Genomic DNA, 57,132 nt, shown 5'->3' with positions numbered 1-57,132 from the left:
CCGCTAGGGGCGCTCCACCTTGGCGCCGAGATCCGCCAGCTTGTGCATGAAGTTCTCGTAGCCGCGGTTGATCAGATCGATCCCGTGCACCCGGGAGGTCCCCTGCGCGGCCAGTGCCGCGATCAGATACGAGAAACCACCGCGCAGGTCCGGGATGATCAGATCGCTGCCCTGCAGCTTCGTCGGTCCGGACACCACGGCCGAGTGCAGGAAGTTGCGCTGCCCGAAGCGGCAGGGCATCCCGCCCAGGCACTCGCGGTAGAGCTGGATGTGCGCGCCCATCTGGTTGAGCGCCGAGGTGAAGCCGAGCCGCGACTCGTACACCGTCTCGTGCACGATCGACAGCCCCGACGCCTGCGTCAGCGCCACCACCAGCGGCTGCTGCCAGTCGGTCTGGAAACCGGGATGCACGTCCGTCTCCAGCGCGATGGCGTTCAGCGGGCCGCCCGGGTGCCAGAAGCGGATGCCCTCGTCACCGATCTCGAACGCGCCGCCCACCTTCCGGAACGTGTTCAGGAACGCGATCATCGACCGCTGCTCGGCGCCGCGTACGAACACGCTGCCCTCGGTCGCCAGCGCGGCGCTCGCCCAGGAGGCCGCCTCCAGGCGGTCCGGCAGCGCGCGGTGGGTGTAGCCGCCGAGCTTGTCGACACCCGTGATGCGGATGGTGCGGTCCGTGTCCATCGAGATGATCGCGCCCATCTTCTGCAGCACGCAGATCAGGTCCTCGATCTCCGGCTCCACGGCCGCGTTGGACAGCTCGGTGACGCCCTCCGCCAGCACCGCCGTCAGCAGCACCTGCTCCGTCGAGCCGACCGACGGGTACGGCAGCCGGATCTTGGTGCCACGCAGCCGCTGCGGGGCCTCCAGATACTGCCCGTCGGCCCGCTTCTCGATCGTCGCGCCGAACTGCCGCAGCACGTCGAAGTGGAAGTCCACCGGACGCCCGCCGATGTCGCAGCCGCCCAGCCCCGGGATGAAGGCGTGGCCGAGCCGGTGCAGCAGCGGACCGCAGAACAGGATCGGGATCCGCGACGAGCCCGCGTGCGCGTCGATGTCCGCGACGTTGGCGCTCTCCACGTGGGAGGGGTCGAGCACCAGCTCGCCGGACTCGTCCCCGGTGCGGACCGTGACGCCGTGCAACTGCAGCAGCCCGCGTACGACCCGGACATCCCGGATGTCCGGCACGTTGCGCAGTCGGCTCGGTTCACTGCCCAGCAGCGCGGCGACCATGGCCTTGGGGACGAGGTTCTTCGCACCCCGGACACGGATCTCGCCCTCGAGCGGGGCGCCACCGTGGACGAGGAGTACGTCGGCTGGGCTGTCGGTCATGGATCTCCGCGATTCCGCGAGACGGGATGGGACAACAGGCAAGCGTAATGGCCCTGTCCGGTGCCGACCCAAGCCCGAGGGGGGTCCGCGACTGTCACAGGTACGCAATAACACGGAGGGTCGTCCAGCTGTCACCTCGGGTGCCGTATATGCGAGCTGCGGCGGATGCGTACTGCGGCGGATGCGGCCCGAGGTGCCCCGGGTGCCGAGCCGCTTTCGGGGCCTGAGGGCATGCGCTCCGCGGTGCGGGCGCTCCGCGGTGCTCCGCGGTACGGGTGCTCCGGGGTGCGCATTGCGGCTTGCGCAAGGTCGCCGAGGGGTCGCGGTGGGTCACCCGCGGGCGGCCCGTCGAGTGCGGGCGCCCCGCCGGTACCCACCCGGCCCGGCCCGTGAGCCGCCGCGCGCCGCGCTCCGCCCCGGCCTCGGGGCCCCGATCCGGCCATTGGGTCCCGCAAACGGCCCACGTGCGGGATCATTGGCGTATGACCGAGGTGTCCTCGCTCACCGGACGACTGCTCGTCGCCACACCGGTGCTGGCCGATCCGAACTTCGACCGCGCGGTGGTGCTCCTCCTCGACCACGACGAGGAGGGCTCACTGGGCGTGGTCCTCAACCGACCCACCCCGGTGGACGTCAGCGACATCCTGGAGCCGTGGGCCGCGCTCGCCGGCGAGCCCGGCGTCGTCTTCCAGGGCGGCCCCGTCTCGCTGGACGCGGCGCTGGGTGTCGCGGTGGTCCCCTCCGGTAGGGGCGACCGCTCCGACGGGGATCCGTCCGCCGGCGCCGACGGTGCCCAGGGCGGCACGCCCGGGCCCGGCGGCCCGCGGGCCGGGCGTGCGCGAGATGACGGGCCGGCGACGGAACCGCAGGACCGGCCCGGCGGACGCCCCCGCGAGGCGGACGCACCCGGCACCGCGGAGAGCACGGATGCCGAGGCCGCGCCCGCCGACGGGCGCGGAGCGACGGCGGACACCGGTACCGCCGGGCGGCAGCCGACGGGAGAGCCCGGACCCGCCGAGCCCGGACCCGCCGAGCGCGGGGCCACCGACGGAAGCGGTACCGGAGGCCGCGGGGCGACCGGCGACCGCGCTGCCGGTGACCGCGGGCCGACCGGCGACTCCGGTGCGGATGACCGCGGGCGCAGGCAGCCGCACGAGCGGGGCCCCGCGGGCGGAACCGAGCCGGTGGGCGAGGGCGGCACGGATGCGGAGGCCGACGCCGAGCACGGCGACGCGGGGTCCGAGACGGACACCGTCCTCGACACGGACGGGCCGCTCGGATGGCGCCGCGTGCACGGTGCCATCGGCCTCGTCGACCTGGAGGCCCCGCCCGAGCTGCTCGCCGCCGAACTGGGCTCCCTGCGGATCTTCGCCGGATACGCGGGATGGGGCCCGGGGCAGCTGGAGAAGGAGCTGTCCGAGGGTGCCTGGTACGTCGTCGAGTCCGAACCCGGCGACGTCTCGTCGCCTGCCCCCGAGCGGCTGTGGCGGTCCGTCCTGCGCAGGCAGCGCAGCGAGTTGGCGCTGGTCGCCACGTATCCGGACGACCCGTCCCTGAACTGAGCCCGCGGCCGGCCGGGGGTGCGGCGGGCGGTGCCCGGTCCGAGCCCGGGGCCACTCGGCAGCGGGTCCGAACTGGGGTCCGCGCGGGACTCCCGACGGGTGACCCGTGTCCCGGCCCATGCCTGACGTGTTCCGGTCGCATGAGTACCCTTGGACTGCATGAGCACTCTTGAGCCCGAGCGCGGGGCGGGCACCGGCACACTCGTCGAACCGACCCCGCAGACGTCGCACGGTGACGGCGATCACGAGCGATTCGCCCACTATGTCCAGAAGGACAAGATCATGGCGAGCGCGATGGAGGGGACACCCGTCGTCGCGCTCTGCGGGAAGGTCTGGGTCCCGGGTCGCGACCCGAAGAAGTACCCGGTCTGCCCGATGTGCAAGGAGATCTACGAGACGATGGGTGCCGGAGGGGACAAGAACGGCAAGGACGGCAAGGGCGGCGACAAGAAGTAGCCCGCCCCCGCGTCTGAGCTCAGCGCCCCCGCGCCCCCGCGCACCGCGGCTCCGTGCCGCGCGCGTCTCACGCTGCCGCCCAGCCCGTACCCGGTACGGGCTGGGCGGCAGTGCTGTTTGCCACAGCCTTCTCCCCCTGATTCGGGACCGTTGTGCTCCGCTTCCCGCTGGTGAAGTCGGTGGGTGGGGTGCGGGGTGCGCTGCTACCGTCAGGTGCACGACAGTTACCTGATGCTACCGGGAGTTTGTTGTGCGTCCGACCCGTTCTGCTGTTCCGCTGGCCGCTGTCGCGGTGGCCGTTGCGCTGCTCGTCTCCGGGTGCGGTGGGGGTGACGACGGTGACGGGAAGAGCGGCACGATCGACGGCGCCGAGGACGCGGGGAAGAAGTCGCCGAGCGCCGAGTCGACTTCGCCGGGCAATGGGGATGCGCCGGGTGATTTCCGCACGTCCGACATCGAGTTGCCGGATGACCTTGAGTTGGTGTTCGACTGGGACCAGCCCTCGGATCCGGACAAGGCCGCCGCGCTGGACGGGGCAGCGGACTATATGCGGGCTCAGATGCACGCTGTGGCGGAGCAGGATCCAAAGGATCCGGTACTGGCGAAGCATGTGGTGCCCTTGCAGACCGCGCAAGAATACGCAGCCCTACTGGTCAAGGCGCACGTCAAGGACGGTGTCACGGTTACCGGCCAGGACCGTTATTACCGGGAAGAAGTCGGCGATGTAACCGATGAGAATCTGGCCGAAGTCTCCTTTTGCGTGGACCAGTCAGACTTCTTCGCCAAGAAGATCAAGAATGGGAAGGTCTTGCGCACGGAGGAAAATGCGTCAAGCTACATGCGCTTCACTATGGTGATGGAGAAGGAGAAGGAGTCGGCACTCTGGAAGGCGCGTACTTTCCAGTACAAGCCAAAGGCGGTGAAGCAGTGCAAAGGCTGATGATCGTCTCTGGGGTTTGTGTTCTGGTGCTCGTCGGCGCTGCCCCGGCAGCGCTCGCCAACAACGATAGACGAGACGTCGGAGGAGCCTTCCAGGAAGGAGGTAGTTTTGAGAACGGCAATGCGCAGGCCAGCGCTGCGGGATCGCGAACCGTGAACTACTCCGGTGACGGTGCGGGTGGCAGTAGTGAGGGTGGGGGTGGGAGGCTTTCGGTTCCGGGTGGGGATTGGTCTCCGCCGCCGTGTTGGTATGCGCCGAAGTATTCTCCTCGGGAGTTGAAGGAGAAGATTGATGATTCGCCGTTTTCGGTGACGGGGCGGGATCCGGACAACGGTGGGCAGAAGCAGGATACGGATCTGGCGATCCGGGAGAAATATGAGTCGGGGGATTACGACAACTATAATCTGGAGAAGGAGGGGGAGGGGCGGTTCTGGGCGGCGGTGCCGAATCCGGATGAGAAGGATGCGGCGAGGGCCCAGTCGTGTACGGAGTTGCCGTTCTGGGTGGAGAACGGTGAGGTGCCGGATGTGGAGCATGCGATCAGTCCGCAGATCCTCTCGAAGCTGGCGTATGCGCGGATCAGGGTGCCGGATACGCGGGTGGAGATGAATCCTGCGGGTCGGCAGACGGTGAATCTGCCGACGTGGGTGTGGCTGGATGAGGGCCGGTACAGGAAGTTGTCGGTGCGGGCGTCGGTGGATCTGGGTGGGGGCCGGGAGATCTGGGCGCGGACCACGGCGGAGCCGGAGGCGCTGAAACTGGATCCGGGCACGGACAGTGCGAGGCTGCATCCGGGTTCGGGCGAGTGCGGTGTCGAGGATGACGGCAGCATCGGCACGGAGTATGTGAAGGGCAGTGGGAAGAAGGCGCCGCCGTGCGGGGTGACGTATCTGAAGGCCACCCGGGGCGGGGGGAGTTATACGTTGCGTTCGACGTTGACGTGGTCGGCGTCGTGGGAGGGCAGCGGTGGTGCGGGTGCCGAGGACTTGCCGAACGGCGAGTTCGGCGGCCGGCAGGACGTCACCGTCCAGGAAATCCAAGCCATCAACTAGGCCGTTTCGTTCAGATCATCTGATCGTCGGTCCTGGTGTGTCGTTGTCGGCGACGGCCGTTGCCGCCCGCTGGCCTCCACTCACCGCCGGGCAGGCCGGCGACGCGCCCGCCTTCGAAGCCGTGATGCCCGCCGTACGCGTGCCTGGGCCGCCACTTCAAAACGGTGACCAGCACCATCCCACTCCCCTGGCTGCACACCCAGCACATCCGGCACGCCCCAGGTGCTGGAGACCGCTGGTGATCCCGTCGCTGCCATCACCACGGCCACCAGCATGGACACAGCCCTGCGCCGACACTGCGCCCGCACGAGGGGCCTCCCACTGGACTCCTGTCGCTCCGCGCCCCGCCCCGGCAGTGTTCGGGCTCGTGGCCTGTAACCCGACTGCTGGCACTTGGATCACTACTCCAGTCGCCGGAGGGTGACAGGCATGGGCGGCGGTGAGGAGGGTGACGTGGTGGTGCCATCCGTGCCGAGTGCGGCCTTCGACGTGGTGCAGGCTGGCGCTTGGGACACACCAGACGCCTCATCCGGCACCACCACCCCCTCATGCCGGCCGGAACGTCGGCCACTGTCCGCCTGGGACAAGCAGTGCACCCGATCCGATGACACCCCGCACAGCGGACAGGCCACGGCGCGCTGGGCGTCCGTGCCCGCACCACGATCCGCTCATCCTCGCCGGGCACATCCCCTACGACCAGCGGCGACAGCCCCGAAATCACGGTACTCACAAACTCGTCGACATTCTTCACGAATGTCAACAAGCCTCAGGACTCTCTGTCACCACCGATAGCGAGCACACTCTGCTCCGGGAGGGTAGCGGTCGTCGTGCGTGCCCCAGTGTGCAGCAGCCGCCTGTAGGCCCAGGTCAGCAGAGCGATCACGGCTGCCATCAGGGTGGCGTTGACTGCGTACTTGGCAGTAAGGGAGGTGTGTCCGCCCAGCGGCTCGACCACGAACGAGAGCGCCGTGTTCACCACGAGGGCGGCGCCGCCGACCATGAGTGCGTGGCGTCGGTCCCAGTCCCGGCGGCGTGACCAGAACAGCAACAGGCAGCCGCCCAGTGAGAGCACTGTCACGTCAAGAACGCTGCCCGACCAGCCGGCGGGCGCGAGTTGGTGGGTGGTCATCACCCCCACAGCCCCGCCGCCGACCAGCCACGGCGGGGGCACCCGACCCGAGAAGGCCGCAGGGCGGCGTGGCAGGGCGAACGCAGCCGCAGCAAGGGCGGTAGCGACAGCCGCGGTGGCGCCCAGTTGTGTCGCGCTCGCCATGAAGTTCCTGGTGTGCTCGTGGAAGAACACCACAACCGCCAACGCGTACAGCACGAGCAGTACCGTTATGCCGACGCGCCCCAGCCATGGACGGTCGGCCAGTCGCGGAACACAGGATTCGATCACCACGATCGGTGCCGCGAAGCTCCAGATCACGTGGCCGACGACGAAGTTCATCAGATGGTGGACGCTGATGCCTGCGGCGGGGACGAGGGTGGGCAGACGCTCCTGGGACCAGGAAGGGTCGCTGATGAAGTGCGGGTTGAACAGGCTCTGGTCGATCAACCCCGCCTGGAACAGTCCGAAAGCTGCGCTCAGCAGAAGAATGCTCGGCCATCCCCGGCCGGTTCGGCGCGCGACCTCTCTGATGAGGACGGCCACCGTTCCATAGAGCGGGGCCAGGAACAACAACCCGGAAACCAGCTCCCACGGGCGCCCGATGATGCTGTCGTAGCCAATGAGGTATTCGGCACAGACAGGAGACAGAACGAGGAGTGCCAGCACCGCTGCCAGTCTGCGGAACAGCGGTGGCCGCCGGGGTGAGACGGAACTCTCGGATTTCATACGGATCCCTTGGGTGCGCAGTGCAGGAGGCGATGCAGGGCGCCGCTTCTCGCAGGCGCCGACGGAATTTCCCCGACTGTAGGCACGACGTACCGGCCGGTGGATCAGCCTTTGGTCTGTCAAGGCACAACGAAAGTTCCGCGCATCAATCTGCTCGCACTCCACTCCCGGGCCACTTCGTCCAGTCCGCCGGGCCGTTTCGTTTGGTTCAGCGGGCGGACCAGGTGAAGATGCCCGCGCGGGGGAGTCCGGCGAGGTTGAGGGTCGTGGTCTTGTCGTATCGAGTGGCCGGGCCGCGCCACTGCTTCAGGCGGTTGATGCACCGCCCGACGGTGGTGCGCTGCTTGTACGCTTCCCGGCCGCAGGCGGGTGGCCCGCCGCCTTGACTGCCGCGCCGCAGGCGGTGGGCTTGCTGGTCCGCAGGCACGGGGATGACAGCCCGGACGCCTCTGCGCCGCAGATGGGTCCGGATCGTCCGCGAGGAGTACGCCTGCTGTGTGCGCAGACTGACCGACCACGAGGGCAGAAGCTCGCAAGAAGAGCGCCGTGAACACCCTGGCTCGGTCGAGGCGAACTCCGGGCCACTGCGGCAGCGCACCGTCGCCAACTCCAATCATCGCCACCACATCCCCCAGACACGAGCCCTCCGCGCCTACCAGCGCAGGCCCAACACCAACGCCGGCCTCCCAGACGTCACCCGCAGCTCAACGCCGTGAACGCGCCCGTATCCGCGCTGAGAAGGGCATTCGCTGGGGCGGCAGCCACTTCCAAGTCGCGACTTGAGCCGGCCCGGCGAAACCCAGAGGGTCGCAGCATCAGCTTCGGCTGCGCAGCATCGACATCAGCAGTCCGTGGGTCTCCTCGTCGGCGGCGACCACATGCCCACGGCCTGCCTCACCTGTCGGGGCACCGTCGATGCCGGTGACAACGCAGCCGGCAGCCCGGCGCACAGCGATGCCGGCCGCGAAATGGACGCTCCTGGAGAGGTCGCCGCCATCGGTGATATACGCGGCGCGCTTGCCGGCAGCCACCCAGGCCAGCGCCGGCGTCGTGAACGCGACCCGGGGCCGGAAGCGTTCGATGAACTCAGGGTGGGCCGGCAGATTCACGGCCCGGAACCGAGGCGCACTCGGGAACGGCGGATCCAGGTTGACGTCCACCAACCGGGTGGCGGGGGTGGGCGTCAGCAGTGCGTCGTCGGTCCCGTCATGCCGCACCCGGGCGGTCTCCCCGTGGGTGAAGAACACCTCGCCGCTGAACGGGTCGGTCACGGCCGCCGCCCCCTCGCGCAGCGAGACGTTGACGGCCACCAGCATGTTGCCGACGGCGTAGTTCAGTGTGCCGCACAGAGGATCCACCAACCACTGGCGCACAGCGTCAGCGTGGCCGTGTTGCCCGCTTTCCTCGCCGAGCACCGCGTCGTCGGGCCGTGCGGCGCGGATGACGCCGAGGATCGTCTTCTCGGCCTCCACATCCGCGTCGGTGGTGAAGTCCCCGGCACCCTTGTCGATGCGGTTCAGCCGCTGGCCGTAGATGCGCGCGGACCACGTCCGCGCCGGCCTGCGCCGCGGCTGTCGCGACTGCCGCATCGTCGGAACTCGCATACGACTCGATCATGTCGTGCAGACTGTCGAGGCGAAGCTGCCGCCCGGCGAAACTTTCCAGTCAGCGCACTGGCCGACCGTGTCACACGTCAGCCGTGTCACCGCGTCCGTCGCCCGGCGGTCGGATGACGGCGCACGCGGCCGTGCCGCCCGGGAGACGGTGCCGGTTGGCGGCGATGAGGCGGTAGCCCAGGTGGGCGACCCAGCGGACGGGCGGCAGGGTCAGTAGGGCGCCGGCGACGGTCCAGGCGCCGTCCGCGCTGAGCAGAGCTTTCGCCACTGCCTGCGCGCCGCCGTACACGGTACCGAGCGGGGTCACCCACAGCACCTCGTGTTCCGCACGCTCGCGGGTGACTCCGAGGGCGGCCAGGTCGGCGGACTGCCACGGTTCGCTCTCACAGCGGGGACGCACATGGCGTTCGCCGAAGCGGAGCGCGGCGGTGCAGAAGGCGCAGTCCCCGTCGTAGACGAGAACCGGGTGTACCGGTCGTGCCGGGTGGCCGGACGGGACCCGAGGCCCGCTCGGCAGGGATCGGGTTCGCATGCGGTCATCGTCCCGCACCGGCTGGGGCGCGCGCAGCTCCGGCGTGCGCCGGTTCGTGCTCGGCCTACGGTCTTTCCATCGCGAGCCTGCCGGCGAACGCGATCATGGCAACCCCGCCGCCGGCCTTCAGCGCCCGGATACGGCGTCTCCTCCCCAGGAACCAGCTCCGCAGGGAGCCGGCCGCACAGACCCAGGTGGTCTCGATGAGCGCCTGGGTGACGCCTCCCGCGAGGCCGATGATCAGCAGCTGGGCGACAGGATGTCCGAGCGAGTGGTCGACGAACTGGGGCAGGACGGCCATCAGCGACACGACACTCTTCGGGTTGGCGACACCCACCAGGAAGCCCTGGCGCACTGCTCGCGTCCTCGATGTCCCGCCCGGGACATCGCCTGTGGCCGAGGGCTCGTCCTCGGAGCCGGACCGGGCGGCGCGCAGCGCACCGACGCCCAGCCAGAGGAGGTAGCAGGCGCCCGCGACCTTGACCGCCATGAAGAGCTTGGCCGAGGTCGCGACGATCGCTCCGAGGCCGGCGACTACGAGCGCCAGCAGCACAAGTCCGCCCAGGGCATTTCCCAGCACGATCCACATGGCGGATCGACGCCCCAGCGTGACGGCACGGCTGGTCGCGAGCAGGACGGAGGGCCCCGGGATCGCCGACAGCACCGCTGACAGAGTCAGGAATCCGACGACCAGGCTCAGATTCACGGGCACAGGCCGGACGATAGCCGACGGGGGATTCCCCCGGGACCCTTGCCGTTCGGGCCGGTACGACATGCCTCCGGCGAGCCGGGCGGACCGCACCGACCCTGGCGACGATTCCGTGCCCCGATCCAGCGGACTTCCCCGCTCACCGCACTAGTTGCCGTCGCCCGCGCGGAACGGGAGGGTCAGCCAGGGGCTTTCGGGGTCGGTGGTCAGGACGCGGTGGGCGGTCAGCATGTCCTCGTACCACGACCCGAACTCCTCCTCGTCGAAGTGCAGGCAGCGGCCCAGGATGTACCCGGCGGAGAAGTCCTCCCAGGAGCGGTAGCCGACCGCACTGACCCGGCCGGCGCGCAGGACGGCGTCCTCGGCCTCCGGCAGTGTGCAGAAGCGGGACGCCAGACCGAAGCGGGCCATGTTGGCGGCGCGGCCGTAGTCCCAGGCCGCCGCGGAGCGCACGAACCGCCCCTCGGGCAGCAGCCCGTCGGCGCGGAACCGTGACTCGTACCGGGTGATGCGGCCGATCAGCCGCTTCACCCCGTCGATCTGCCACTCCACCTCCTCCTCGCTGGGGCCCTCGGTCCGGGTCACCCCGTCCGGGGTCAGCTCGATGGTGGCTGTGGCGATCCGCTTGCGCAGCACCCGTTCCGCCGCCTGCCGCCAGTGCGCGGGCTCCACCTGCCCGCCGAAGTCCTGGGCCAGACTGTGCCGCAGACCAAGAGTGAACTCCCACACCGGGCTGCTCATCTCGTTGGTCAGCAGCTCCTCCTGGTACTGCTGCCACTTCTGCCGTGTGGTGACGCCCCACCAGCGGTCGAGCGCCCGCCGCTCGTCGGTGTAGCCGTTCCCGTGGCCGAGGGAGTTCCAGTAGACGCCGTTGTTCACCGACAGCAGGGCGCCGCAGGCGAGTCCGCGTGCGACGGGTCCGGAGCGCGGGCCGCCCAGCCACAGCGTGCGGAGGGTTCCGTGCGCGCAGACGTGGTCGACCCGGTCGGCGTGCTGCTTCCACAGTGCGCACAGCGACCGGCTGGCCGGGAAGTACGCCTCGCAGGGCGAGCCGGGATTGACGGCCAGCCACTGCGGGTCCTGAGCGGACCAGTCCCGGGCGTAGTCGCCGAGGCTCTCGGAGATGAAGACCGGGTCCTCGACCGGCGCCGGGAGCATGGCCTCCGTGTACACGGCCGCACACCAGCTCTGCACCTCCGCGCGCCAGACCGGTTGCATCCGGGCCGGGAGGTGCCCGGGGTTGGCGTCCAGCCACGGCCGGGAAGCGAGCCGGTACAGGTACTGGCCCGCCAGCACATCCAGATAGCCCGCCCAGTCGTGCCGGCACTTGGCCTCGTACAACCGCTGCTCCACCACACTGGGAGCCTCCGCCCACGCGGGCGCCGCCGTGTCGGCCCCCGCTGCCCCCGCGGCCTCTTCGGCCGCCCCCCGCTTCCACATCTGTCGCCCTCGCACTCAGTTGTCGCCGTCGGCCGCGTTCTGTTCGCCGTCCCACCCTGCCCGACGGCTCAGCGGGGCGGTCGAACGGCCGGGGCATCACCATGTTGGCGAACACCAGCAGGCTCCCGCGCAGATGGTCTCTCCCCTTCCACGCCTTCCAAGGTGGTGGCGCGCGCCTGGTTTCCGGATGCACACCATGCGGAGCGGGCGACGGCATGGGCACGCGCGGACCGCTGCGGGCATGGGTGGGTGACCTCCGGCGACTCGCTGAACGCGGAGCGGGGCGCTCACTTGCTCCGAGAACGACCGAAAGTGACCATCGGGTCAACGCGCGGTCAGATGATCAGGGTAGCGCCGCGCGGGCGGAAGTGCATGTGCCAAGGGCGTGGGGCGTGCATGCGACGGTGGCGTTCGCCGGTCCTAGATCGTTTCTTGTGGTGGACTGCGGTGAGGGAACGTGATCCACACGACGTACGCGGTTGCCCTCGTCAGCGGGGCATACGCCGTCCCAACTCCTGTGCCCTCGCGCGGAGGCCCGCTGACCAGGTTGTGCCTTCCGCAGGGGCGGACACGCCTGCCACGGTGGAGACCTGCACCTCGTCGAGCGGGGCTTCCGAGGCGGCTCCGTGTCGCGTCCAGTCCACCTTGATCCCGGCACGTTCCGCCAGAACGAGCACTGTGGCAGTGAAGCCTTCGCAGAGCGCGTGCCGGATCGTGTGGTGCGTCTTTCGATGCTGTGCCAGAAGGGCGCTGACGAAGATCTCGAAGGTGTCGGGGCTGATCTGGCACTCGTCGTTCACCATCGGCCCGATGCCCGACGGAAGGTCCAGTTCCGCTTCGAAGACGCCTACCTGGCGTTGGAACATGCGAGAGACTCCGTTGGACGGATTCCACAGTGTCTCGTCGCCGATGTCGAAGTACTGACTCATCTCGGTGCCTCCAAGCCGGTCAGGACACGGCCCTCTCGGCTCGACGGCTTCGTATTTCGTACCCGTCGATGCGCCGCGGGCGAACCCCCGGGGGGGTTCAGAACAGCAGGCGGACGGCCGGTATCACCACGTAGACGAAGACCAGCAGGCTTCCCACCGCTGCCGCGATGACCCGTCCCCGCGTGATCCTTCCCCTGCCCACGCCCGCCGAGCGGGGTGGTGCCCAACCGGCCCCGGGGTGCGCTCCGTACGGGTTGGGCGGTGCGGTGGGAAGGCGCGGGGGCCGCTGGGCCATCGGGCGGTGACCTCCGGGGCTGGTGGGTCGGGAGGGACGCTTGCTGCTGCGCTCATCCGACCGACGGTGTGCACCGGGTGTGCCCCCGGTCGCCGGATGCACCGGATCCGTCGGCTGGGTCTGATCACCAGGTCACCAGGCCGTCACGTGGTCGGATCTTCAGGATAGCGGTCTGCCCGGGGCCTTCGTGCTTCGGCCGCCGCATCACGAGGACGTTCCCGGATGCGTCGGCGACGACACTGCCGCGCCCGGCCGCCCGGCCGCCCGGCCGTCCGGGCTCCCGGTACGGTCAGTTCGCGGCGTTCCGGGAGCGGAGGCGGCGGAGCATCCGCGGGTCGGTGAAGCCGACCTCGTGCGCGGCGGTGTCGGTGGTGGCTCCGTGGGAGAGGAGGTGCTCGGCGCGTTCGAGGCGGAGGGTCTGCTGGTAGCGCAGCGGGGTCAGGCCGCCGGTGGCGCGGGTGAACAGGCGGGTCAGGGTGCGGGCGCTGACCCCGGCGTCGGCGGCCAGCCGGTCCAGGGTGAGGGGTTCGGCGAACCGGGTGTCGATGAGGTCCTGGACGCGGTGCACGGTGTCGTCGAGGTGCGAGCGGTACCGCAGGACGGCGCTGGCCTGCGGCTCGTCGCCGTTGCGGCGGGCGTAGACGACCATGCTCCGGGCCACCTGCGCGGCGAGCGCGGGTCCGTGCCGTACGGACAGCAGGTACAGGGACAGGTCGATGCCGCTGGCGATCCCGGCGGAGGTGACGACCCGGTCGTCCGTGGTGAACAGGACGTCGCGAACGACCTCGGCGTGCGGGAATCGGCGGGCGAGTTCGTCCTGGAGTTCGTGGTGCGTGGTGCAGCGCCGACCGTCCAGCAGCCCCGCCTCACCCAGCGCCTGCGCCCCCGAGCAGACGCTCGCCACCGTGCCGCCGCCTGCGTGGTGCGCGGCGATGCGGGCGAGCGTCCCGTCGCCGAAGGGGTGCGGGCCGCGGCGCGCGGAGTGCCAGCCCGGCACCACGAGCAGATCGTCCCGGTCCAGGTCCGGGGGCCATGCGGTCTCGGCGCCCAGCGGCAGGCCCTGGGCGCTGTGGATCAGCTCCCGCTCGCCGACGTAGTCGAGTCGGTAGGGCTTGCCGAGCCCGGCCGCGGTGCTGAAGACCTGGGCGGGGCCGGCGAGGTCGAGCAGATGGACGCCCGGGGCGAGGAGGAGGACGACGCGGGTCACGCGGAGGATGCTGCCAGGTGTGCGGGGTTCCCCTCCACGGGCCCGGCCGCCGCTCCGGTGTCCGGCCCGGCCGCGAGTTCGGCCTCCCGCTCGGCTTCCAGTTCGGCGACGGTGGTGATCCGTGCGAAGCGGTCGCGCAGTACCGCGACCGTCCGATCGACGACGGCCTCGGCGCTCAGGCCGCCGACGGGGTTGGTGGTGGTGGCGTCCACGGGGAACGACACCCGGTAGCCGAGGTCGCTCGCGATCCGGGTGGTGGTCTCGACGCACTGTTCGGTGCGGATGCCGCAGACGACGAGCTCGGTGACGCCCGCGCCGGTCAGCAGCTGCTGCAGCGGTGTGGTGGTGAACGCGTTGTGCGAGGTCTTGCGCAGCACGGGTTCGTCGGCGGACGGCTGGTCGAGTTCGGACATCAGCCGCACCTGGCCCTGCTCGGGGTCGAAGACGTTGCCGCTGCCGGGTTCGGTGTGCAGTACCCAGATCACCTGGTCCCCGGTGGCGCGGGCGAGCCGGACGAGCCTGTTCACCGGCTCGGTGATGTCCGGGTCGGCGATGGTCGTCCAGAGGTCGGTGCGGGCCCGGAAGGATTCCTGGACGTCGATGACGATCAGCGCTCTGTTCATGCCGACAGTCTGGTCGGCGGCGGGGCGCCGGTGACAGGCACGATCGGGGCCGGTGGCGGAACGATCCGGTCACCCCCGTGCCAGGGGTGCCATCCCGTGTCCGGCTCCCCGCTTGCCGCTCCGCCTCCTCTCGGTATCCGCTCCGCCTCCACTCCCCCCTGGGATTCCCGCCTTTGCTGGTTCGGACCTATTGCCCCCGCGTATGCCCGCCCGTAGCCTCTCGCGCAGTTGTGCAGAGCGAAACGCACGTTGCACATGTTGCAACCGCATGCTTGGGGGTCGCGTCATGACGGTCGGCAAGGACAGACAGCACAGGAACGGGCGACGCCTTCTCGCCCCATTCATGGCACTCGGGCTGGCGGCAGCGGCGCTCGCCGGATGCGCACCCGGCACCTCCGGCGGCGAGGGCGGCGGCGACGAGAAGAGCGGCACGGTCCGCGTCTGGCTCTTCCGTGAAGTCGGCAACAAACCCAAGGAGAAGGTCGTCCGCAAGGTGGTCGACCGGTTCGAGAAGCAGCACGACGGCGTGCGGGTCGACGTGCAGTACATCCCCGTCGACAGCCGGGCCGAGAAGATCAAAGGAGCCTTCAACGACCCCGACTCGGCGCCGGACGTCATCGAGTACGGCAACACCGACACCGCCGGATACGTCGCCGACGGCGGACTGGCCGACATCAGCGCCGAGTTCGCGAAGTGGGACGCCGCGGACGACCTGGACCCGACCGCCGAGAAGTCCGTCACCGTGGAGGGCAAGCAGTACGGCGCGCCGCTCTTCGTCGGGGTCCGCGCCCTCTACTACCGCACCGACGTCTTCGAGGATCTGGGCCTGAAGCCGCCCCGCACACTGGACGAACTGACCCGCACGGCGGAGCAGATCCACGCCGAGCGCGAGGACATGTACGGCATCGCTGTCGGCGGCGCCTACACCTACGGCGCCATGCCCTTCATCTGGGCGCACGGCGGCGCGCTGGCGGAGAAGGACGGCGAGGGGACGTTCCAGGCGGCCGTCGACAGCCCCGAGGCCCGCAAGGGCATCGCCGCCTACGCCTCCCTCTTCGGCGACGGCAACTGCCCTGCGGCCAAGTGCGCGGCCATGGGCGGCAACGACACGGTGGAAGCGTTCGCGGGCGGCAAGGCCGCCATGGCCATCGGCGGCGACTTCAACCGGCAGGCCATGGAGGACGGCGCGGCCGCGGGGAAGTACGCCGTCGTCCCGCTGCCCGGCACCGAGAAGGGCAGCGTGGCGCCCGCCTTCGCCGGCGGCAACAATCTCGGCGTCCTCAAGAGCACCCGGCACCGCAGCCTCGCCGTCGACCTGGTGGAGCAACTGGCGGGCAAGCGCACCCAGGAGCGGCTGTTCGACGCCATGGGCTTCCTGCCCACCTTCGCCGGCACCCGCAAGAAGGTCGCCGCGCGGGAGCCGTTCGTCGAACCGTTCGTGGCGACCCTGGAGGCGGGTACCGAGTTCGTGCCCGTCAGCCCGGCGTGGGGCAGGATCGACGCCTCGCAGATCCTGCCCGGGATGTTCCAGCGGATCGTCAGCGGCAAGCAGGACGTGGCCGAAGCCGCCGCCGACGCGGCCGGGAAGATGGACGAGGCATTCCACCCGTGAGCGTCCGGGATCGCGCGTCCGCCCGTGCCCCCGCCCGCGATCGCGGGCCCGCCCGCGCCCGGCCGCTCCGGCACGCCGGCTGGACGCCCTGGCTCTACCTCGCTCCCGCGCTCGTGGTGCTGGCCGGGCTGCTCGTCTACCCCGTCTACCAACTCGGGCTGATCTCCGTACTGGAGTACACCCAGGCGCAGGTCAGCGGCGGCGAGCCGACCAGCTTCCAGGGGCTGGCGAACTACGCCGAACTGCTGGGCGACGCCCAGTTCTGGGACGTGCTGCTGGCGACGCTGGTGTTCGCGGGCTGCTGCGTGCTGGGCACCGTGGCGGTCGGCTGCGGGCTGGCGGTGCTGCTCACCCGGATCCGGGCGCTGCCCCGGCTGCTGCTGATGCTCGCGTCCCTCGGCGCCTGGGCCACCCCCGCGATCACCGGTTCCACCGTGTGGGTGTTCCTCTTCGACCCCGACTTCGGCCCGGTCAACCGGATGCTGGGGCTGGGCGACCACTCCTGGACGTACGGGCGGTACAGCGCGTTCACGCTCGTCCTCCTCGAGGTCGTGTGGTGCTCGTTCCCGCTGGTGATGGTGGTGACGTACGCGGGCATCCGGGCCGTGCCCACCGAGGTGCTGGAGGCCGCCGCACTGGACGGTGCCGGGGTGTGGCGGACCTGGCGCAGCGTGCTGGCGCCGATGCTGCGCCCGGTGCTGATTGTGGTGACCATCCAGTCGGTCATCTGGGACTTCAAGGTCTTCACCCAGATCTATGTGATGACCGACGGAGGGGGTATCGCCGGGCAGAACCTGGTGCTGAACGTCTATGCCTACCAAAAGGCGTTCGCCTCGGCCGAGTACAGCCTCGGCTCGGCAATCGGCGTCGTCATGCTGCTGATTCTGCTCGCGGTCACGCTGGTCTATCTGAAGCTGCTCCGCAGGAACGGGGAGGAGATATGAGCACGAGACCGGTAGCACGCGCCCGGGCGCGGCGGCCCTGGCGTTCCATGGCCGACGGCGCCGCCGTGCTCATCGCCGCGGCGGTCGCATTCCCGCTGTACTGGATGGTGCTCTCCGCGTTCAAACCGGCCGGGGAGATCCGCTCCGACCGGCCCGTTCCCTGGACGCTCTCGCCGTCCCTCGACGCGTTCCGCCGCGTCTTCGCACAGGAGGATTTCGGCCGCTATTTCCTCAACAGCCTGCTGGTGGCGGGCACGGTGGTGGTCGCCTCGGCCCTGCTCGCCTTCCTCGCCGCCACCGCCGTCGCCCGCTTCCGGTTCCGGCTGCGGACCACGCTGCTCATCCTCATCCTCACCGCGCAGATGGTGCCGGTCGAAGCGCTGACGATTCCGCTGTTCTTCCTCATGCGGGACATCGGGGCCCTCAACACCCTCCTCTCTCTCGTCCTTCCGCACCTGGCCTTCTCGCTGCCGTTCGCCATCTGGATGCTGCGCGGATTCGTGAAGGCCGTTCCCGAGGCCCTGGAGGAGCAGGCGTTCATCGACGGAGCCGGCCGGACGCGCTTTCTGTGGCAGATACTCTTCCCGCTCGTCCTGCCCGGACTGGTCGCCACGAGCGTCTTCTCCTTCATCTCCACCTGGAACGACTTCCTCTTCGCCAAGTCGTTCATCATCAGCGCCACGGAGAACTCGACCCTGCCGATGGCGCTGCTCGTCTTCTTCGACACCGAAACCCCCGACTGGGGCGGTGTGATGGCCGCCTCCACGGTGATGACCGTGCCCGTGCTCGTCTTTTTCGTCTGCGTGCACCGCCGCCTGGTCTCCGGGCTCGGCGGGGCCGTGAAATAAGGAGGACCGAACATGTCGGCCACTGGCTGGGCGGGGCTCGTCCCGCGTGCGCGCGAGGTGCGGCAGGACGACGGCCCGCCCTTCGTGTGGGGGAGCGGTACCGCGCTCGTCGCCGGCCCGGGGGCGCGCGGCGCCGCCCGCTGGCTGCGCGGCCTCGCGGCGCTCCCCTGGCGCGAGGGGCCCGGGACGCCGGAAGCCCCCGGGACGCAGGAGCACCCCGAGTATCCCGAGCACCCCGCGAACACTGTCGAGTTGCGCATCGACCCCGACCGCGCCCCCGAGTCCTACCTGCTGCACGTCACCGCCGACCGGGTGCTCGTGGCGGGCGGGGACGCCGCCGGGGTGTTCCGCGGGGTGCAGACACTGCGCCAGCTGCTGCCGCCCGCGGCGTTCCGCCGGGCCGCGACCGCCGGCTCCTGGGAGGTGCCGGCCGGCGCCGCCGAGGACGCCCCGCGGTTCGGCTGGCGCGGGCTGCTGCTCGACACGGCCCGGCACTTCGTGCCCAAGGACGGCGTACTGCGCACCCTCGATCTGCTCGCCCTGCACAAACTGAACGTCCTGCACCTCCATCTGACCGACGACCAGGGCTGGCGGATGGAGATCCGCCGCCACCCGCGGCTGACCGAGGTCGGCGGCTGGCGCTCCCGCACCCGCGTCGGCCACCGCGCCTCGCCGCTGTGGGACGAACGCCCGCACGGCGGCCACTACACCCAGGACGACCTGCGCGAGATCGTCGCGTACGCGGCGGAGCGGCACATCACCGTCGTGCCCGAGATCGAACTGCCCGGTCACTCGCAGGCCGCCATCGCGGCGTACCCGGAACTCGGCTCGGCGGACGGCGGCGCGCAGGTGTGGACCGACTGGGGCGTCAGTCCGCACCTGCTGGCTCCCACGGACGAGGTGCTGCGCTTCTACGAACAGGTGCTGGAGGAGGTGCTGGAGGTCTTCCCGTCCCCGTTCGTGCACATCGGCGGGGACGAGACGCCCAAGGACCAGTGGCGGGAGTCGGCCGTCGCCCAGGAGCGCATCGCCCGCGAGGGGCTGCGCGACGAGGACGCCCTCCAGGCGTGGATGGTGCGGCACTTCGACCGCTGGCTCGCCGAACGCGGACGCCGGATGACCGGCTGGGACGAGATCCTCCAGGGCGGCACGCTGCGGGACGGGCTCACTCCGGGAGCGGTCGTCTCCTCCTGGCGGGGGTACGAAGGGGGCGTCGCCGCGGCGCGCGCCGGCCACGATGTGGTGATGTGCCCCGAGCACGAGCTGTACCTCGACCGGAGGCAGGCGCCGGGGGAGGACGAGCCCGTGCCGCTGGGGTACGTCTCCACACTGCGCGACGTGTACGGGATGCAGCCGGTACCCGCCGAGCTGGAGCGGGAGGGGCACGCGGAGCGGGTGCTGGGGGTGCAGGCCAACATGTGGACCGAGTGCGCCGAGAACGTCCAGCGGCTGGACTACCAGATGTTCCCGCGGCTCGCCGCCGTCGCCGAGCTGGCCTGGTCCGGACCGGGCCACGCCTACGACGATTTCGCGGCGCGCCTGGCGGAGGCGCACCTCGCCCGCCTCGACGCCTGCGGGGTCGGCTACCGTCCTGCCGCCGGGCCCCGGCCCTGGCAGCGGCGGCCCGGGATTCCGGGGCGCCCCCTGGAGTGAACAGGCCGCCCGGCGCTCCCCTTTCCGTCATCCCCTCGCTTTCCCCGATTTCACCACCATTCCACGGCGGACACGGGTCAAACGGTGCGAAAGTGCCCATCCCCCGCCCTCGTGCCAGGCGCGGGCCGAGATGTGCCAGAGTTGCCTCGTCCGGGCTGTGAGCACGTACCGTACGGCAGTGCAGCCGGGAGCCCGGTATGTCGGGGAAGGGGCAGCAAGGTGAGCACGCACGTACGGCATGCACCAGACGGCGGACGAGCCGCGCAGGCCGTGCCCCCTGCCGTCATGCTGCCCGCCACCCTGGAGGAGGCCGTCTCGGCGCTCTCCGCCGTACCCGCCGCCGTACCGGTCGCCGGGGGCACCGACCTGATGGCCGACGTCAACTCCGGCCACCTCCGCCCCGCCGCACTGGTCGGACTCGGCCGGATCAGCGAGATCCGCGGCTGGTCCTACCAGGACGGGCACGCCGTGCTCGGCGCCGGACTCACCCACGCACGCATGGGCCGCCCCGACTTCGCGGCGCTCATCCCCGCGCTCGCCGCCGCGGCCCGGGCCGCCGGGCCCCCGCAGATCCGGAACGCGGGGACGCTCGGCGGCAACATCGTCAGCGCTTCGCCCACCGGGGACGCGCTGCCCGTGCTGGCCGCGCTGGAGGCCACCCTCTCCATCGCGGGCCCGGAGGGGGCACACCGCGAACTCCCGGTCAGCCACCTGCTCGCCGGAATGGACATCCTCCGGCCCAGCGAGGTCGTCGGCTATGTGAAGGTTCCGCTGCTGCACGCCCCGCAGACCTTCCTCAAGGCCACCAGCCGTACCGGGCCCAGCCGCGCGCTGGCCTCCGTCGCCGTCGTCCTCGACCCGATGCGGCGCGGCGTGCGGTGCGCGGTGGGCGCCGTCGCACCGATGCCGCTGCGGCCGCTGGAGGCCGAGCAGTGGATCGCCACCCTCATCGACTGGGACGGCGACCGCTCGCTGGCCCCCGAGGCGCTGACCGCCTTCGGCGAGTACGTCGCGATGGCCTGCATCCCCGACCCGCTTCCGGCGGGCCCCGAGGACAACCCGGGGCCCGCCCCCCAGCTTCCGCCCGCGGCGCTGCACTTGCGGCGTACCGTGGCGACACTGGCCCGCCGGGGACTCGGGAGGGCTCTCGCATGAGCGGCACACCACAGGCACCACAGGGCAACGGGAACGGACACCGGAACGGGGGCGCGGGACCGCACGCGGATGCGGAGCCGCACGGACATGTGAACGCGCACACGGACACGGACGAGTACGGCAACGGCGCGGGCGGCGCCGCACAGTACGGCGGCGATCCCTGGGCCGCGCAGGGCGCCGCACCCGACCCGTACGGCCGGCAGCCGGAGCCCGACCCGTACGCCCGGCAGGCGGAGCACGGGCAGCACGTGCCCAGGAGTTGGGGCGGCGGCGAGTACGACGCGGACGCCACCGCCTTCGTGCAGCTGCCCAGCGGCGGCTTCGGCGAGCTCGCCGAAGCCGCGCCGCTGGCCGCGCCCGGCACCGGGCAGGGCGGCTACACCCCGCCGTCCATCGACCCCTCGCAGCACCCGGCGGACGGCACAGCCCCGGGCCCCGCCGCCGATCCGGCCGCCGGGCAGCACTGGGTGCTGCCGTTCGCACCCGGGAGCGAGCCGGGCGCCCCCGGCCCGGGACCGCAGGACCCCGGCGGCGACGCGCAGGCAGCGCAGTACGCCGCGGCACCCGAACCCGGCCACGGCACACTCGGCGGGCCCGGCCCCCACCCGCAGGACACGCCGCACCCGCCCGCGGCCGACGGCTCAGCCGGGCTCGGCCAGGGCGCGGCAGCGGCGCTCGCCGGCTCGCACGAGGCCCGTACCGGCCGCCGCCCCCTCGGCCCGGGCGTGGCACCCGCCTCGGCTCCGGACGGCAACCCCGCCTCGACCGCACCCGGAACCGCGCCCCCCGGTGCGCCCGCGCCGGGCCCGCACGCTCCCGCGGCCTCCGCGTCCGCGGCCCCGGAGGCGCCCGCGCCCGCCTGGACGCCCTCCTCGCCGACATCGGCCCCGCACTGGGACTCCGCGGCGCCCGCCCCGGGGCACGCGCCGCACCCGGACGTCCCCGGACCGCCGCCCGCACCCGAACCGGGCGGCGCCGACCGCCCCTTCCCGGGCGCGCCGGACGTGCCCGCGTACCGGTTCCCCAGCGCCCCCACCGCGCACGGCCCCGCCGGGACACTCGACGCCGAGCCGCGGCACCCCGGTGACCCGGACGCCGCGCCACCCGCCCCGCCGGAGCACCCGCGGCAGCCCGAGGCGCAGCACGGAACGGGCGGACAGCCCGCCGCCGATCCCGGGATCGTCGCCGCCGACCCCCCCGCACCGCCCGCCGTGCCGGAGCACCACGCGGACGCCGAGGTGACCTCGCTGGCCGAGGCCGCCCCGGCACCGGTGCCCGCGCAGCGGACCGCCCCCGAGCAACCGGCAGGCACCGGGCCGGTGGAGGCCGCGGACGCCGGGGCGGCAGCCCCCTCGGGGGAGCCCTCCGGCGGCTACCCGGAACCTCTGGGCGACCTGGCGGACGGCTCCGCCGCGGCCGCGCCCGACGGCGCCCCGGAACCGGTCCACCCGCCCGGGGACGGCGCCCCGGAGGCGCCCGGGGACGGCGTCCCGGAGGCATCCGGGGACGGCACCGCCCCTGTGGCCGGAGAGGAAGCAGCTCCGGTCCCCGAGACCGTCCGGACCGAGGACGAGCACCCGCACGTCTCGTACGAACTGCGGGTCAACGGGGTCGACCGCCCCGTCGCCAGCGCCTGGATCGGTGAGTCGCTGCTGTACGTGCTGCGCGAGCGGTTGGGCCTCGCCGGAGCCAAGGACGGCTGCTCGCAAGGCGAGTGCGGCGCCTGCTCGGTGCAGGTGGACGGGCGGCTCGTGGCCGCCTGCCTGGTGCCCGCCGCCACCGCCGCCGGCAGCGAGGTCCGCACCGTCGAGGGCCTGTCGGTCGACGGCGCCCCCTCGGACGTGCAGTGCGCGCTCGCCGAGAGCGGCTCCGTGCAGTGCGGGTTCTGCGTACCCGGACTCGCGATGACGGTGCACGACCTGCTGGAGGGCAACCACGCGCCCACCGACCTGGAGACCCGCAAGGCGATCAGCGGCAATCTGTGCCGCTGCTCGGGATACCGCGGGGTGGTGGACGCCGTCCGCACCGTGGTGGAGCAGCGCGCGGCCCGGGCCGAGCACGAGCACGAGGCGCCGGAGGCACACCCGGCCCCCGAAGCGCAGCCGGCCCCCGGCGGGCAGCTCCACGCCCCCGGGCCCGACCCGCAAGGCGGCTACGAAGCCGCCGGGTACGGACAGCAGCCCGGCTACGAGCCCGGCCCGTGGGTTCCCGGCGGCTACGAGCCGGCCGGCCATCAGCAGGGCGGTCACGGCCCCGGCGGGCACCCGGCGCCGCCCGGCACCGACGGCTATGGCACCGACGGTTACGGGGCTGACGGCTATGGCACCGACGGCCACGGCGGCGCGCCCGGCTACGGGCCCGACCCGGCAGCGCCCGGATACCCGGGCCCGCCCGAGGCACCCGGCAGCCACGACAGCGGAACGTGGGACGAGGGCGGCTACGGCGCCCACATCCCGCACCAGAGCCGGTACCCCGGGAACGGCGGCACGTCCTGATGCCCCCGGCCCCCGCGGCAGCGTCCCCCACACCCGGGTGCACCGCGCACGCACCCTGCACAGAAAGGCGGCGGCATGACGGAAACGGCTGACGGGCACCCCGGCGCCGGAGGCGCCGCCCCGCTGCCGGGCCCCCGCGGCGAGCCCGACCCGCACGGCCTGGGCGTCTCCGTCCTCCCCACCGACTCCTACGCCAAGGCGCAGGGCACCTTCCCCTACGCGGCGGACCTGTGGGCCGAAGGGCTGCTGTGGGCCGCGGTGCACCGCTCGCCGCACCCGCACGCGCGGATCGTCTCCATCGACACCGCGGAAGCCGCCAAGATGCCCGGCGTGCTGGCCGTCATCACCCACGAGGACATCCCCGGCGACTCCGCGCACGGACGCAGGATCGCCGACCAGCCCGCGTTCGCCCGCGACGTGGTGCGCTACTTCGGCGAGCCGATCGCCGCCGTCGCCGCCGACCACCCGGACACGGCGCGGCTGGCCGCCGCGGCCATCGCCGTCGAATACGAGGTGCAGGACGCCGTCACCGACCCGGAGAAGGCGTTCGAGGCCGAACCGCTGCACCCGGACGGCAACCTGCTGCGGCACATCCCGCTGCGTTACGGCGACCCCGAGGCCACCGGCGACGTGGTCGTCGAGGGCCTCTACCGGATCGGCCGCCAGGACCCGGCGCCGATCGGAGCCGAGGCCGCGCTCGCCGTACCGCGCCCGGACGGCGGCGTGGAGATCTACACCGCCTCCACCGACCCGCACACCGACCGCGACCTGGCGGCCGCCTGCTTCGGACTCCCGCCCGAACAAGTCAAGATCGTCGTCACCGGGGTGCCCGGCTCCATGGGCGACCGCGAGGACGCGGCGCTCCAGATCCCCCTGGGACTGCTGGCGATGCGCACCGGCTGCCCCGTCAAGATCGCGCTCACCCGCGAGGAATCCTTCCTCGGCCACGCACACCGCCACCCCACCCTGCTGCGCTACCGCCACCACGCGGACAACGCGGGCAACCTGGTCAAGGTCGAGGCGCAGATCCTGCTGGACGGCGGCGCCTACGCGGACACCTCGTCCGACGCGCTCGCCGCCGCCGTCTCCTTCGCCTGCGGGCCCTACGTCGTCCCGCACGCCGTGATCGACGGCTGGGTCGTCCGCACCAACAACCCGCCCTCCGGCCATGTGCGCGGCGAAGGCGCCCTCCAGGTGTGCGCCGCCTACGAGGGCCAGATGGACAAACTCGCCGAACGGCTCGGCCTCGACCCCGTCGAGGTGCGCAGGCGCAACGCCATGGCCACCGGCGACCTGCTGCCCACCGGCCAGACCGTCACCTGCCCGGCACCCGTCGCCGAACTCCTCACCGCCGTCCACGAGGCGCCGCTGCCGCCGCTGCCCAAGGACGCGCCCGAGGACGACTGGCTGCTGCCCGGCGGCCCCGAAGGTGCCGGCGACCCTTCGGCCGTGCGGCGCGGCGTGGGCTACGCGCTCGGCATGGTCCACATGCTCGGCGCCGAGGGCACCGACGAGGTCTCCACCGCCACCGTCAAGGTCAGCGGCCCCGTCGCCACCGTGATGTGCGCCGCCGTCGAGTCCGGCCAGGGCTTCGACACCCTCGCCCGGCAGATCGTCCAGGAAACCCTCGGTATCGAAGAGGTGCACGTCGCCTCCGTCGACACTGACCAGCCGCCCTCCGGCGCCAGCGGCCGCGGCCGCCACACCTGGGTGTCGGGCGGCGCGGTGGAACGGGCCGCGAAGATGGTCCGCACCCAGCTCCTGCAGCCCCTCGCCGCGAAGTTCGGCATGTCCACCGAACTGCTCACCATCTCCGAGGGAAAGATCACCTCCTACGACGGCGTGCTCTCCACGACAGTCGCCGAAGCCTTGGAGGGCAAGGAACTGTGGGCCACCGCGCAGTGCCGCCCGCATCCCACCGAACCGCTCGACGAATGGGGCCAGGGCGACGCCTTCGTCGGACTGGCCTTCGCCGCCGTGCGCGCCGTCGTCGACGTCGACATCGAACTCGGCGCCGTACGCGTCGTCGAGGTCGCCCTCGCCCAGGACGTCGGCGCCGTCCTCAACCCCCGCCAGCTGCGGGCCCGCCTCGAAGCCGGCATCACCCAGGGCATCGGCACCGCCCTCACCGAACATCTGCGGGTCGCCAAAGGCGTTGTGCGGCACGCCGACTTCACCGCCTACGCCCTGCCGACGGCGCTGGACGCGCCGGACATCCGCATCGTCAAGCTCGTCGAGGAACGGGATGTGGTGGCGCCGTTCGGGGCGAAGGCCGCGTCGTCCGCGCCGGTCGTCACCACGCCGTCCGCGGTCGCTGCGGCGGTGCGGGCTGCGACGGGGCGGCCCGTCAATCGGATGCCGATCCGCCCCCAGGCCGCGGTCAGCTCCTCCTGACCCGGGCGCCCCCCGGCGGGGGCGCCGTCTCCCTCTTTTGCGGGCCGCCTTGTGCGGGCGGGGTCGGCGCGTGGAGGCGCCAGGTCAATAGACGCCTCCCCGGCCCTTCCGCAGCCGAGGGCCGCCGGGGGACCTTCCGCTGCGGGAGCGCTCGTGTTGGGCCACGGACAACGGAGCGTCAACCTCCTCCGCCGTCGAGCAGCCAGTTGAACCGTAGGCGCAGTGCTCGTTCCGTGCTGGCGACCAGGGTGGCGAGGGTGAGGGCGACGTTGCCCCACAGGGACAGGTCCACCGGCGCGCTGAGGGTGCCCGTGTGCCGGGCGACGGCCTTGGACGCGGTGAGCTGTTCGAGCAACTGCGGGATGAGCACCGACAGCGCGGTGAGCAGTACGCACACCGAGAGGACACCGATCGCGCGGCTGAGGAGGGGATGTGTGCGGCCGAAGCGTGCGCGGCGTCCTTCGGCGGAGGCCGGGTCCGGGACCAGTTGGTGTTCGGAGCCGGTGTCGGTGACGTAGTGGCAGCGTTTGAAGCCGAAACCGCTCATCCTCACCTCGACGGTTCCGCCCGGTACGGGGAACAGCGCGGGGAGTTTGGACTCGGCGTGCAGTCTCCCGTCACGGTAGAGGTGGGCCCTCACGTCTCCGGACGACTGGTTCATCCAGTGCCGCACGTCCACGGAGTAGCGCGCCCGCCCACCGTCGCCGTCGGGCAGCCGGAGGTGGAAGAGCCCCCGGAACATCGTCTGCCACCAGCGGAACGGCTTGAGGGGCCGCCCGTCACCGGGTTCGACACGACGCACCGCCCGGCGGTGCCGCCGCTTCTCGAACATGCGTGCTCCTCCGGTCACCCTGCCGGACAGGTCCGGTCCCCGGCCGGGCGCTTGCCGGTGGTCAGGAACGCTGTGGTGGCGTCGTTGGCACAGGTGCTGCCGCCGAACGGGTAGACACCGTGGCCGCCCTGGTCGACCAGGACCATCCTGGCCCGGTCACCCAGCGCCTGCCGCAGTTTCCTCGCTCCTGCCAACGGCGTGCCCGGGTCGCGCGCGTTCTGGACCATGAGCACGTTCTCCGGGCCCCGGTCGCTCACCTGCACCTGCACCGGCTTCTCGATCCCCTTGCGCGGCCAGAACGCGCACGGCGTGATGCTTCCCGTGGAACCGCCCAGCATCGGGTACCGGCGCCGGTCGTGCGCCGCGGTGCGCTGGTAGTGGCCGATCTTCTTCGACCAGCGGGAATCCGCGCAGATGACGTAGTGGCGGCCGGCCGGTGCGTTGTCGTTCTCGGCCGCAGGCGGGCCGCCGGACGGAGGTTTGCCCTTGTCGAGCGCCTGCCAGATCTCGGCCAGTTCGGGCAGCTTCCCCTCGACGAACATCTCCTCCAGCGTGATCGCGCGAAACAGCGTGCCGTCCACGCCGCCGACGGGCTTCCTGTCCAGCCGTTCGGCCAACTCGCGGAACTTCGCCTTCACCTGCCGGGGAGTGCTGCCCAGCCCGTACTCCGGTTTTCCGGCCGCGAAGGCGGCGAAATCCGGGAAGCGGTCCTTCATGCCGCGTGCCAGCAGCCGGAAGGCGGTGGCGTCGTACCCGCCGGGCCCCAGGCTGCTGTCCAGCACGATCCGGTCACCGCGCTCGGGGAACAGCGTGGCGTAGACCGCGCCGAGCCAGGTGCCGTAGGAGGTGCCGAGGTAGGAGATCTCGGACTCGCCCAGTGCCGCGCGGATCCGGTCCATGTCGCGGGCCGTGTTCGCGGTGGTGGTGTGCGGCAGCATCCAGGCGCTCTCCGACGAGGCGCACTGCTGTGCGACGGTCCGTGCGAACTTCGCCTCGCGCGCGACGTCGCCCCCGGAGTGCGCATAGGCCGGGAAGTTGCCGCGCGCCTGCTGCTCCGGGGTCAGGTCGCAGGTCACCGGGGAGCTGCGGCCCATGCCGCGGGGGTCGAAGCCGATCACGTCGTAGGAGTCGAGCACCTTCTGGGGCAACCCGGCTCCCGCGAGGGCGGCCGGGTAGCCGAGCCCGGACTGCCCGGGGCCGCCGGGATTGGTCAGCAGCACGCCCCGGCGCTGTGCGGGCTTTCTGCTCGCCAGTCGGGAGACCGCGATCTCGATCTGCCGGCCGTCCGGTTTCCGGTAGTCGAGCGGAACCTTCAGCGTGGCGCACTGCAACGTGGCCCCCGCGCCGCCCTTCTGCGGGCCGGCCCGCTTCTTCCCCTCGGACTTCTTCGTGTCCCCTTCGGACTCCTTCGTGCACGGGCCCCATCGCAGGGCCGGCGATGCGGCCTCGTTGCCCTCTTCCTCGCCTGCGGACGCCGACGTGCACGCCACCGTGGTGGCGAGAAGCATCGCGCCGACAAGAACGCGGGACAACGGCGACTTCCCGCGCGTCCGGCTGTCCTTCGGCAGGGGCGCGCGACGGCGGCGGAGTGGTGGGGGAGCAGTCCGTGCCGAATCGGTCCCCTTCCGCCGACCGGCCGCAACAACGGCTCGCCATGCCTGCTTTGTCTCCCGAGATATCGGCATGACACGACTCTCGCCCGCTGCCCGTGCCGCCGCGTCGTCCCCACGGTCGCAGCCGGCTTCGACCGTCGGCGAGCCGTTCTCCGACTCCGGTCGGGGAGGCCTCCCCCTGTGGTCTGAGGCGCAGACCGGATGGGTTGGCGATAATGCGCGGGTGACGACAGATCTCGTGCCGCGGCTCACGGGACGCCGGCAGGTGTGGCGGCTGGCCGCGGCCGCCGCCGTGGGCATACCGGTCTGGATCGCCACCGGTGTGCTGCTGCACCACAAGGAGGTTTCCGGGCCGGACTCCTGGTTCCTCATCGGCGATCCGCTGGTGGCCCTCGGCTGTCTGGCCCTCCTGTGGTGGCGCGGGCGCTTCCCGCGGGCCGTCGCCTTCACGGTCACGCTCGTGGCGACCGTCTCGGCCCTCGCCACCGGGGCCGCGCTGCTGGCCATGGTCTCGCTGTCCGCCCGGCGCCGTCCGGTGGAGACCGGGGCGATCGCTCTGACCCACGTCACGGCGTCACAACTCGTCCCAGGGCTCTACTCGATCCCCGCCTCCACGGCGACCTGGTGGTGGGCCGGACTCGCGTTCTCGGCAATGACCGCAGGTCTTGCGGTGGCCGTGGGCACGGCCGTCGGGGCGAGACGCGTCGAAGTGCGCTCCCTGCGGGAGCGTGCCGAGAGCGCGGAACGCGAACAGTCCGCCCGCGCGGCGCAGGCGCGGGCGCAGGAGCGCAACCGGATCGCGCGCGAGATGCACGACGTGCTCGCCCACCGGATATCCCTGGTCGCCATGCAGGCTTCGGTGCTGGGCCACCGCGGCGATCTGACCGCCGAGGACAGCGGTGTGCTGATCCGCGGTATCGCCGACGGCTCCCACCAGGCGCTGGAAGAGCTCCGCGACGTCCTCGGTGTGCTCCGGACCGATCCCGACCAGCCGGAGGCACCGCAGCCCTCCCTCGACTGCATCCCGGAACTGGTCGCTGATGCCTCCGCGTCCGGACTGGACGTCACGCTCGTCGACTCGGTGACCGGGTCGCCCTCGACGGCCGTCGGGCGCACCTGCTATCGCATCGTCCAGGAAGGACTCACCAACGCCGTCAAGCATGCCCCGGGTGCCCGGGTACGCGTCACTCTCGACGGCCGGCCCGGCGGCACGCTCGAGGTCGGTGTGCACAACACCCGGGCCACCGAGCGGGCGGTGGGAGCACCGTCGTCGGGATCCGGGCTGCTCGGCCTCGAAGAGCGCATCGCTCTGGTGGGGGGCCGGCTCTCCCACCACCCCACGCCCGGGAACGGGTACCTCCTGACCGCACGACTGCCCTGGCCCTGACCGCACCGAGAAAGGAGCCCCTCAGTGGAGAGCGACCGCGAACCGGTACGTGTCCTCATCGCCGACGACGAACAACTCGTGCGGATGGCCTTGCGGCTCGTCGTGGACGGCGAACCCGACCTCAGCGTGGTGGCGGAGGCCGCCGACGGGGACGCCGCGATCGCCGCGGTGGACCGGTGGCGGCCGGACGTCGTGCTGATGGACGTACGCATGCCCGGCCGCGACGGCCTCAGCGCCACTCGTGAACTTCTCGGCAGGCCGATGCCGCCCCGGGTCCTGGTACTGACCACGTTCGACTCCGACAGTCTGGTACTGGGTGCGCTGCGCGCCGGCGCACTCGGGTTCGTCCTCAAGGACACCCCGCCCGCACGCATCGTCGAGGCGGTGCGCACGGTCGCGGACGGCAAACCCGTACTCTCCCCGGCAGCCATGACGCGCGTGATCGCCGCGGCCACCGCGACGGACTCCGCCCATGCCCGTGACGCCCGCCGCGAAGCGGTACGGGAGAAGATCTCCGCGCTGACCGAACGGGAACGCGAAACGGCCGGAGCCATCGCCGAGGGGCTGGACAACCCGGACATCGCGCAGCGCCTCGGTATCAGCGTCGCCACGGTCAAGGCGCACACCAGCAGCCTCTTCGCCAAGCTGGACCTTCGCAACCGGGTACAGGTCGCCCTCCTGGTACGCGACGCGGAAGGCCCCCAGGAGTCGTGAGGCAGCCGTCCGGCACCCGGATCCCCCGCACACGTCGGTCCATGAGCTGGTCGGAGAAGGCGGGGGAGCGGACCAGGCGGAGACGCCTTCCCGGTGACAGGAGTCGCGCCCCCGCGACGGGGTCAGGTCGTGAGGAGGACGCCGCCGTAGGATGCGCCGGCGACGACGATCCAGGCGCAGAGTCCGAGTCCGGCCACCCGCATCCCGGTGCGGGTCAGCGACGGCAGGTGCACCGCACTGCCGAGGCCGAACAACGCGGCGGCCAGCAGGATCTCCTGCGCGGTGGCGGCGCCGTCGAGTACGGCGCCGGGCAGCCACGCAGTGGTCCGAAGGGCCACCATGCCCAGGAAGCCCAGCACGAACAGCGGTACGAGGGGAGGGCGCCGGCCTCGGGGAGGGTGGCCCGCTCCGCGGCGTTGTCGTACGGCGAGGACCATGGCCGCGACGAGGGGCGCCAGCATCAGCACGCGGAGGAGTTTGACGAGGACGGCCTCGTTCAGGGCCTGCGGGCCGCCGGTCTGGGCGGTGGCGACGACCTGGCCGACGTCGTGGACCCCGGCGCCGACCCAGCGTCCGAACTGTGCGGCGTCCAGCCCCAGGGGCCCGTGGAGGAGGGGCAGCACGAGGATGGCGAGGGTGCCGCACAGTGTCACCAGTGCGACCGAGGTGGCGACGTCCTCCTCCTCGCTGCCCCGCACCTCGCTGACCGCTCCGATCGCGGAGGCTCCGCAGATGGAGTAGCCGGTGGCGACGAGTACGGGCTGGTCGCCGGGGAGTCCGAGCCTGCGGCCGAGCCAGACGGTGCCGAAGAAGGTGGCGACGACGACGCAGGCGACCATCGCCACGGTGGCCCAGCCCAGTTCGAGCACGTCGCCGAGCGCGAGTTTGAGCCCGAGCAGCACGATGCCGAGCCGCATCAGCCGTTTGCCGGCCAGGGTGAGTCCGGGGCGGGCGGTGCCGCGGACCAGGGTGCGCAGCCCCGGCAGGTGTGCGGCCGCGATGCCGAGCACGACTGCGGCCGTCAGCATCGGAACGGCGGGCACCAGGAGGTGCACGGCGGAGGCCGCGGCCACGCCGAGCACGGCGAACGCGAGGCCGGGCAGCGGGCCCGGCTTCCGCGTGGGCGCGGGTGTGGTGGCGCCGGCCGCCGCGGGCCGGTCCGCGACGCGGGGGGTCTCCCGCGTGCGGCTGCCGGAAAGTGCCATCAGGCGTCGGCCGGAAGGTCGTACACCCGGCGGACGCTGCTGCCCAGCCGTGAGATGTCCGCTCCGTAGATGTGCAGGGAGACGGCCGGGCCTTCGCAGCCGTTCCACACCCGGTGGATGTCGCCGGGCGGGGCGAAGCCGCAGACGGCTCCTTGCGGGTTGACCACGTCCTCGGTGGCGACGAGGCGTGCGCTGCCGCCCGCGGCCTCCGCGGGCAGCAGCCGGTAGCGGCGCTCGTGCTCCTCGCCCTGGTGCACGCCGGTCACGCACCAGGAGACGTGGTCGTGGATCGAGGTGCCCTGTCCGGGCAGCCACACCAGGGCGACGACGGAGAAGCTGCCGTCGCGCTCCGCGTGCAGGATGTGCTGGCGGTAGCGCTCGGGGTCGGGTGCGCACTGGGCGTCGGTCAGCAGGTCGTCGGCGCCCAGGTGCGGTGCCAGCTTCTCGCCGACCAGGTACGCGGTCACGTCCGGCGGCAGCCCTCGGCCGACGGCCTCGCGCACGTCCTCGACGAGGGCGTGCAGCCGCCCGGCCGTCCGGGCGGCGGATGGGGTGGTCGTCGTCGCAGTCATACGGGCAGCGTCGCGGTGGGCACGTATCACGTCCAACGACGGTTCCTTGGCCCCTCCCTCGTATCTGCTTATGGGAGGGCGGCTCTGCTTGGGGGAGGGCGGCCCGGTCGGCTCACGGCAGCCGAGTCCGTTCGGCGCGGAGGAGCCCGCCGCACTCCGCCCGTGGGTACGGCCCCGGGGGGAGGGGCGCCGGGCCCATGTGGGGGAGGCGCCGCCCCTGTGGCACGAGGCCTCCGCGCAGCGGTCAGCAGCCGACGCGGCGCTCCGCGACCGTGCGCAGCGCCGCCAGTACGCGTGCTGTGGCGGGTATCTCCAGGTGTTCGCGCAGCACGTACGCGGAGACCTGGCGGCGTGAGGCGGGGTCGAGCGCGCGGCCCGTGACCTTCCGGTGGACGAGGAAGGAGAGCACCAGTCCCGGCACCATGGCGACGCCGAGCCCTTCGGCGACCAGGCTCTGCACCACCAGGTTGTCGTCGGTGGTGAAGGCGATCTCGGGTGCGAACCCCAGTTCGGCGCATTCGTGCAGGAAGTTGGCCCGGCAGCGCAGGCAGCCGGCGATCCAGCGTTCGTCGGCCAGTTCGCGCAACTGCACGGCGCGGCGCCGGGCCATGGGGTGGCCGGTGGGCAGCAGGACGGTGAGCTGGTCCTCCAGCAGCGGGATCTCCACCAGTTCCTCGGGCACCTGTTCGCGCAGTCCGGGGTAGGTGAAGGCCAGGGTGATGTCGCACTCGCCGCGTACGACCCGGCGCAGCGATTCGGGCGGCTCGTCCTCCTGGAGTTCGACGCGTATGCCGGGGTGTTCGGCGGCGAGTTCGGCGAGGGCCTCGGGTACCAGGGTGGCGCCCGCGCTGGGGAAGGCGCAGACCGTGACCTTGCCGGCCCGCAGCCTGGTGAGGGACTCCATCTGCTGCCGGGCGGTGCTGATGCTCTCCAGGATCACCTCGGAGTGCCGGGCCAGTGCCTCGCCCGCTTCGGTGAGCCGCATCCGGCGGCCGGCGCGCACGAACAGCGGGGTGCCCACGGACCGCTCCAGCGCCTTCATCTGCTGGGTGATCGCGGGCTGGGTGTAGCCCAGCGCCCGGGCCGCCGCGGAGTAGGAACCCGCGCGCACCACTTCGTGGAAGGTCTTGATGTGTCGCGAGTCGAACATGGCAGAACCATAAGCAGATTTTGGGTCGGCGCGGCAGGCGGGGTTCCCCGCTTCTGGATCACTCTGTGGGCACTGCCGCCCCGGTGGACTCCTGTGTCTCCTCCGTCACGGGTGTGCGGCGCTTCGTCGGGGCCGGGCCGTCGCGGGGGCCGGGTCGCAGCCGTCGGGCCACCGCGACGCCCGCGAGGGCGACGACTGCCGAGACGGCGTACACGGCCGCGAACGCTGCCGGCTGCGCGGCGTCCGGGCCGCCCGCGCCCGCGGCTTCCGCGCCGCCGGATCCGGTGACGGTGACCGAACCGCCGCCCAGCGCGGCGAACAGGGTGCCGGTCAGCGCGAGCAGCAGCACATTGGAGAGCCCGTCGCTCAACTGGAGCGCGGCGGAGTTGCGTCCGGCCGCCTGCGGCGCCGAGAGCCGCAGCAGCAGGACGCTGAGGGAGGAGATGGTCAGGCCCATGCCGAAGCAGCCGATCCCCATGGCCAGCGCCAGGCACCAGACGGGTACCGACTCCACCAGCACCAGCGGCGTGCAGCCGACGGCGAAGGTGACCAGGGACATGCCGAGGACGACGAGCCGTTCGCGGTACGGCTCCAGCCGGGGCCGCGACTGGGCGAAGGAGCCCAGCGCCCACAACGCACCCCCGGCGGCGAGGGTGAGCCCGGCGAGGGTGACCGACAGCCCGCGCTGGGTCACCAGCATCAGCGGGACGAAGCTCTCCGCGACGATGAAGGAGCCGGCCGCGATTCCGCGCAGCAGTACGACGGAGGGCAGCCCGCGGGCCGCGCGCAGGGTCCCGCGGGGGAGCAGCACCCGCAGCGACCGGGCCAGCAGGACGAGCCCCGCCGCGGCGGGCAGCAGCGCGCTCCAGCGCAGGTCCTGACCGGCGTACTGGAGCAGTCCGGCACCGAGCGCGGCGGCGACCGCGAGCCGGATCCGCCGCGCGCCCTCGCCTCGCTCGCCGCTCCCGTCCCCGGGAGTACCGGAGGCCGGGGGCGGTCCGGAGGCCCGGCGCCTCAGCGGCGGCAGCATCACCAGCAGTGGCAGCGCCACCAGCACCGGAATGCCCAGGAACACCCAGCGCCAGCCCAGTTGCTCGGCGACCGTGCCGGAGATCAGCGGCCCCACCACGGAGGGCACCACCCAGGAGGCGGCGAACGCGGCCATCACGGTGGGTCGCAGATGTTCGGGGAAGGCGCGGCTGACGGTGACGTACAGCGCCACGATCACCAGTCCGCCGCCCACGCCCTGCACGGCGCGGCCGAGGATGAACAGCCACATGGTCCCGGCGGTCCCGGACAGCAGGAGGCCACCGGCGAAGAGCGCGATGCCGGTGGTCAGCGGCGGCAGCGGGCCCCGGTGGTCGCACCACTGGCCCGAGGCGACCATGCCGACCACGGAGGTGGTGAAGAAGGCGGAGAAGGCGTACGCGTAGAGCGGGATGCCGTCCAGTTCGTCGGCCGCCAGCGGCATGGCCGTACCGACGGCGGTCGCCTCGAAGGCGATGAGGAGGACGACGGAGACGATGCCGAAGGTCAGCGGCCGGTGGGCGCTGCTGAGCACGGTCTCCCGGCGGCGGGTGGCGGGATCGTCCGGCGGTACGGCCGCGGGGCCGGGCTCGGTCGCTGACATGCCCACCACGGTAAGCGCCGCCCGGGGAGGGGGACACCTACCGTGGTGGGAGTTGCCACTCGGCCGCCGGTCCTGGTCCCGGCCGCGGTTCCGGCCGGTGGCCGCCCGCGGTGCCGGTCCGCGAGCGGCCGCCGCCTCAGCCCTCGACCAGCTTCATGTACCGGTCCCAGTCCCAGTGCTTCCCGGGGTCGGTGTGGTCGTTGCCGGGGGCCTCGCTGTGGCCGATGATGTGCTCGCGGTCGAGCGGGATGCCGTGCGCGTCCGCGAGATGGCGGGTCAGCGCGGCGGAGGAGCGGTACATCGCGTCGGTGAACCAGGACGGGTCGTCGACGTATCCCTCGTGTTCGATGCCCAGCGCGGAGGAGTTGGCGCTTCTGGCGTGGTAGGCGGTGTCCGCGTCGCGCACCGTCTGGGTGACCGCGCCGTCCGAGGAGCGCACCACGTAGTGGGCGCTGACCTTGGCCTCGGGGTTCTGGAACCAGCTTATGGTGCCCGCGTAGGAGCCCTGGGTCACATGGATGACGATCGTGTCGAGGGCCGCGCTGCGGCCCTCGGCGTAGTTGGCCGGATCGGCCGGCATCCACGCGGCGTCCGGGTAGTCGGCGCTGCGGGTGGCGGGCCCCGGCCCGGTGGTGCCCTTGGCGGGGTGGACGTCCCGGGCCGCGACGGACACCCGCTCGCCGTCCGGGGCGCGGCCCCGGACGCCCTGTCGCAGGATCCGGTAGACGTTGTCGGCGTACAGCCGTGCGGCGGTGCCGCGGGCGCCGCTGTAGCGGGCGACGGCCGGGTACCACGCGTCCGCGTCGGCGCGTTCTGACGCGTCGAGTCCGAGGGCGTCGGCGTAGCCGCGCAGTACGGCCGCTCCGCCGCGGATGTTGGCATCGGTGTCGGTGCGCAGCCGTGCGGTGGACTTCCCGGTGAGCTCGGCCGCGCGTTCGAGGGTGTGCCGGTCGGGGTTGCTGACCAGGTGCATCACACCGAAGCCGTGCGCCTGGCTGGGGGCGCCGTCGTGGCCGTCGAAGTGGGTCTCGCCGTAGCCGACGGCGGCCAGTACGTCGCGGGGTATCCCGTACCGCTCGGCGGCCGAGGAGAAGGAGGCGTTCATCGAGGGGGTGGGGTCGCTCGGGCCGGCCGTCGCGGGCTGGACGCCGGCCAGCAGCGCGGCGCAGCCCAGGGCGGTGCCGAGGGCGACGGTGACGCGCGTGCGCGGCCTGCGGGCATGCGGAGGTGCGGGCATGTCGTGCTCCTGTTGTGGGGGGATGGAGCTCAGGCGCCTGGGGCGTCACAGTACTCATGTGACCCATGCATGACAACGACTTCGGTGCTGCCCTCGCCTTCGGTGCCCGGCCCCAACCCGTCACCGGTGCACGCGAGTTGGGCCTCCCGACGCGACGGCGCCGGTGCCGCGGCCCCCACCGCGGCACCGGCGCCGTCCGCAGGGCCGGCGGGTTCCGCCGGCCCCTCGCCGGATCAGCGGGCGAAGCTGGAGCCCAGGTGGGAGCCCGCCTCCGGGGCACCCAGGGTCTTGGGCCCGTAGGAGACGACGCCGTCGGCCGTCAGCCCGCCCGTGGTGCCCCGCAACACCCACACCGCGCCCGCGTCCACGGCGTCGCTGCCGCCGTCCTCGGTGGGCGCGCCGACGGCCAGGTCGTCCCGGCCGTCCCGGTCGGTGTCGGTCATGGTCAGGGCCGCGCCGAAGCGGTCCCCTGCCTCGACCACTCCGGGCACACCCGAGCTGCCCTGGTCCCAGTTCTTCGCGCCCGTCCCGGTCAGCCCGTTCTTGCCGCCGAGGAGCTGGACGACGGCACCGGCGTCCTTGCCCGAGGCGCCGCTGCCGATGTCCTCGCCCGGCACACCGACCGCGATGTCGGCGTAGCCGTCGCCGTTGACGTCGCCCGCGGCCAGGGCCTTGCCGAACTCGTCGCCCTCCTCGTTGACGCCGGGCACACCCGGGCTGTTCTGGGTCAGCGTGCTCGTGCGGTGCGCGCCCGGGCCGTCGGCCGAGCCGTAGAGCACCTTGAGCGTGCCGTGGTCGTGCGGCAGGTCCTCCACGACGCCGCCCGGCACGGTGCGGATCACCAGGTCGCCGAAGCCGTCCTTGTCCACGTCGGCGATGACGCCGGTCTCGGCATCGGTGACATGCTCGGAGGAGGTGGCCAGCCCGCCGGTCGAGCCCTGGAAGAACTCGCTGCTCTCCGACATCTCCTCGAAGGCGTGCGTGGTGACGAGGTCGTCGACGCCGTCGCCGGTGACGTCGCCCGCCGTCAGCGACGTCGGCCCGAACAGGTGGCCGGTCTCGCGGGTGTCGCTCCTGGCCGCCTCGCCGTCCCGGCCGAAGCCGCCGTACAGCACCGTCAGCCCCTGGTCGAAGTCGCCGGTGCCCACGGCGAGGTCGGGCTTCTCGTCGCCGTCGAAGTCGCCCGCGACGAGCCTGGTGACGCTCTTCACCCCCGAGACCTGTGTGGCGCTCGTGAGGCCCTTGCCCTTATCGCCCCACAGGATGACGACGCCCTTGTTGCCGCTGACGGCCAGGTCGGCGACGCCGTCCCCGTCGAAGTCACGGGCCGCGGTGTTGCGGCCGAAGGCCCCGTAGGTCTCCGCGCTGCCCGGCACGCCCGCGGAGTTGGCGCTGAAGAGCTGGCGGCGCGAGACGTCCGCGCCCTTCGCCGAGCCGTAGGTCACGGTGAGGAACCCCGCGTACGACTTGCCCGAGACGGTTGCGGTGGGTGCCGCCGCGACGGTCTCGGCGTATCCGTCGCCGTCGAAGTCGGCCTTCGGCGCGGCGGCGCTCCGGGCCGCCGTGGTGGCGCCGGGCGCCGCGGCGCTCTTCGCCGGTGCCGCCACCGACGGGGTGGCGCAGAGCAGACCGGCGGCCAGCGCGGCCGTCACGCCGACGGCGCGGGCGGCCACGGCGGTGGCGCTCGCCGTCGCTGTACGACCGGGTGTGGTGCGGGGGGTGGCACGGTCGAGGTGACGCACTCGTCCTCCTGAGTCGTTGTGCTCCGGACTCCAGCGGCAGGGAGAACAAAAGGAGTTGAGCCTGCGGGGGCGGACCGGGACCGGGGCTTTGGTCAGTCGTCCGTGAGACCTGCGAGGCGGGTGAAGGGTTGCCCCGCGGCAGCCGGTTCGTTGCCGGGCGGCCACCGGACAGCCCTCGGACGGCCACCGGGTGGCCGCCTCGCCGGCCCGGTCGTACGCCGTGCCGCGGACCCGGTCGGCCGCCGTGCGGGACCCGCGTGCGCCGGGCACCGGAGATCCGGGCCGTGCCGTCCATCCGGAGCACTCCGCGGAATTCCGTCCGGGTGCGACGGCACTGTCAGGGCCGCCGCGGCGCTCTCCGCGGGGAGGATTCCGTTCCGGGCGGCAGCCCCTCTTTCGCGGGCGAACAGCCGCGGATGGTCAGCAGAGAGGAAGCAGGAATGCTCGTGCGGGGAAGATTCTCACGCGCCACCGGTGCCGCCGCCGTCCTGGTGTTCGCGCTGTCCGGCTGCGCGGGCGAAGGGGACGGAAAGAATCCCGGCGCCACCGGACGGCCCCGGCCGACCGCCGGTGCCGACAGGAGTGCCGGCACGACCGGCGCCCGGCCCGGCCCCTCGGGCCCCGCGGCCGCCTCAGCCGCGCACTCCGCCGCGTCCTCGGCCGCCCCCACGGGCCGGGCGGCCCCAGCGGACGAGGACTCCGCGGCCGGGACCGGCCGCCCGGCGGACTCGGCGTCCCCTCCCGCATCCGCCACCGGCGCCACCGCCACCACCCGGCCCGGCGGCAGCGGCACCCCGCGGCAGCGCGGGGCCGCATCCCGTGCGGGAATCGACGCCGTGCAGGGCACCTGGTACTTTCCGTACCGCGTCAGGGGCCGGGCCGTCACCTTCACCGTCACCGGCGGCTCCTACACGGTGCAGGGCGTCGGGGCACGCTGCTCCGGAACCGTCAGCCGCGGCCTGCGGCTCGGCGGCAGTTGCCGGGGCAGGGCGATGACCGGGCGGGCGGTGCTCGGCGACGGGGGCCGCAGCCTCACGCTCGACTGGGACAACGGCAGGCCGGACCGGTTCTCCCGCGCCCGGCCCCGGTGATCCGGCGGGCGGCCGGGCGCATCGACCCGGCGCCGCTCCGGACGCCCGGCACCCCCGGTAGGGTTGGCGCGGCTGTGCCGGCAGGCCGCCGCCGTACCTGATCCCGTCGTCATCCCGTCGTCCCGGAGACCGTGACTACCACCCCCACCACCCCCAGCAACAACCACCATCTGTCGCCCGCCTTCCCCGGCCGCGCCCCCTGGGGCACGGCCAGCAAGCTGCGGGCCTGGCAGCAGGCGGCGATGGACGCGTACCTGGAGCGGCAGCCGCGCGACTTCCTGGCCGTCGCGACGCCGGGCGCCGGCAAGACGACGTTCGCGCTCACCCTGGCCTCGTGGCTGCTGCACCATCACGTCGTGCAGCAGGTCACCGTCGTCGCGCCGACCGAGCATCTGAAGAAGCAGTGGGCCGAGGCGGCGGCGCGGGTGGGCATCAAGCTGGATCCGGAGTACAGCGCGGGCCCGCTGAGCAAGGAGTACCAGGGGGTCGCGATCACCTACGCGGGCGTGGGTGTCCGGCCGATGCTGCACCGCAACCGGGTCGAGCAGCGCAAGACCCTCGTCATCCTCGACGAGATCCACCACGCCGGGGACAGCCGCTCCTGGGGCGAGGCCTGCCAGGAGGCGTTCGAGCCCGCCACCCGGCGGCTCGCGCTGACCGGCACGCCGTTCCGCTCGGACACCAACCCGATCCCGTTCGTGGAGTACGCCGAGGACGGCGAGGGCATCCGCAGGTCGGTCGCGGACTACACCTACGGGTACGGCGACGCGCTCGCCAACGGCGTCGTGCGGCCCGTCATCTTCCTCTCCTACAGCGGCAACATGCGCTGGCGGACCAAGGCCGGGGACGAGATCGAGGCCCGGCTCGGCGAGCCGATGACCAAGGACGCCATCTCCCAGGCGTGGCGCACGGCGCTGGCGCCGCGCGGCGAGTGGATGCCCGCCGTGCTGCGCGCGGCCGACCACCGGCTGACGGAGGTGCGCAAGGCGGTGCCCGACGCGGGCGGCCTGGTCATCGCCTCCGACCAGGACTCGGCCCGCGCCTACGCCAAACTGCTCCGCGAGATCACCGGGACCCGGCCGACCGTGGTGCTCTCCGACGACACCGGCGCCTCGCAGCGCATCGAGGAATTTCGGACCTCGGAGAATCCTGCCGACCGCTGGATGGTCGCCGTCCGCATGGTCTCCGAGGGCGTGGACGTGCCCCGGCTGGCCGTCGGGGTGTACGCGACCACCGTCTCCACCCCGCTCTTCTTCGCCCAGGCCGTCGGCCGCTTCGTCCGTTCCCGGCGGCGCGGCGAGACGGCGTCGGTCTTCGTGCCGACGATCCCCACCCTGCTGACCTTCGCCAACGAGATGGAGGTCGAGCGCGACCACGTCCTCGACAAGCCGAAGAAGGGCGGCGAGGACGATCCGTACGCCGAGGAGGCCGACCTGCTCGAGGAGGCGGAGCGGGAGCAGGACGAGGAGGGCGCCGACGGGGACCAGCTGCCCTTCGAGGCGCTGGAGTCGGACGCGGTCTTCGACCGGGTGATGTACGACGGTGCCGAATTCGGCATGCAGGCCCACCCGGGCAGCGAGGAGGAGCAGGACTACCTCGGCATCCCGGGGCTGCTGGAGCCCGACCAGGTGCAGATGCTGCTCCAGAAGCGGCAGGCCCGGCAGATCGCGCACAGCAGGAAGCGGCCGGACAGCGAGGCCGATCTGCTGGAGACGCCCGCCGACAAGCGGCCCGTGGTCACCCACAAGGAACTGCTGGAGAAGCGCCGCACGCTGAACAATCTGGTGGGTGCCTATGTGCACCAGAGCGGGAAGCCGCACGGGGTGGTCCACACCGAGCTGCGGCGGGTGTGCGGCGGGCCGCCCAGCGCGGAGGCGACCGCGAACCAGATCGAGGCCCGTATCGCCAAGGTGCGGGAGTGGGCCACCCGGATGAGCTGACCGGGCCCGGTGCGGGCGCCCCCGGCGCGCGGCGGGCGGATCCCGGCGTGCGCCGCCGTCCCCGGAGCCCCCGGGAGAATCCGTTCGGCGGGTCGACCGTCCGGCGATCCGGTCGGAGAACAGGAATTCATTCGGCAACCGTTCGGAAATTCCACGGAAATTCGTTCAAAAGGCGCTCCGGGCGAGAGGAGGCGTTCCGAAAGGAATACGAGACCGTACCTTCGGGACGTTTGCGGCGAAGGCGGTCAGGCGGCGCCCGGATTCTGGACAGACTCTTCCGGTCAGCGGTGCTGCTCGCTAAATTTCCCGGACACACAGCCCGTGGCGAGGTGCCGCGGGCGGCCGGTTATCCCGTTGACACTCAGTTTGCCCAGCTCGCTGCGCAACAGCTCTTTCCAGTGCCACCGCGACCGGCGGCCTCCAGCGCTGCGCGCGGGGTGCCGACCCAGGCCGGGGGCCGGGGGAGGTGGCTCTCGAACGCGTCCGCCCTCGCGGCTGCCGTCACTCACCCGAGGGAGGGGGGCGTCGTGACCGCGGAAACCTCTCAGACGCTCGACCGAGGGCTGCGTGTCCTCAAATTACTGGCCGACACCGACCACGGCCTCACCGTCACCGAGCTGTCCAACAAGCTCGGCGTCAACCGCACCGTGGTCTACCGGCTGCTGGCCACACTGGAGCAGCACGCCCTCGTCCGCCGTGACCTCGGCGGCCGGGCGCGGGTCGGGCTCGGGGTGCTGCGCCTGGGGCGGCAGGTCCATCCGCTGGTCCGGGAGGCGGCGCTGCCCGCGCTGCGCTCGCTGGCCGAGGACGTGGGCGCCACCGCGCACCTCACCCTCGTCGACGGCACCGAGGCACTGGCCGTCGCGGTGGTCGAACCGAGCTGGACGGACTACCACGTCGCGTACCGCACGGGGTTCCGCCATCCTCTCGACAAGGGTGCGGCGGGCCGCGCGATACTCGCCGGGCGCGGTGTCGACGGCGAGCGCGGTCCCGGCTTCGTGCTCACCCACGGGGAGCTGGAGGCGGGTGCCAGCGGTGCCGCGGCGCCGGTGCTGGGCGTGAACGGGATCGAGGGCAGTGTGGGCGTGGTGATGCTGTCCGAGACGGTGCCCGAACAGGTCGGCCACCGTGTGGTGCGGGCCGCCGACGAGGCGGCCGCCGCGCTGCGCTGAGCGGTCCGGGCGTGGACCGGTACGGGGTCTGCGTACCGGCCCGCGCCCCGGTCGGTAGATTGCGGGGGTGTCCGCATCCAGCACCCGCGCCCCGGGGACCGAAGGCCCGCGCCGTACCCGCCGCCGCACGCTCGCGCTCTGCGTGCTGCCCGTCGTCCTGCTGTTCGTCGTGGCGCTGTCCGCTCCGCTGCCGTTCTCGCTCGCGCAGCCCGGCGAGACCGCGAACGTGCTCGGCCGCAGCGACGGCAAACCCGTGATCACCGTCGAGGGCGCCGAGACGCACGGCAGCGACCAGGGGCGGCTGCTGTCGGTCACCATCGCCGCGACCCGGCCCGAGGCCACCGTGCGGCTGCCCGGCGTGGTGCGGGCCTGGTTCCGCGACGACCGGGCGGTGATGCCCCGCGACGCCGTCTACCCGGGGGGCGGGGACACCGAGGACGCCGAGAAGCGCATCTCGGCGGAGATGGAGGACTCGCAGCACAAGGCCGTCACCGCCGCGCTGCGCCAACTGCACCGCTCCCCGGAGAAGGTGCGTGTGAAGCTGCGACTGGGGGATGTCGGCGGCCCGAGCGCGGGGCTGTTCTTCGCGCTCGGCATCATCGACAAGCTGGACGGGGACGGCGCCGGCGCCGGGCTGACCGGCGGCCGCACCGTGGCCGGTACCGGCACCATCGACGCGGACGGGAAGGTGGGTCCCGTCGGCGGCGTCCCGCTCAAGACGCAGGCGGCCCGGCGCGACGGGGCGACCTGGTTCCTCGTTCCCGAGGAGCAGTGCGACGACGCCGGTGCGCAGCTGCCCTCGGGCCTGCGGCTGGTGCCGGTCGGCTCGCTCCAGGGCGCGCTGGACGCGTTGGAGGAGATCCGTACCGACGGCAAGGTCCCCGCCTGCTGACCGCGGGCCGCTACGGGGTCCTGCGCGGTGTCACTGCCCGGCGGAGTCCTGTGCGGCCTGCCGTACCAGCGGCACGATGCGCAGCGGTACCGGGTTCTCCATGACGATGGCCGTGGAGGCGCGGACGATGCCCTCGATGCCCACGACCCGGTCGATGACCCGCTGGAGGTCGGCGTTGGAGCGGGCGACCAGGCGGCAGAGCATGTCGCCGCTGCCGGTGGTGGTGTGCAGCTCCAGCACCTCGGGGACGCCGGCCAGGTGCGCCCGTACCTCCGCGCCTTGGCCCTGCCTGATCTCCAGCGTCGCGAAGGCGGTGACGGGGTAGCCGAGCGCCGCCGGGTCGACCTGCGGGCCGAAGCCGCGGATGGCGCCGCTCGAGGTGAGCCGGTCCAGCCGGGCCTGCGCCGTGCCGCGCGCGACGCCGAGCCGCCGGGAGAGCTCCAGCACGCCGATCCGGGGCTCTTCGGCGAGCAGTTCGAGCAGCCGTCCGTCCAATCGGTCGATGCCCATGGGTTGCCTCTCCGTGAGTATCGGCGTAGTGCGCCGGGGTGCTGCACACATTGCACACATCGTCCGCCCAGCCCCGTGTCCCACTGAACAATCTGCCCAGTCGAAACGCAAACTATTGCGCACCTTGTGGCCCGGCGGGACGCTGCCGCCATGACTGCTGCATCCGGAAAGACCACCGACCCGGCAACCCCCGAGACCGCACGGCAGGCAGATCCCTTCCCGGTCAAGGGGATGGACGCGGTCGTCTTCGCCGTCGGCAACGCGAAGCAGGCAGCGCACTATTACTCCACGGCCTTCGGCATGCGGGCCGTCGCCTACGCCGGTCCGGAGAACGGCAGCCGGGAGACCGCCAGCTACGTGCTGGAATCCGGCTCGGCGCGGTTCGTGTTCACCTCCGTCATCCGCCCCACCAGCGAGCGCGGCCGCTTCCTGGCCGACCACGTCGCCGCGCACGGCGACGGCGTCGTCGACCTGGCCATCGAGGTCCCGGACGCCCGGGCCGCCTACGCGTACGCCGTCGAACACGGCGCCCGCGGCCTGGAGGAGCCCTACGAGACCAAGGACGAGCACGGTGTCGTGGTCCGGGCCGCCATCGCCACCTACGGCGAGACCCGGCACACCCTGGTCGAACGCACCGGGTACGACGGCCCCTACCTGCCCGGCTTCGCCGCCATGGACCCGATCGTCGAACCCCCCGAGCGGCGCTTCTTCCAGGCCATCGACCACTGCGTCGGCAACGTCGAACTCGGCCGGATGAACGAGTGGGTCGAGTTCTACAACCGGGTCATGGGCTTCACCAACATGAAGGAGTTCGTCGGCGACGACATCGCCACCGAGTACTCCGCGCTCATGTCCAAGGTCGTGGCCGACGGCACGCTCAAGGTGAAGTTCCCGATCAACGAGCCCGCCGTCGCCCAGAAGAAGTCCCAGATCGACGAGTACCTGGAGTTCTACGGCGGCTCCGGCGTCCAGCACATCGCCCTGGCCACCAACGACATCGTCTCCGCCGTGAAGAGCATGCGCGCTGCCGGTGTGCGGTTCCTGGACACCCCCGACACCTACTACGACACGCTGGGGGAGTGGGCGGGCGAGACCCGGGTGCCGGTCGAGACGCTGCGCGAGCTGAAGATCCTCGTCGACCGCGACGAGGACGGCTACCTGCTGCAGATCTTCACCAAGCCGGTCCAGGACCGGCCCACCGTCTTCTTCGAGATCATCGAGCGGCACGGCTCGATGGGCTTCGGCAAGGGCAACTTCAAGGCGCTCTTCGAGGCCATCGAGAGGGAGCAGGAACGCCGCGGCAACCTGTAGCCCGCCGTGCGGGCGCCGGGTGGGCGGGGAAGCCCCCGGCACAGGGGGCTGCGGGGCTTCCCCGGGCGCACGTGCGCTGCCACGCTGAGAGGATGAGCGAGCTCCTCGAACAGCTCCGGTCCGCACTCCCCGCCGACGCCGTGCAGACCGACCCCGACGTCCTGCGCGCGTACGCCGCCGACACGGCCGGCTTCTGCCCCGCGGGCCGCCCGGTCGCGCTCGTGCTGCCGCGCACCGTGGAGCAGGTGCGGCACGTGCTGCGCACCGCGTACGCGCGGCAGGTCCCGGTGGTGCCGCAGGGCGCCAGAACGGGGCTTTCGGGGGCCGCCAACGCGGTGGAGGGCTGTCTGCTGCTCTCCCTCGTCCGGATGGACCGCATCCTGGAGATCGACCCCGTCGACCGGATCGCCGTGGTGGAGCCGGGCGTCGTCAACGCCCGGCTCTCCCGCGCGGCGGCCGAGCACGGCCTCAGCTACCCGCCGGACCCCTCCAGTTGGGAGACGTGCACCATCGGCGGCAACATCGGCACCGGTTCCGGCGGCCTGTGCTGTGTGAAGTACGGCGTCACCGCCGAATACGTCCTGGGCCTCGACGTCGTGCTCGCCGACGGGCGGCTGCTGTCCACCGGCCGCCGCACCGCCAAGGGCGTGGCCGGCTACGACCTCACCAGGCTGATCGTCGGCTCCGAGGGCAGCCTGGGCATCGTCGTGCGCGCCGTCCTCGGACTCCGTGCCCAGCCGCCCCGGCAGCTCGCGCTGGCGGCGGAGTTCCCCTCGGCCGCCGCGGCCTGCGACGCCGTGTGCCGGATCATGGCGGCGGGCCACACGCCCGCGCTGCTGGAGCTGATGGACCGCACCACGCTGCGCGCCGTCAACGAGATGACGCAGATGGGGCTCCCCGAGACCACCGAGGCGCTGCTGCTCGCGGCCTTCGACACCCCCGACCCCGCCCCGGAGCTGCGCGCCGTGGAAGAGCTGTGCACGGCCGCGGGCGCGAGCGAGGTGGTACCGGCCGCCGATCCCGCCGAGTCCGAACTGCTGCTGCAGGCGCGGCGGGCCGCGCTGACCGCGCTGGAGGCGGTCAAGGGCACCTCGATGATCGACGACGTGTGCGTCCCGCGCAGCCGGCTGGCCGAGATGCTGGCGGGGACCGCGGAGATCGCCGAGCGGTACGGGCTGACCATCGGCGTCTGCGCGCACGCCGGGGACGGCAACACCCACCCCACCGTCTGCTTCGACGCCGCCGACGAGGACGAGGCCCGCCGGGCGCGCGAGTCCTTCGACGCGATCATGGAACTGGGCCTGCGGCTGGGCGGCACGATCACCGGTGAACACGGCGTCGGACTGCTGAAGAAGGACTGGCTGGCGCGGGAACTGGGCGAGGTGAGCCTCGAACTCCACCGGGCGGTCAAGGCCGCCTTCGACCCCACCGGGATCCTGAACCCGGGAAAGCTGTTCTGAGGACCTGCCGAGGGCGGGTCCGGGCCTTGAGCGCCGGGTGCCACCGGTGTACCCGGTTACAGGGCCTTGACGAGGCGGCCTACAGCTCCAGCGGCTCCAGCAGCCGGTGCGGGCGCAGCAGGGCGCGGCTGACGGCGTCCTGGCGGGCCGTGGGGCCGTCGGCGCCGGGGGCGGGGCGCAGCTCCACATCCTGCGGCGGCACCGCGGCCGTTCCGCAGGTCGCGCATCCGCCGCCGGGGCCCAGCTGCTGCCCGCAGTCGGCGTGCACGTACAGCCGCCGGGCCGGGGCGCCCTGGGAGGCGAACTGCTGCCCCCAGGTGAGCAGCGCGAACAGTGCGGGCCACAGGCGGCGTCCCGGCTCGGTGAGGACGTACTCGTCCCGGGGCGGGGACGCCTCGTACCGGCGCCGCTCCATGACGCCGGACTCGGTGAGGGTGCGCAGCCGGGTGGAGAGCACGGCGCGCGGGATGTCCAGGTGCGCGAGGAAGTCGCTGTAGCGGCGCACACCGTAGAAGGCGTCGCGCACGACCAGCATGGTCCACCGCTCGCCGACGAGTTCGAGGGTGCGGGCGAGCGCGCAGTCCTGGGCCGCGTAGTCCTTCTTCAGCGCCATGGCCGCCAGCTTACCAAGAAGTCGATTCGTTCATTGAACTTTGGGTGCTAGCCTGCCCCGGTCAAGCGGGTTCAATGAATGAATCCGCTGGTCGCCGCTCTTCACCCACCGCCTGCCCACTCCGAGGAGCCACCTCGTGCCGACCGCACCGAGACCGTCCGCCGCCCGTCCCGGTGCCGTGCTGGCCGCCACCAGCCTGGCCACCTTCGTCGTCCTCATGGACTACACGGCGCCGATGCTCACCCTCCCCGGCATGACCGCCGACCTCGGCACCTCGCTCGCCGGCCGCCCCTGGCTGCTCAACGGCACCCCGCTCGGCCTCGCCGCCGTGCTCCTGGTCGCGGGCAGCTTCGCCGACGACCACGGACGCAAACGGGTCTTCGTCGGCGGCCTCGGCGCGCTGACGGTCACCGTCGCGCTGGGCGCCCTCGCCACCGGCACCCTCGGCTTCACCCTGGCCCGGATCGCCCAGGGAGCCGCCGGGGCCGCCGTCCTCGCCAGCAGCCTCGGACTGCTCGCCCACGCCTTCCCGGCCGGACCGGCACGCATCCGGGCCACCGGAGTGTGGGGAGCGGCCCTCAGCGGCGGCATCGCCGTCGGCCCGGTGGCCTCCGCCGCACTCGGCACCGTCGACTGGCGCCTGTGCTACGCGGTCTTCGCCGCCGCCGCGCTCCTGCTCACCGTCTTCTCGGCCCGCGTCCTCACCGAGTCCCGCCATCCCCGCCCCGGCCGCCCGGACCTGGCCGGTGCCCTGCTGCTCGGGCCCGCGCTGACCGTCCTGCTCGCCGCCCTCACGCTGGGCCGGGACGGCTGGCTGCGTCCGCAGGTCCTGGGCCCGGCCACCGCGGCCCTGGTTCTGTTCGCCGCCTTCGCCGCGGTGGAGAACAGAGCCGGCGCACCTCTGCTTGACCCCGCGCTCTTCCGCCGCCCGGCCTTCCTCGCCGCGACCAGCGGCGCCCTGTTCACCGGTCTCGGCGTCATCGGCCTGTTCAGCTACCTGCCCGCGCTGCTGCAACAATCCCTCGGCATGTCCGAACTGGACACCTCCTGGCTCTTCCTGCTGTGGTCCGGCACGGCGCTGCTCGCGGCCCTCCAGGTGCGCCGGCTGCCGGCCCGGTTCGCCGCCCGCCACCAACTCGCCCTCGGCTTCGCACTCTCCGCCGCCGGCGCGCTGACCATGCTGGGCGCGCTGGCCGCCGGCTCCTGGGCCCGCACCGTGCCCGGGTTCTTCGTCGCGGGCGTCGGCAGCGGACTGCTCAACGCGGCGCTGCCCCGGCTAGCCGTCGAGAGCGTCCCCGCGGACCGGACCGCCATGGGCTCCGGGGCCAACAACACGGCGCGCTACCTCGGTTCGTCCCTGGGGCTCTCGCTCACCCTCGCGGTCTCCACCACCGCACCCGGGGCCGACCCCGCGCAGGCCCTCGCCCACGGCGCCGACCGTGCCCTGTACGTAGCAGCCGGACTGATGCTCACCGGCGCGCTGGCCGCCCTGCTGTGCCGCACGCGGCGCTCCCCGGCCGCCCCCGCCCGTCCGGAGGCCCCGGCACCGGCCGTCGCCGAGCCCGCGGCGCCCGCCGGGCCGGTCGGCCCGGCGGCCCGGTCCGCGGAGCCCACCGCCTGAACCCCGGCCGCCGGGTCCCGGACCGGCAGCCGCCCGTCCCCGCGGAACACCCGCCGGGCGGGCGGCAGCCGCCGCGCCGGTCACCCCGGCAGCCCGGTCACTGCTCCAGCAGGCCGGTCAACTGTTCGTCCAGGCCCAGCGCCTCCGACTCGCTGCCCGGCGGCACCGCCCGCAGCACCCGCTCCAGCCAGTCGGCCACCACCTGGTTCGGCGCCTCCAGCAGCGCGTCCCCATTGGGCGAACTCAGCGCCAGGCAGAGCACGTCGCGGCCCGCCACGGAGGTCGGCCACACCCGTACGTCACCGTCCCCGCACGGCTGCGCCACCCCCTCGACCAGCAGTTCGCGGGCGAACGTCCAGCGTACGGGCGTGTCGGAGTGGATATGGAAAGTCATGTGGACGGCGTAGGGGTCGTCCGTGCGGTAGCTGAGCCGGGCCGGTACGGCCACGCTGAGCTCCGGCGCGAGGACGAGCCTCATCTCCACTTCGCGTTCGACGACTGTGTGCATGCTGTGCGCCCTTTCGTGTGCTCCCCGGATCCCCGGATCCCCGGTGCGGGCCGCCGGGAAGGGGCCCGCACCGGACAAGAGGCGGCAGGGCGCGGTTTCTTACACGGGTTCGCGGAAGTTTTTCGCCGGGCACCCCGCGCGGGTGACCTCCAGGTGGTCTCCAGGTGGCAGCCGGGGGCGCTCCTGCCGAGTGACCGGGTGCAATTCCACCTGGTCGGGGCGCGGGCGACGGGGCGTCGGCAGGGCGCCGGCGGGTCCCTCGAAGGCGGTCCACCCGGCGACTGCTTCCGCCCCGCGCGGTCTTCTTCGTTACTGTCCTCCTTACCGTCCTGCCCGGACGGTGAGGAGGAGCCCGCCGCGCCGCGAGCGGCGGGCCGTGCGGCCGCACCACCGCGGCCCGGTCGAATGCTTCGTGCGTGAGGGGAGTTGGGGGCTGTGGGACCCTCCGGTACTCATGGTGAGGTGCCCCGTGCTGGGTACTATCCGGATCCGTCCATCCCCGGATACATCCGCTACTGGAACGGCTCGTCCTGGGTGCCCGGGACCAGCCGCCCCGAGCCACGTGAGGGTGAACCCATGCCCGCGCCGCCGCCCGTGGCGTCCTCGCCCGCGGCGGCTCCCGCCCCGCCCGCCACCGGCGGCCAGGAGGGCCCCGCGGGCCCGCCGAGCCCCCGCCGTTCGACGGCGGACGAGACCGGCCCGGTCTTCCTGGACGAGGGCGGCGACGGGGACGGGCCCGGTCCGCAGCGGCCGGCCCCGGGCCCGGAGCCCGCGGCGTCCGGGGCATCCCCCGGCCCGGCCCCGGCCCGGCCGCAGTCCGGCCCGGGGCAGTCCGGTCCGCCGCAGGGCGGCTTCGGACCGCCCGCCGCCGACCCCCGGGGCAACTGGGGCGGCGACGCGCGGGCGGCGGAGCCCACCGAAGCCGAACCGGGCCCGGCGCCTGAGACTCCGCAGCCGGGCGGCCGGGAGAAGACGGTCGGCCTGCGCCGCTCCGAGGTGCTCCGTACCGGTGACCGGCCCCCGCAGGCCGGGGCGCCCGCCCGTCCGGCCACGGCCGGGGACGCCGCCGCTCGCGGCGGCCCGCCGGCTTCCGACGCGTCGGCGGAGGGCGGGGCGCCCGGTGCCGCTCCGGTGCCGACGGCCGTGAACCTGCCCGAGCAGTCCGCCCCCGCCGCGGCGTCCGCACCGCCGGGCCGTCCGGCGGCGATCCCGGCACAGAGCCAGGCACAGGGTCCGGCACAGAGCCAGGCACCGGAGAACGGCCGTCCCTCCCCGGGCGGATACGCGCCGGACCGGGGCGAGCCGAATCCGTCCGGTACCGGGGGCACTCCCGCCCCCGGCCAGGCCCCCGGGCCCGGCCGACCGGCACTCGCACAGGAGGCCGCCGGGGCCGTGGCGGAGCGGCCCGGGCAGCAGACGGCACTCGGCGCGGGCCCGGTGGCGCTCCCCGCGCAGCAGGGACCACCCGCCGGGCTCGCCCCGGTGCCCGGGCCGGGGCAGGACCAGGCCGGGCGCCCGCCCGCCGCCCAGCAGCCCGGTCGGCTCCCGGAGTCGGCCGCGCCCTCCTGGTCGCAGCCGGCGGGGGCGACCGCCCGGCCGCAGTCCGCGGGGCAGGACGCCGTCACCCCGTGGCGGCCGCCCGCCGACGACCCGTTCGCGCGGGCCGCGCAGCAGGAGGCGCGGCCCGGGTCGCTGGGCATGCGACTCGGTGCGCGCCTGGTCGACCTCGTGCTGACGCTCGGGGTGGCCGCGGGGGCTGCGTTCCCCTTCGTGGACCGGACGATCGACCACATCGACGCCAAGGTGGAGGCCGTGGAGCAGGCGGGCGTCACCCAGCGGGTATGGCTCGTCGACGGCACGACGGGCGGCTATCTGGCGCTCGTCCTGGGGGTCGTACTGGTCTTCGGGCTGGTCTACGAGGTGCTGCCGACCGCCCGGTGGGGCCGCACGCTGGGCAAGAAGCTGTTCGGGCTCTCGGTGGTGAACATCGAGGGCTACGGAACGCCCTCGTTCGGCAAGGCCGTGCTGCGCTGGCTGGTGCACGGGGTGCTGGGGCTGCTGGTGGTCGGCGTGGTCAACGCCGCGTGGTGCCTCTTCGACCGGCCCTGGCGGCAGTGCTGGCACGACAAGGCGGTCGGTACGTTCGTCGCCAAGGGGCGCGCGGGCGGCGGCGAGCTGAGGCTGTGACCGCGGGGGTGCCGGACCCGGTGCGGCGCGTGCCGGTGCGGGGAACCCGCCCGCCGCGGCGCACGCTGAGCCGGGGCACCCGCTGAGGTAGCGGCTACCGCGAGGTCGTTCGCCTCGGGGACCGGAGGCGAACGGACCTGTCCGTCCCCCGAACAGCCCGCCCCGGATGCGGTGGGCTCCCGTGGGCGGTGCACTCGGGCCATGAGTACGGACCAGCCGGAGAACGATCCGTTCCGGAAGCCGCAGGAGCCGGGGCAGGAGCCGCAGCGCCCCGCCGCGGGCGGACAGCCGCCGGGGCAAGAACCGCCCGGCGCCGGGGCTCCGCCGCCGGGCGGACCGGGTACGCCGTACGGCAATCCGCCGCCGCCCCCCGGCGGCGGCCCCGGAGACGGCTACGGCGGCGGATACGGCGGCGGTCCGGGCGGCCCCGGGGGGCCGGGCAGCGGCGGCGGAAGCCCTTATGACAACCCCTACGGGGGGCCGGCGGGCGCCGCGGACCCGCTGGCGGGGATGGCGCCGTTGGCGTCGCGGGGCAAGCGCCTGGTGGCCCGGATCATCGACGCGCTGCTGGTCGCCATCCCGATCGGCATCATCGCGGGCGTGGTCGAGGGCGGCTATTCGACCGACACCGGAATCGACTACTGGCCTCAGCTCGGCTACACCCTCGTCTACTTCCTCTACGAGGGGCTGATGCTGACGAACTCGGGGCAGACGGTCGGCAAGAAGCTGATGCGCGTCCGGGTCGCGATGCTGCAGAACGGTGCCGTACCGGCGGGTAGTCCGGGATGGCTGCGGGCGGCCGTCTACCAGATCCCTCCGCTGGTGCCCTGCGTGGGTTCACTGTTCTGGCTGGTGAACGTGCTCTTCTGCACCTGGGACAAGCCCTATCAGCAGTGCCTGCACGACAAGGCGGCCCGCACGGTGGTGGTCGCGGCGGACTGACGGCTCCGCCGCCCCGGCGCGCTTCGCGGTCCGGCCGGGCCGGTGCGCTCCGGGAGCCCCCGGCGCGGTGGCCGGGGAGCCCGGGAGGGGGCGGCGGGCACGGGTCAGTTGCGGGCCCCCAGGCCCGCTGTCGCGGCGGGAGCCGGGGCGGCGGCCGTCCGCGCGGCGGGAGCGGGGTCGGGCCGGGCCGCCGGTGTGCGGGAGCCGACGGCGGCGGGGACGCGGGCAACGGTCCGGCGCCGCCGCAGCGTTGGTCCGGCGGCGGGGACGGCCACTGCCACCAGCAGGCCGAGTGCGAGGGACGCGAGAGCGATCACGGCGATCCAGGCGCCCGAACGCGTCTCGGAGAGCAGCAGCATGGCGAGCGTGGCGCAGCTGACGGTGGCAGAGCCGTAGACGAGTTGGGCGGGGTGCGGACGCGGCATGGCGGATCCGTCCTCGGGGGTGTGGGCACGGTCTGAACGGGTGAACAGGTCGATCTGCGCGACGGGTTGCCTCGGTACAAACGGGGCGCCATCGAACGACTCTACGGTCCGGCATGCCCTTGCGGAAAGCGCGGCAAGCGTGAGCTGACCCACGCCGTAGTTGCATGGGGGGCGCACCGGCGCACAAGGCTCCGCTTGTTCCAACTGGCGGACGGCGGGCGGGTCTTGCGGGGGTCGCACGCCGCCCGTGGCGGGCGCGGGTGGCGGAGGGCGGTCCGGTGCGCGGTGCATGCTCCCGTACCGGTGTTCGCACCCGCTATCTGATGGGGAGTTGGGGATTCCGCTTAGTCGGACGTTCCGGCTGGTTCTCCGCACTGCCAGCGGTTGGGCCAATGGCGACGTCGAAAGTAGTAGTCCTTTCAATCAGCCGCGACAAAACACGTAAAGTGGGGCAAAACACTCAACAAGATGGCACAGTTACGGACGGTCAGGGGGGTCTGAAGTTCCACAAACGGGTGGCCGGGTACAGGTGATCGACGGTCGTGCAACCCAGGTATGAATTTGTTTGCATCGTTGCAGGTCAAAACATGATCATCCGTTACCCCCTGGCGATCGGCGCTCGATCGCGTTTAGATGCATGGTGGGGATGCCTCACGGCGGCCCCGTATCGACCGACCCGAACGAGTCTCACGGGGGAGATGGTGATCATGTCAGGAGGCGGATTCGTCAGGCTTCCGGACGGCAGCGTGATCGTCGCGCTGACGCTTCCGGCGCCGCGCGAGCCGCACAGTGCCGCCGCCGGTGCCGCCGCCCCGGGCACGCGGAGCGGCAGCGGAGGCGGAGCCCGTCGCTCCGCCGTCGCTCCCGCCCCGGGACGCCCCGGGCTGCTGCCGGCCTCGCGGCGCTGGTCGGCGTTCGCGGACGAACCGCACACGGTGCGTGAGGCCGCGGTGCGCAGGCCCAGCGAGGAGCAGCGCGTCCGGGTGCTGGTGCACGCCGGCAACCGCGCCCGCGCGCTGACCAGGCTGCGGAACCTCGGCCTGCGGGCGATCTATCTGCGCGGCAACGCGGAACCGCCCACCGCGGACGAGGTCACGGCGGTGCTGCACCACCCCGAGGGGCTGGTCTGGCGGGCCGTCCCGGACGACGACCGCAACTCCTGGCGCCCCATCGCGGCCCTGCTGCGCGTCACCCCGGCCTGACCCCGCGTCCTTCGACGGCGCCCCTGCCTCCGGCTCCCTCGCGGGGCCGGAGGCAGGCGTGCGGCCGCACGCCTGCCCGGGCCCGCGAGCGGCCCTGTCCGGCCCGCGCGAGGGCTCCGTCTAGGCGGGAGCGACCACGGGCTTGCCGGTCAGCTCCACGCCCTCCTCGCGCAGCTCGTCCAGCGCCCGCTGGACGGTCTCCTCGGCGACGCCCGCGGTCAGGTCGAGCAGCACCTGGGTGCGGAAGCCCTCGCGGGCGGCGTCCAGCGCCGTCTCGCGTACGCAGTGGTCGGTGGCGATGCCGACGACGTCGACCTCGGTCACCTGCCGTCGGCGCAGCCAGTCCGCCAGCCGGACGCCGTTCTCGTCGGCCCCCTCGAAGCCGCTGTATGCGGCGGTGTGGGCGCCCTTGTCGAAGACCGCCTCGATGGCGCCGGACGCGACGGCCGGCGTGAAGTTCGGGTGGAAGCCCACGCCCTCGGTGCCCGCCACGCAGTGCGGCGGCCAGGAGTGCCGGTAGTCCGGGTCGGCGGAGAAGTGGTCGCCGGGGTCGAGGTGCGCGTCCCGGGTCGCGACGACATGGCGGTAACCGGCGGAGGCGTCCCCGACCAGGTCGGTGATGGCGGCCGCGACGTCGGCGCCCCCCGCGACGGCGAGGCTGCCGCCTTCGCAGAAGTCGTTCTGGACGTCCACGACGATCAGTGCCCGGTGCATGGTGCACACCTTTCGGCTGGTGGGTCGGCTGGGAGGGGGTGAACCGGGGAGCGGCGGGCCGCGCCCTCGGCGGACGTGAGCAGGAGCCGCCGCCCGTCACCTCCGAGACTAGACACTCGCGGGGCCCGGCGGCAGGGTGCGGACGCCGCCGCCGCGGCTCGCCGTACCGGGGGTTACACGTGCTCGACGGGGAGTACCGCCTCGCCCCGGGAGAGCTGCGTCGCGGACATCGGCAGCCGGGCACGGGCCGCGCGGTGGCGGTCGCGGGCGGCGTCCAGGGGCTCGCGGCCGACGACGGTGCCCCGGTCGACCAGCTTCACCTGGAGCAGGTGCTCGGCCAGCTCGGGCGGCACCTCGCCGGTGCCCACGATCTCCGCCGTGGCGACCCCGTCCGCGTCCACCGGCCGGGCGGCCCACTTGGCGCCGCCGATGGAGGTCTTGCCGCCGGTCGACCGCTTGGCCACCGGGCGGAGCGGTGCCCCGGGGGTGTCGGAGTCGGCCCGGGCCACCAGTTTGTAGACCATCGAGCAGGTCGGGTGGCCGCTGCCGGTGACCAGCTGGGTGCCCACGCCGTAGGCGTCCACGGGGGCTGCGGCCAGCGAGGCGATGGCGTACTCGTCCAGGTCGCTGGTGACCACGATCCGGGTCCGGTCCGCGCCCAGTTCGTCGAGCTGCTGGCGTACCCGGTGGGCCACCAGCAGCAGGTCCCCGGAGTCGATCCGGACGGCGCCCAGCTCCGGGCCGGCGACCTCGACCGCGGTGCGCACCGCCTCGGCCACGTCGTAGGTGTCCACCAGCAGCGTCGTACCGCTGCCCAGGGAGTCGACCTGTGCGGTGAAGGCGTCCCGCTCGGTGTCGTGCAGCAGGGTGAAGGCGTGGGCGCTGGTGCCGACGGTGGGGATCCGGTAGCGGAAGCCGGCGGCCAGGTCGGAGGTGGTGTCGAAGCCTCCGACGTAGGCCGCCCGGGCGGCGGCCACGGCGCCGAGTTCGTGGGTGCGGCGAGCGCCCATCTCGATCAGCGGGCGGTCGGCCGCGGCCACCGCCATCCGGGAGGCCGCGGCGGCCACGGCGGAGTCGTGGTTGAGGATGGAGAGGATCACCGTCTCCAGCAGCACGCACTCGGCGAACGTGCCCTCCACGCGCAGGATCGGGGAGCCGGGGAAGTAGACCTCGCCCTCCGGGTAGCCCAGGATGTCGCCGCCGAAGCGGTAGTCGGCCAGCCGTTCGAGGGTCGGCTCGTCCACCACCCGGGTCTCGCGCAGGAAGTCGAGCAGCTGACCGTCGAAGCGGAAGTTCTCCACCGCGTCCAGTACTCGCCCGGTGCCCGCGACGACACCGTAGCGGCGGCCCTCGGGCAGCCGCCGGGTGAAGACCTCGAAGGCGGAGCGGCGTTCGGCCGTCCCGGCGCGCAGCGCGGCCTGCAGCATGGTCAGCTCGTACTGGTCGGTGAAGAGCGCGGTGGACGGCACCTCCACCGGCAGCCCCGTCTCCAGCCGCCGGGCGTGTTCCTGCCGGGAGTCGTGCGGGGGCTGCCCCCCTGGGGAATCCAGCACTGCTGCCTCACCTCGTGTGTTCGGGCCGGTCGCTGCGAGCGTACCCCGGATCTCGTCATCCTGACGATATACGGGGCTCGGGGGAGCTGTTTGGGCGCCCCCGGGTGCCGAGTGGCAGCATGGGACCCGTGAGTGTCGCCCCCACGGAGATCGAGCGCCCGGAGACCACCGAGGAACCCGTAGAGGTTCCCGAGCCGGATGTGCCCTGGGTGACCGTCGTGCACAACGACCCGGTCAACCTCATGAGCTACGTGACGTACGTGTTCCAGGCGTACTTCGGCTATTCGAAGGAGAAGGCGAAGAAACTGATGCTCGACGTGCACCACAAGGGGCGCGCCATCGTCTCCAGCGGGACCCGCGAGGAGATGGAGCGCGACGTGCAGGCCATGCACGGCTACGGCCTGTGGGCCACGCTCACCCAGGACCGCTGATGGCCGGACACTTCGAGCCGACCGGGGACGGCGGCGCCGCCATCGCGCTGGACGAGGTGGAGATCTCGATCCTGCGCAGCCTCGCGGTGCAGCTCCTGGAGCTGATCGGTCCGGGCAGCGAACCCGCCGACCGGCCGCAGCCCCCGCAGGGCGCCGAATCCTCCGGCCCGACGGGCGGCGCGAGCATGGAGGAGGAGCTGGCGGGCATCGAGGCGGTCTCCTGGCCGCCGTTCTCCGAGGGGCCCAGTGAGCCGCCCGCCGACCCGGTGCTGGCCCGGCTCTTCCCCGATGCCTACGGCCCCGGGCCGGACGCCGCGCCCGCCGAGGACCTGGCGCCCGGCAGCGACGAGGCCGCGCGGGCCAAGCAGGACCGCGCCGCCTCCGCGGAGTTCCGCCGCTACACCGAGAACGACCTGCGGGCCCACAAGCGGGAGGCCGGGCTCGCGATGGTGCGGGCGCTGGACGGGCTGACGCCGGGGGAGCGGGGCGCCGTGCTCACCCTGACCCCGGAGCAGTCCCAGCAGTGGCTGGGCGCGCTCAACGACCTGCGGCTGGCCATCGGTACCCGGCTGGAGGTGAGCGACGACAGTGACGACGAGCTCTACCGGCTGCCCGACACCGACGAGCGCAAGCCCATGGTGATGGCCTACCTGTGGCTGGGCGGTCTGCAGGAGACCCTGGTGGAGGCGCTGCTGCCGGGCACCGGCGCCGACTGAACCGCTCCCGCGGAACCCGCCGCCCCGGCGGCCCCGCATGGGGCCGCCGGAGTGCGCGCGGCCGGTTCCCGACGCGGAATCCCGGCCGGTTCCCGGCCCGGCACCACGTGGCGCGGGAGCAGCGTCCGCGC

46 protein-coding genes and 6 pseudogenes are annotated in these 57,132 nt (G+C 72.9%); 27 read left to right on the top strand and 25 right to left on the bottom strand.

The genetic code is table 11. The annotated features are described in order from the left end of the window. Positions 1–3 precede the first annotated feature (3 nt). Complete coding sequence (gene murA / locus ACFYMO_RS10555) at positions 4–1,332, bottom strand: UDP-N-acetylglucosamine 1-carboxyvinyltransferase (protein ID WP_019357564.1); 1,329 nt, start codon at positions 1,330–1,332, stop codon at positions 4–6. Positions 1,333–1,814: 482 nt separating this feature from the next. Here murA and ACFYMO_RS10550 point away from each other — a divergent pair. From ACFYMO_RS10550 to ACFYMO_RS10530, 5 genes and pseudogenes are all read left to right on the top strand, one after another. Further along, a pseudogene (locus ACFYMO_RS10550) lies at positions 1,815–2,036 on the top strand (YqgE/AlgH family protein); the annotation flags it as partial. Positions 2,037–2,594: 558 nt separating this feature from the next. Continuing rightward, a pseudogene (locus ACFYMO_RS10545) lies at positions 2,595–2,894 on the top strand (YqgE/AlgH family protein); the annotation flags it as partial. Positions 2,895–3,053: 159 nt separating this feature from the next. Next, the gene (locus tag ACFYMO_RS10540) at positions 3,054–3,350 is read left to right on the top strand and encodes a DUF3039 domain-containing protein (protein WP_019357562.1); all 297 of its coding nucleotides are present in this window, start codon (positions 3,054–3,056) and stop codon (positions 3,348–3,350) included. 250 nt (positions 3,351–3,600) lie between these two features. Then, positions 3,601–4,290, top strand: coding sequence for a hypothetical protein (locus tag ACFYMO_RS10535; RefSeq protein ID WP_388545571.1), 690 nt, complete (start codon positions 3,601–3,603; stop codon positions 4,288–4,290). 275 nt (positions 4,291–4,565) lie between these two features. After that, complete coding sequence (locus ACFYMO_RS10530) at positions 4,566–5,342, top strand: hypothetical protein (RefSeq protein WP_388545568.1); 777 nt, start codon at positions 4,566–4,568, stop codon at positions 5,340–5,342. A 766-nt stretch (positions 5,343–6,108) separates the two neighbouring features. Here ACFYMO_RS10530 and ACFYMO_RS10525 read toward each other — a convergent pair. Both ACFYMO_RS10525 and ACFYMO_RS10520 read right to left on the bottom strand, forming a co-directional pair. After that, entirely contained in the window at positions 6,109–7,119 is a 1,011-nt protein-coding gene (locus ACFYMO_RS10525) for a hypothetical protein (RefSeq protein ID WP_388545566.1), read from the bottom strand. A 268-nt stretch (positions 7,120–7,387) separates the two neighbouring features. Beyond that, positions 7,388–7,672: pseudogene (locus tag ACFYMO_RS10520) on the bottom strand (IS5/IS1182 family transposase); the annotation flags it as partial. Between the two features lie 70 nt (positions 7,673–7,742). On the opposite strand from ACFYMO_RS10520, the pseudogene ACFYMO_RS10515 reads away from it, so the two are divergent. Further along, positions 7,743–7,962: pseudogene (locus tag ACFYMO_RS10515) on the top strand (IS630 family transposase); the annotation flags it as partial. A 32-nt stretch (positions 7,963–7,994) separates the two neighbouring features. On the opposite strand, the pseudogene ACFYMO_RS10510 reads toward ACFYMO_RS10515, so the two are convergent. From ACFYMO_RS10510 to ACFYMO_RS10475, 8 genes and pseudogenes are all read right to left on the bottom strand, one after another. Next, positions 7,995–8,796, bottom strand: a pseudogene (locus ACFYMO_RS10510) (inositol monophosphatase family protein). 69 nt (positions 8,797–8,865) lie between these two features. Next, positions 8,866–9,327 carry a DUF393 domain-containing protein gene (locus ACFYMO_RS10505; protein ID WP_366769679.1) on the bottom strand — a complete coding sequence of 154 codons (462 nt, stop codon included), beginning with the start codon at positions 9,325–9,327 and terminating at the stop codon, positions 8,866–8,868. Positions 9,328–9,391: 64 nt separating this feature from the next. Beyond that, entirely contained in the window at positions 9,392–10,039 is a 648-nt protein-coding gene (locus ACFYMO_RS10500) for a LysE family translocator (protein ID WP_366769680.1), read from the bottom strand. Positions 10,040–10,183: 144 nt separating this feature from the next. Next, a complete protein-coding gene (locus ACFYMO_RS10495; RefSeq protein WP_366769681.1) occupies positions 10,184–11,476 on the bottom strand; it encodes a DUF1266 domain-containing protein in 1,293 nt (430 codons plus the stop codon). Between the two features lie 488 nt (positions 11,477–11,964). After that, on the bottom strand, positions 11,965–12,405 hold the full coding sequence (locus ACFYMO_RS10490; protein ID WP_388545561.1) for a DUF6086 family protein: 441 nt from the start codon (positions 12,403–12,405) through the stop codon (positions 11,965–11,967). Between the two features lie 97 nt (positions 12,406–12,502). Then, complete coding sequence (locus ACFYMO_RS10485; RefSeq protein WP_366769683.1) at positions 12,503–12,700, bottom strand: hypothetical protein; 198 nt, start codon at positions 12,698–12,700, stop codon at positions 12,503–12,505. Positions 12,701–12,989: 289 nt separating this feature from the next. After that, positions 12,990–13,907, bottom strand: coding sequence for a GlxA family transcriptional regulator (locus ACFYMO_RS10480; RefSeq protein WP_388545558.1), 918 nt, complete (start codon positions 13,905–13,907; stop codon positions 12,990–12,992). Further along, positions 13,904–14,530 (bottom strand): isochorismatase family protein, encoded by a 627-nt coding sequence (locus tag ACFYMO_RS10475; RefSeq protein ID WP_366769685.1) that lies wholly within the window; start codon positions 14,528–14,530, stop codon positions 13,904–13,906. Before ACFYMO_RS10475 ends, ACFYMO_RS10480 begins: the two co-directional genes overlap by 4 nt. Before the next feature lie 343 nt (positions 14,531–14,873). On the opposite strand from ACFYMO_RS10475, the gene ACFYMO_RS10470 reads away from it, so the two are divergent. From ACFYMO_RS10470 to ACFYMO_RS10440, 7 genes are all read left to right on the top strand, one after another. After that, complete coding sequence (locus ACFYMO_RS10470) at positions 14,874–16,142, top strand: extracellular solute-binding protein (RefSeq protein WP_366769686.1); 1,269 nt, start codon at positions 14,874–14,876, stop codon at positions 16,140–16,142. Further along, positions 16,139–17,086: a sugar ABC transporter permease gene (locus ACFYMO_RS10465; RefSeq protein WP_366769687.1), complete on the top strand. Its 948-nt coding sequence runs from the start codon at positions 16,139–16,141 to the stop codon at positions 17,084–17,086. Before ACFYMO_RS10470 ends, ACFYMO_RS10465 begins: the two co-directional genes overlap by 4 nt. Next, complete coding sequence (locus ACFYMO_RS10460) at positions 17,083–17,934, top strand: carbohydrate ABC transporter permease (protein ID WP_366769688.1); 852 nt, start codon at positions 17,083–17,085, stop codon at positions 17,932–17,934. Before ACFYMO_RS10465 ends, ACFYMO_RS10460 begins: the two co-directional genes overlap by 4 nt. 12 nt (positions 17,935–17,946) lie before the next feature. Next, on the top strand, positions 17,947–19,587 hold the full coding sequence (locus tag ACFYMO_RS10455; RefSeq protein ID WP_366769689.1) for a beta-N-acetylhexosaminidase: 1,641 nt from the start codon (positions 17,947–17,949) through the stop codon (positions 19,585–19,587). Positions 19,588–19,872: 285 nt separating this feature from the next. Further along, entirely contained in the window at positions 19,873–20,742 is an 870-nt protein-coding gene (locus ACFYMO_RS10450; protein WP_019357547.1) for a xanthine dehydrogenase family protein subunit M, read from the top strand. Further along, complete coding sequence (locus ACFYMO_RS10445; RefSeq protein ID WP_388545551.1) at positions 20,739–23,237, top strand: 2Fe-2S iron-sulfur cluster-binding protein; 2,499 nt, start codon at positions 20,739–20,741, stop codon at positions 23,235–23,237. The genes ACFYMO_RS10450 and ACFYMO_RS10445 overlap by 4 nt, the downstream gene beginning before the upstream one ends. A gap of 75 nt (positions 23,238–23,312) precedes the next feature. Next, a complete protein-coding gene (locus ACFYMO_RS10440) occupies positions 23,313–25,631 on the top strand; it encodes a xanthine dehydrogenase family protein molybdopterin-binding subunit (protein WP_366769692.1) in 2,319 nt (772 codons plus the stop codon). Between the two features lie 178 nt (positions 25,632–25,809). Here ACFYMO_RS10440 and ACFYMO_RS10435 read toward each other — a convergent pair whose 3' ends face one another. Continuing rightward, positions 25,810–26,463, bottom strand: a complete 654-nt coding sequence (locus ACFYMO_RS10435; protein WP_388545548.1) for a hypothetical protein — start codon at positions 26,461–26,463, stop codon at positions 25,810–25,812. 14 nt (positions 26,464–26,477) lie between these two features. Further along, positions 26,478–27,971, bottom strand: a complete 1,494-nt coding sequence (locus ACFYMO_RS10430) for an alpha/beta hydrolase (protein ID WP_388545690.1) — start codon at positions 27,969–27,971, stop codon at positions 26,478–26,480. A 328-nt stretch (positions 27,972–28,299) separates the two neighbouring features. Between ACFYMO_RS10430 and ACFYMO_RS10425 the strand changes: the two genes are divergently transcribed. Both ACFYMO_RS10425 and ACFYMO_RS10420 read left to right on the top strand, forming a co-directional pair. Then, a complete protein-coding gene (locus ACFYMO_RS10425; protein WP_388545545.1) occupies positions 28,300–29,463 on the top strand; it encodes a sensor histidine kinase in 1,164 nt (387 codons plus the stop codon). A 24-nt stretch (positions 29,464–29,487) separates the two neighbouring features. Then, positions 29,488–30,177, top strand: coding sequence for a response regulator transcription factor (locus ACFYMO_RS10420; RefSeq protein WP_366769696.1), 690 nt, complete (start codon positions 29,488–29,490; stop codon positions 30,175–30,177). Positions 30,178–30,299: 122 nt separating this feature from the next. On the opposite strand, the gene ACFYMO_RS10415 is transcribed toward ACFYMO_RS10420, so the two are convergent. From ACFYMO_RS10415 to ACFYMO_RS10390, 6 genes and pseudogenes are all read right to left on the bottom strand, one after another. Then, the gene (locus ACFYMO_RS10415) at positions 30,300–31,382 is read right to left on the bottom strand and encodes a putative sulfate exporter family transporter (RefSeq protein WP_366769697.1); all 1,083 of its coding nucleotides are present in this window, start codon (positions 31,380–31,382) and stop codon (positions 30,300–30,302) included. Beyond that, a complete protein-coding gene (locus ACFYMO_RS10410; protein ID WP_366769698.1) occupies positions 31,382–31,954 on the bottom strand; it encodes a cysteine dioxygenase family protein in 573 nt (190 codons plus the stop codon). Before ACFYMO_RS10410 ends, ACFYMO_RS10415 begins: the two co-directional genes overlap by 1 nt. A gap of 244 nt (positions 31,955–32,198) precedes the next feature. Next, positions 32,199–33,104: a LysR family transcriptional regulator gene (locus ACFYMO_RS10405; protein ID WP_366769699.1), complete on the bottom strand. Its 906-nt coding sequence runs from the start codon at positions 33,102–33,104 to the stop codon at positions 32,199–32,201. Positions 33,105–33,162: 58 nt separating this feature from the next. Then, complete coding sequence (locus ACFYMO_RS10400) at positions 33,163–34,734, bottom strand: MFS transporter (protein ID WP_388545539.1); 1,572 nt, start codon at positions 34,732–34,734, stop codon at positions 33,163–33,165. Positions 34,735–34,873: 139 nt separating this feature from the next. After that, a pseudogene (locus tag ACFYMO_RS10395) lies at positions 34,874–35,971 on the bottom strand (N-acetylmuramoyl-L-alanine amidase); the annotation flags it as partial. 233 nt (positions 35,972–36,204) lie between these two features. Then, a complete protein-coding gene (locus ACFYMO_RS10390) occupies positions 36,205–37,713 on the bottom strand; it encodes an FG-GAP and VCBS repeat-containing protein (protein WP_388545536.1) in 1,509 nt (502 codons plus the stop codon). A 440-nt stretch (positions 37,714–38,153) separates the two neighbouring features. Here ACFYMO_RS10390 and ACFYMO_RS10385 point away from each other — a divergent pair, with 440 nt between their 5' ends. The 4 genes from ACFYMO_RS10385 to ACFYMO_RS10370 all read left to right on the top strand — a co-directional run bounded on the left by ACFYMO_RS10385 (position 38,154) and on the right by ACFYMO_RS10370 (position 42,808). After that, positions 38,154–38,804 carry a hypothetical protein gene (locus ACFYMO_RS10385; protein ID WP_366769702.1) on the top strand — a complete coding sequence of 217 codons (651 nt, stop codon included), beginning with the start codon at positions 38,154–38,156 and terminating at the stop codon, positions 38,802–38,804. Positions 38,805–38,935: 131 nt separating this feature from the next. Continuing rightward, on the top strand, positions 38,936–40,744 hold the full coding sequence (locus tag ACFYMO_RS10380; RefSeq protein WP_366769703.1) for a DEAD/DEAH box helicase: 1,809 nt from the start codon (positions 38,936–38,938) through the stop codon (positions 40,742–40,744). A 527-nt stretch (positions 40,745–41,271) separates the two neighbouring features. After that, positions 41,272–41,916, top strand: a complete 645-nt coding sequence (locus ACFYMO_RS10375; RefSeq protein ID WP_366769704.1) for a helix-turn-helix domain-containing protein — start codon at positions 41,272–41,274, stop codon at positions 41,914–41,916. Positions 41,917–41,983: 67 nt separating this feature from the next. Further along, positions 41,984–42,808, top strand: a complete 825-nt coding sequence (locus ACFYMO_RS10370; RefSeq protein WP_366769705.1) for a S16 family serine protease — start codon at positions 41,984–41,986, stop codon at positions 42,806–42,808. 30 nt (positions 42,809–42,838) lie between these two features. On the opposite strand, the gene ACFYMO_RS10365 is transcribed toward ACFYMO_RS10370, so the two are convergent. Further along, the gene (locus ACFYMO_RS10365) at positions 42,839–43,318 is read right to left on the bottom strand and encodes an Lrp/AsnC family transcriptional regulator (protein WP_366769706.1); all 480 of its coding nucleotides are present in this window, start codon (positions 43,316–43,318) and stop codon (positions 42,839–42,841) included. Positions 43,319–43,468: 150 nt separating this feature from the next. Between ACFYMO_RS10365 and hppD the strand changes: the two genes are divergently transcribed. Beyond that, positions 43,469–44,629, top strand: coding sequence for a 4-hydroxyphenylpyruvate dioxygenase (gene hppD / locus ACFYMO_RS10360; protein ID WP_366769707.1), 1,161 nt, complete (start codon positions 43,469–43,471; stop codon positions 44,627–44,629). Between the two features lie 92 nt (positions 44,630–44,721). After that, positions 44,722–46,089, top strand: coding sequence for an FAD-linked oxidase C-terminal domain-containing protein (locus tag ACFYMO_RS10355; protein WP_366769708.1), 1,368 nt, complete (start codon positions 44,722–44,724; stop codon positions 46,087–46,089). Positions 46,090–46,168: 79 nt separating this feature from the next. Here the strand turns inward: ACFYMO_RS10355 and ACFYMO_RS10350 are convergent, their stop codons facing one another. Further along, the gene (locus tag ACFYMO_RS10350) at positions 46,169–46,702 is read right to left on the bottom strand and encodes a helix-turn-helix domain-containing protein (protein ID WP_366769709.1); all 534 of its coding nucleotides are present in this window, start codon (positions 46,700–46,702) and stop codon (positions 46,169–46,171) included. Between the two features lie 136 nt (positions 46,703–46,838). Between ACFYMO_RS10350 and ACFYMO_RS10345 the strand changes: the two genes are divergently transcribed. Continuing rightward, complete coding sequence (locus ACFYMO_RS10345; protein WP_366769710.1) at positions 46,839–48,323, top strand: MFS transporter; 1,485 nt, start codon at positions 46,839–46,841, stop codon at positions 48,321–48,323. Positions 48,324–48,420: 97 nt separating this feature from the next. Here the strand turns inward: ACFYMO_RS10345 and ACFYMO_RS10340 are convergent, their stop codons facing one another. Beyond that, a complete protein-coding gene (locus ACFYMO_RS10340) occupies positions 48,421–48,831 on the bottom strand; it encodes an SsgA family sporulation/cell division regulator (protein ID WP_366769711.1) in 411 nt (136 codons plus the stop codon). Between the two features lie 435 nt (positions 48,832–49,266). Here ACFYMO_RS10340 and ACFYMO_RS10335 point away from each other — a divergent pair, with 435 nt between their 5' ends. After that, positions 49,267–51,018: an RDD family protein gene (locus tag ACFYMO_RS10335; protein WP_388545527.1), complete on the top strand. Its 1,752-nt coding sequence runs from the start codon at positions 49,267–49,269 to the stop codon at positions 51,016–51,018. 201 nt (positions 51,019–51,219) lie between these two features. Further along, the gene (locus ACFYMO_RS10330; RefSeq protein WP_366769713.1) at positions 51,220–51,960 is read left to right on the top strand and encodes an RDD family protein; all 741 of its coding nucleotides are present in this window, start codon (positions 51,220–51,222) and stop codon (positions 51,958–51,960) included. A gap of 104 nt (positions 51,961–52,064) precedes the next feature. On the opposite strand, the gene ACFYMO_RS10325 is transcribed toward ACFYMO_RS10330, so the two are convergent. Further along, a complete protein-coding gene (locus tag ACFYMO_RS10325; protein ID WP_366769714.1) occupies positions 52,065–52,385 on the bottom strand; it encodes a hypothetical protein in 321 nt (106 codons plus the stop codon). Between the two features lie 935 nt (positions 52,386–53,320). Between ACFYMO_RS10325 and ACFYMO_RS10320 the strand changes: the two genes are divergently transcribed. Then, a complete protein-coding gene (locus ACFYMO_RS10320) occupies positions 53,321–53,587 on the top strand; it encodes a hypothetical protein (protein WP_366769889.1) in 267 nt (88 codons plus the stop codon). Between the two features lie 120 nt (positions 53,588–53,707). On the opposite strand, the gene ACFYMO_RS10315 is transcribed toward ACFYMO_RS10320, so the two are convergent. Both ACFYMO_RS10315 and ACFYMO_RS10310 read right to left on the bottom strand, forming a co-directional pair. Further along, positions 53,708–54,301 carry an isochorismatase family protein gene (locus tag ACFYMO_RS10315; protein WP_366769715.1) on the bottom strand — a complete coding sequence of 198 codons (594 nt, stop codon included), beginning with the start codon at positions 54,299–54,301 and terminating at the stop codon, positions 53,708–53,710. Positions 54,302–54,474: 173 nt separating this feature from the next. Beyond that, positions 54,475–55,851 (bottom strand): nicotinate phosphoribosyltransferase, encoded by a 1,377-nt coding sequence (locus tag ACFYMO_RS10310; protein ID WP_388545688.1) that lies wholly within the window; start codon positions 55,849–55,851, stop codon positions 54,475–54,477. Positions 55,852–55,973: 122 nt separating this feature from the next. Here ACFYMO_RS10310 and clpS point away from each other — a divergent pair, with 122 nt between their 5' ends. Continuing rightward, positions 55,974–56,285: an ATP-dependent Clp protease adapter ClpS gene (gene clpS / locus ACFYMO_RS10305; protein WP_019357017.1), complete on the top strand. Its 312-nt coding sequence runs from the start codon at positions 55,974–55,976 to the stop codon at positions 56,283–56,285. Next, positions 56,285–57,001, top strand: a complete 717-nt coding sequence (locus ACFYMO_RS10300; RefSeq protein WP_366769716.1) for a DUF2017 domain-containing protein — start codon at positions 56,285–56,287, stop codon at positions 56,999–57,001. The genes clpS and ACFYMO_RS10300 overlap by 1 nt, the downstream gene beginning before the upstream one ends. Positions 57,002–57,132 lie beyond the last annotated feature (131 nt).

The sequence above is a fragment of the Streptomyces sp. NPDC007025 genome, assembly GCF_042869455.1.
Lineage (GTDB): Bacteria > Actinomycetota > Actinomycetes > Streptomycetales > Streptomycetaceae > Streptomyces.
Note: the sequence above shows the minus strand (reverse complement) of the source record. Positions and strands in the feature narration are given on the sequence as shown.

What these genes read in the sequence shown, in the direction of transcription:
- ACFYMO_RS10430 (WP_388545690.1), bottom strand. Translation starts at nt 27,971, where the DNA reads ATGCTTCTCGCCACCACGGTGGCGTGCACGTCGGCGTCCGCAGGCGAG.
- ACFYMO_RS10410 (WP_366769698.1), bottom strand. Translation starts at nt 31,954, where the DNA reads ATGACTGCGACGACGACCACCCCATCCGCCGCCCGGACGGCCGGGCGG.
- ACFYMO_RS10340 (WP_366769711.1), bottom strand. Translation starts at nt 48,831, where the DNA reads ATGCACACAGTCGTCGAACGCGAAGTGGAGATGAGGCTCGTCCTCGCG.
- ACFYMO_RS10540 (WP_019357562.1), top strand. Translation starts at nt 3,054, where the DNA reads ATGAGCACTCTTGAGCCCGAGCGCGGGGCGGGCACCGGCACACTCGTC.
- ACFYMO_RS10385 (WP_366769702.1), top strand. Translation starts at nt 38,154, where the DNA reads ATGCTCGTGCGGGGAAGATTCTCACGCGCCACCGGTGCCGCCGCCGTC.
- ACFYMO_RS10455 (WP_366769689.1), top strand. Translation starts at nt 17,947, where the DNA reads ATGTCGGCCACTGGCTGGGCGGGGCTCGTCCCGCGTGCGCGCGAGGTG.
- ACFYMO_RS10450 (WP_019357547.1), top strand. Translation starts at nt 19,873, where the DNA reads ATGCTGCCCGCCACCCTGGAGGAGGCCGTCTCGGCGCTCTCCGCCGTA.
- ACFYMO_RS10445 (WP_388545551.1), top strand. Translation starts at nt 20,739, where the DNA reads ATGAGCGGCACACCACAGGCACCACAGGGCAACGGGAACGGACACCGG.
- ACFYMO_RS10350 (WP_366769709.1), bottom strand. Translation starts at nt 46,702, where the DNA reads ATGGCGCTGAAGAAGGACTACGCGGCCCAGGACTGCGCGCTCGCCCGC.
- ACFYMO_RS10325 (WP_366769714.1), bottom strand. Translation starts at nt 52,385, where the DNA reads ATGCCGCGTCCGCACCCCGCCCAACTCGTCTACGGCTCTGCCACCGTC.
- ACFYMO_RS10365 (WP_366769706.1), bottom strand. Translation starts at nt 43,318, where the DNA reads ATGGGCATCGACCGATTGGACGGACGGCTGCTCGAACTGCTCGCCGAA.
- clpS (WP_019357017.1), top strand. Translation starts at nt 55,974, where the DNA reads ATGGGACCCGTGAGTGTCGCCCCCACGGAGATCGAGCGCCCGGAGACC.
- ACFYMO_RS10315 (WP_366769715.1), bottom strand. Translation starts at nt 54,301, where the DNA reads ATGCACCGGGCACTGATCGTCGTGGACGTCCAGAACGACTTCTGCGAA.
- ACFYMO_RS10440 (WP_366769692.1), top strand. Translation starts at nt 23,313, where the DNA reads ATGACGGAAACGGCTGACGGGCACCCCGGCGCCGGAGGCGCCGCCCCG.
- ACFYMO_RS10485 (WP_366769683.1), bottom strand. Translation starts at nt 12,700, where the DNA reads ATGGCCCAGCGGCCCCCGCGCCTTCCCACCGCACCGCCCAACCCGTAC.
- ACFYMO_RS10400 (WP_388545539.1), bottom strand. Translation starts at nt 34,734, where the DNA reads ATGTCAGCGACCGAGCCCGGCCCCGCGGCCGTACCGCCGGACGATCCC.
- ACFYMO_RS10460 (WP_366769688.1), top strand. Translation starts at nt 17,083, where the DNA reads ATGAGCACGAGACCGGTAGCACGCGCCCGGGCGCGGCGGCCCTGGCGT.
- ACFYMO_RS10435 (WP_388545548.1), bottom strand. Translation starts at nt 26,463, where the DNA reads ATGTTCGAGAAGCGGCGGCACCGCCGGGCGGTGCGTCGTGTCGAACCC.
- ACFYMO_RS10405 (WP_366769699.1), bottom strand. Translation starts at nt 33,104, where the DNA reads ATGTTCGACTCGCGACACATCAAGACCTTCCACGAAGTGGTGCGCGCG.
- ACFYMO_RS10300 (WP_366769716.1), top strand. Translation starts at nt 56,285, where the DNA reads ATGGCCGGACACTTCGAGCCGACCGGGGACGGCGGCGCCGCCATCGCG.
- ACFYMO_RS10355 (WP_366769708.1), top strand. Translation starts at nt 44,722, where the DNA reads ATGAGCGAGCTCCTCGAACAGCTCCGGTCCGCACTCCCCGCCGACGCC.
- ACFYMO_RS10475 (WP_366769685.1), bottom strand. Translation starts at nt 14,530, where the DNA reads ATGAACAGAGCGCTGATCGTCATCGACGTCCAGGAATCCTTCCGGGCC.
- ACFYMO_RS10470 (WP_366769686.1), top strand. Translation starts at nt 14,874, where the DNA reads ATGGCACTCGGGCTGGCGGCAGCGGCGCTCGCCGGATGCGCACCCGGC.
- murA (WP_019357564.1), bottom strand. Translation starts at nt 1,332, where the DNA reads ATGACCGACAGCCCAGCCGACGTACTCCTCGTCCACGGTGGCGCCCCG.
- ACFYMO_RS10490 (WP_388545561.1), bottom strand. Translation starts at nt 12,405, where the DNA reads ATGAGTCAGTACTTCGACATCGGCGACGAGACACTGTGGAATCCGTCC.
- hppD (WP_366769707.1), top strand. Translation starts at nt 43,469, where the DNA reads ATGACTGCTGCATCCGGAAAGACCACCGACCCGGCAACCCCCGAGACC.
- ACFYMO_RS10495 (WP_366769681.1), bottom strand. Translation starts at nt 11,476, where the DNA reads ATGTGGAAGCGGGGGGCGGCCGAAGAGGCCGCGGGGGCAGCGGGGGCC.
- ACFYMO_RS10505 (WP_366769679.1), bottom strand. Translation starts at nt 9,327, where the DNA reads ATGCGAACCCGATCCCTGCCGAGCGGGCCTCGGGTCCCGTCCGGCCAC.
- ACFYMO_RS10415 (WP_366769697.1), bottom strand. Translation starts at nt 31,382, where the DNA reads ATGGCACTTTCCGGCAGCCGCACGCGGGAGACCCCCCGCGTCGCGGAC.
- ACFYMO_RS10330 (WP_366769713.1), top strand. Translation starts at nt 51,220, where the DNA reads ATGAGTACGGACCAGCCGGAGAACGATCCGTTCCGGAAGCCGCAGGAG.